Genomic DNA, 56,369 nt, shown 5'->3' on the forward strand with positions numbered 1-56,369 from the left:
ACGCCCAGCGCGCGCAGCAGTTTGAACACGGTATCCATGCGCGGTTTTGAACCGGGCGCGAGCGTCTTGTAGAGGCTTTCGCGCCCGAGCCCGGCGTCGGCAGCGATTCTGGTGATGCCACGAGCTTTGGCGACGTCTGCGATGGCGGCGATCAGAAGGTCGGGATCGCCATCCGTGAGCGCGGCGTTCAGATATTCAGCGACCATTTCGTCGCTGTCCAGGTAGTGCGATGCATCGAACGGTGCGGTTTTGATCTTGCTCATGCCCCTTCCTCTTTGATTGCTGCCCATAGGGTTCCGGCATGCCGGATATCCGCCTGCTGCGTGGACTTGTCGCCCCCGCAAAGCAGCAGATACATCATGCCGCCATTGCGCGCGTAGTAGACCCGGTAGCCCGGACCACAATCGATACGCATCTCGAACACACCGTTTTCCAGCAACTTCACGTCGCCGAAATGCCCCAGTTCCGCGCGCCGGATCCGCACGAGAATTTTTGCCTTCGCCCGTAAATCGGAGAGCCCGGCAAGCCAATCGTCGAACGCCTCGGTGCGATGGATCGTGTACACGGGCGGTGCGACGATCTGTTGTAAATCGTATCCGTCAGGATACTTTTTTGCAAGCTTCAAATTCATATCAATAAAGCGGCTTGCGCCGTTCCCCGTTGGATTGCATACCCGCCGCGAGCAAGCACCGCGCGGCTTCCATTGATCACGAGGTTAGCGACGCGCGCGCGTTCTGACGACTCGGCCAAATGGCCGAGTCAGTCACGCAACGTGGTTCCGGTTTGCTTACCTCCGACGTAATCGACGCCATGCACGCGAGCGGCCAATCTTCACTCCGAGCCCGCTGCATGCGACGCGTGCCGAGCGTAGTGCTCAGTGTTGCCAACCAAGGAGCTTGAAATGAATGCGCATACCGATCTGATCGACCGTTATTTCGACGCCTGGAACGAGACCGATGGCGCGCGCCGTCGCGAGCTGATCGCGACGATCTGGAGCGCGGATGCCGACTATCGCGATCCGTTGCTTGCCGGCAGCGGGCACGACGGCATCGACGCGATGATCCACGCGGTGCATCAGCGTTTTCCGCATCACACGTTTCGCCGCACGACCGACGTCGACGGCTTCGCCAATCGTGTGCGTTTTTCGTGGGCGCTGACGACGCCCGCGGGCGACGCGATCGTCAAGGGCTCGGACTTCGGCGTGGTGGATGCACACGGGCGCTTGCAGGCGGTCACGGGCTTTCTCGACGAGGCCGCCGGCGCTGCCTGACCACAGTCGCGTAACGATGTTTTTCACTGGAGACGATCATGTATGAGCCCGCTGCGTCCACGACCGTTGAGGCCGGCTTCGCACTGGCACGCGTGACGGCCGCCGCCGACACGATATCGAGCGCGATTGCCGGCTTCGCTCTGCTCGCCGGCGCGCGGGCGTTCATGTTCTTCGCGCTGCTCGGCTGGCGCGAGCCGGTGCTGGGCGGCGCGGGACTTTTGCTGCTGGCGTTGGTCGGCTGGTTGCGCTGGCAGTGCGGTAAGGAGAACCATCGGTCCGCCGCCGGCCTGTGCATCGCGCACAGTTGCACATGGCCCGGCCATTCGGCGACAGCAGCGCGCGCCGGTGCAGCGCATGAGAGCTGCACAGCCTCCTTTGCGTTGATAGTCGGCCCAGACAGGCGCGCAACGTTGCTTGCTACAATCGGTCGATCATCGCCATGCGGCGCGACGGCGCAGCATCATCGGCCGACGCACGACTCGATACGTTGTGCGCGCGTGAACTGCGCGCAGTCGGCTTTGCAGCGCGCGAGCCCGACCCGAACCACGCGCGATCGCTCATACCAACCGCACCATCAGGAGACACCGTGCTGAAGAATCTGGACCCGCTGCTGAACGCCGACATACTGCACGCGCTGCGCTCGATGGGCCACGGCGATGAGCTCGTTATCTGCGATGCGAATTTCCCGGCCGAATCGGTTGCGCGCGATACCGTGCTCGGCAAGCTGTTACGTGTCGATGGCGTCAGTTCGCCGCGTGCGGTTCGCGCGGTGCTGTCGGTGCTGCCGCTCGATACGTTCATCGACCATCCCGCGTCGCGCATGGAAGTGGTCGGCGAGCCGCATACGATCCCGGCGGTGCAGCGCGAAGCGCAAGCCGAGGTCAATGCGGCGGAAGGGCGTGAGGTGCCGTTCGTGTCGATCGAGCGTTTCGCGTTTTATGAGCGCGCGCGCAAGGCCTATTGCGTGATCGCGACCGGCGAAGAGCGCGGCTACGGTTGCTTCGTATTCACGAAGGGCGTGCTGCTCGCGCCCGACGCGCCGCGCGCATAAGCGCTTGCCGGTGCGCGACCTGGCGTCGCCTCGTGTTAAGGGTATTACTGGCGGCACCGAAACCTGGACCCAACCCATGAGCTTCCAGCTAGACAGTCTCGATCATCTCGTTCTGAACGTCGCGGACGTGGACGTCAGCGCCGCGTGGTATGCGCGCGTGCTCGGCATGCGGCGCACCGAATTCGCGTCGCGCAGCGGCATGCGCGTGGCGATGACCTACGGCAATCAGAAGATCAATCTGCGTCCCGCGACGGCCGATACGGTCGCATGGTTCACGTCGCGAGAGGCGGTGCCCGGCAGCGCGGATCTGTGCTTCGTCACCCGCGCGAATCCGGCGGACGTCAAGGCTCACTGGCTCGCCGAGGGCATCGCGATCGAGGCGGGGCCGGTCGAGCGCGACGGCGCGCGCGGCAAGATGACGTCCGTGTATTGCCGCGATCCCGACGGCAATCTGATCGAGGTCGCCACTTATCCGCAAGCTTGAGCGCCGCACGGGCGCCGCATAGCGCGGCGGTGCCACCGGCCGGGCTTGGAAAAGGCGGCCGTTGCACATATGCTCAGGGGCGAGGCGGGGAACTGCGGCTGCCCATCCGGGTCTGCTGCTTATTCAATACAGGAGCCCCTCATGTCGCGTCCCGTTGATTTCGGCATTATTTTCATCGCCCGTCTGGCCCTTTCGGTGCTGTTTCTGTGGAGCGGGGTGATGAAGCTGCTGGGCTATGCGGGTTTCGTCGGCTATCTGCATTCGAAGGGCGTGCCGTTCGTGCAGGTCGCCGCGCCGATCGCCACCGCCGTCGAAGTGCTCGGCGGGCTGTTGCTGGTGGTCGGTTTCAAGGTGCGTCCGCTGGCGCTTTTGATGGCCGTGTACACCGTGGCGACGGCGGTGCTGGGCCACGATTTCTGGAACATCACCGACCCCGCGTTGCAGCGCGACATGGTGATCCACTTCTGGAAAAACATCGGTATCGCGGGTGGTTTCCTGCTGCTGTTCGTGACCGGCGCGGGGCGCCTGAGCATCGATGGCGCACGCGCGCCACGCGGCGGCCTTGGCGGCCTCTGACGCGCTACCGGCAGCGCCGGCGCGGCATGCATTCCACTTCGCGGCAATCAAGGGAGCACATAATGATTGAGAATTTCGAGCAGATGATCGGTGGCAAGCCTATGCAATTGTGCGCAAGTCTCGGCGAAGGGCCGACGCCGCATCGCGTGATCATCAGCCTTGCCGAATCGGCGAAGACGCTGGTGATTCTGGACGCGTCCGGATTTATCGGTACGCTCAAGGCCGAGATCGAGGAGCCGGAGAAACTGATCGCCAATGCAATCGCCAAGGCTCGCGACGATGGCCTGATCGAACGCGCGGTCGATACCGGTGTGATTCAGGAGGCGTCGCTGTAGGCGATGCAGGGTGGGGAGGCGAGTCGCGGTGTCGCTCGCAGCGTCGCCAGGTTGGCATGTGAAAACCCTCGCGGTGCGTTGAGCATCGCGGGGGTTTGTTTTTTCAGCTTCTCTTGTACGTGTGAGCAGTTACTGCGGCGTGGCTGTCCGTCACCTTGCGGCGTCAGTCACTTGGCCGTCGCGCTCGGCCGACGCGCATGCGTTGATGCAGTCGCGTGCGGTTCCGGATGCACCAGACACGCGAGCACGCCGCCCAGTGCCAGCAGTGCCACGGAAATAGCGGTTGCCGTTTGCATCCCCGCGACGATTTGCGTCGCGGCCGCGCCGCTCGCGAGCGCGCCGAAGGCGGCCACACCCACCGCGCCACCCGCCTGCCGCGCGGTGTTCAACACCGCCGAGGCCGTCCCCGCGCGCTTCGCTTCGGTCGACGCGAGCACCGCGGTGGTCATCGCCGGCACCGCTAGACCCATGCCCGACGGAATCAGCAGGAACGGCAGCAGCAGGCCGATCAGCGGCGTCGCGGCATCGACCCGATGCAGCAGGCCATAGCCGAGGCAGGCGGTGATAGCACCGACGATCATCGGTACGCGCACGCCGAAACGGCCGATCACCCAGCCGCTCGCGACGTTCGAGATCAGGAAGCCGCCGGTCAACGGCAGGAACGCGAGTCCCGCCTGCAACGGCGTGTAGCCGCGCACGCGCTGCAGATAAAGACTCAGCACGAACACCATCCCGTAGTACGTCAGGTTCACGCAGATGCCGAACAGCACCGCCGCGCTGAACGTGCGTGTTCCGAACAGCGACAGCGGCACCATCGGGCTCGCGACGCGCGCTTCGACGAACAGGAACGCGCCCGCCGCCAGCAGCGCAATGACGAGCCCACCGGCCACGATCGGGTGCGCGAAGCCGAGCGGACGCCATTCGATTACCGCGGCGACGAAGGCGGTTAGCGCGACGATCGCGAGACACTGGCCGCCGAGGTCGATGCCGCGACGGGCTGTGGCCGCGCGTGTGCCCGTGCCTGTGTTGCCTGAGGATGCATCGCCCGCCGCACCGTCTTGCGCGCCCTGCGCACGCGGTATCCACAGCAGCGTTGCCAGCAGGCCGGCCGCGCAGATCGGCAGATTAACGAGGAAGATGCTGCGCCAGCCGAACGCGGCGATCAGCAGGCCGCCCGCCACCGGCCCCGCGGCGATCGAAATCGCGCCCGACGCAGTCCACAAACCGACCGCGCGAGCCCGCAACTTCGGATCGTGGCCGAACGACTGGTTCAGCAACGCGAGTGAATTCGGCAGCATCCCGGCCGCGCCGATGCCCTGCACCGCGCGCGCGGCGACCAGCATCGGCGCGTCGAACGCGAAACCGCAGGCGAGCGACGCGAGCGCGAACAGCACGATGCCGGCCGCGTACATGCGCCGCACGCCGAAGCGGTCGCCGAGCGCGCCGGCCGACAGCATCAGAACCGCGAACGCGAGCGTGTAGGCATCGACGACCCATTGCAGTCCGGCGACGTTCGCGTGCAGGTTCGAGCCGATGCCAGGCAACGCGATATTGACGATGGTCACGTCGAGTTGCGTGACGACGAAGCCGACGCTGACCGTCGCGAGAACACGGCCGAGCTTGGGCGAGAACGAGGAAGTAGATGAGTTCATGACTTCATCGTAAACGTGCTGCGGCGCGACATGTTTCGACGCGGGCTGAAGTGTGGATGTAACCACCGCCACCGACACAAAATCGGAATGCTCCGATGGGACAGCAAGAGGCCGCCTTCGAGAATGAATGACGTGTTCCTCTTCGAGATTCCTTTTATGCGTGTTGCTGTCCTTCAACGTGACCCAGCCATGCGCCAGTCGATCCAGCATGTGCTGATGAGCGCCGGCCATTTCTGCACCGCTTATGAAGACGGCCTCGAGATGTCGAGGGCGCTCGCTCATTCCACGATGGATCTGCTGGTGCTCGACTGGCAGAGCGCGCGGCTCGCCGGCGCGGAGTTGCTGGGGCTGGTGCGTCGGATTGCCGGCGAACGCCTGCCGATCATGTTCGTATCCAGCGATCGCTCGGAGGCAAGCATGGTGCGCGCACTCACCAACGGTGCCGACGATTACCTCGCGTTGCCGCTGGGTGCCGCCGAATTTCGCGCACGCGTCGCGGCGCTGCTGCGGCGCGCGTATCCGGAGCACTGTACGACCGCGAGTTTCGAAGTCGGCCCGTACCGCTTCGACCGGGTCCGCAGGGTGGCACTGCTGCGCGGCGAACCGGTATCGCTCACCCGCACACAGTACCGGCTCGCGATGCTGTTCTTTTCCAACATCGGCCGCGTGATGTCGCGCGATCACATTTATACGATGGTGTGGGGCCGCGAACTGATCGAATTCACGCGCACGATCGACACCCACGTGTCGCAACTGCGTGTGCTGCTCCGGATCGAACCGCGCAATGGCTTTCTGTTGCGGCCCATTTATAAGAGCGGGTATCGGCTGCTGCGCGTGCACGAAGACGCGGGGATTAGTTAGCAGGTGCAATGAGCCGGCGCAATGCGCGATACCGTCGCCGTGATGCGGGTAACGTCAACCTGTTCGGATGCCCCGCGGATTGATCGTAACGGCAACGCGTCGCGCAGCGAGCGGACGCAAGCTCTGCCGATCCGCGCGCGTTCCGAGTCTCATGCCGGTGAATACGCGCCTTATGCTGAAATCCGCGTGCGCCCGGTTGTGCTTTCCGTCCCACGCGTTCCCGCTGATGCAGGCGGATACTCACGGACAGGACTATGCGGAGAGTCGCTCCCGGGACAGCACGTTAGGCCGTCCTGCTCGCCCCGCGTGCCGCGCGCAGCACTTGCCTTGCTATGCCAATATCGTCACAATCCGCGCGCACGTGCACCAAGACCGACTGGCCCGCGGTTTCTACCATGAGCGTCATGAAAACCCTGAACATTATCGACTCGCACACCGGCGGTGAACCCACCCGCCTCGTGGTGTCGGGTGGCCCGGACCTGGGCGGCGGCACGCTCGCGCAACGGCTCGACGTTTTCCGCACGCGCTTCGACGACTGGCGCGCGGGCATCGTCACCGAGCCGCGCGGCTCGGACGTGGTGGTCGGCGCGCTGCTGTGCGAGCCCGACGATCCGGACTGCGCGGCCGGCGTGATCTTCTTCAACAACGTCGGCTATCTCGGTATGTGCGGACACGGCACGATCGGACTCGTCGTGTCGCTCGCGCACATGGGGCGGATCGGGCCGGGGCGTCATCGCATCGAGACACCGGTCGGGGTCGTCGAGGCGACGCTCAACGAAGACGGCAGCGTCGCGGTGCGCAACGTGCCGTCGTATCGCTATCGCACGGCGGTGCAGGTCGACGTGCCCGGCCACGGCGTGCTGACCGGCGATATCAGTTGGGGCGGCAACTGGTTTTTCCTTGTCGCCGATCATGGGCACGAGCTGGAAGCCGCGCGGATCGCGAGCCTTACCACATTCAGCTCGGCGATTCGCGACGCGCTGATCGCGCAGAACATCACCGGTGCGAACGGCGCGTTGATCGACCATATCGAACTGTTCGGGCCCGGCTCGCGTGACGGCCTCGACAGCCGCAGCTTCGTGCTGTGCCCCGGCAATGCGTACGACCGCTCGCCATGCGGTACCGGCACCAGCGCGAAAGTCGCGTGTCTGGCGGCCGACGGCAAACTCGCCGAGGGCGCGGTGTGGCGGCAGGAGAGCATCATCGGCAGCGTGTTCGAGGCTAGCTATCAGGCAGCGGGCGACGGCGTCAACGTGATCCCGACGATCACCGGTCACGCGCACATCATGGCCGAAGGGCGTCTCTGCTTCGACGAAAGCGATCCGTTCGCGTGGGGCATTCCCACCGCATGAGTCCGGACGCGCTGATCATCGGGGCGGGCATCGTCGGTGCCGCGTGCGCGGCGGAGTTGGCCGCGCTCGGCATGCGCGTCGACGTACTCGACGCGCAACGTATCGGCGGCGGCGCGACCGCAGCCGGTATGGGCCATATCGTCGTGATGAACGATTCGCCCGCCGAACTCGCGTTGAGCCTTTACTCGCGCGATCTGTGGCTGCAACTCGCGCCGCAACTGCGCGAGCGCGACGCGTTCGCGCGCTGCGGCACGCTGTGGATCGCCGCCGACGAAGAAGAATGGCAAGCCGCGCGCGCGATGCACGCGGGGTTCGCGGCGCACGGCGTGGCCGCGCAGTTGCTGGACGCGGCCGAGTTGCGCGCGTGCGAACCAGCGCTTACGGAGTCGATGGTTGGCGGCCTGAAGATCGAGCACGACAGCATCGTGTACGCGCCAACGGCGGCCGAATGGTTGCTCACGCAATCGCCGAATGCGGCGAATATTCGCGTGCGGCTCGGCGCGCAGGTTGCGTCGGTCGGCGCGGGCGGCGTCACGCTGGCCGACGGGGAGCGCATCAGCGCCGCGAACGTGGTGGTGGCCAACGGCCTCGGCGCGTTGCGACTGCTGCCGTCGCTGCCGTTGCAACCGAAGAAAGGCCATCTGCTGATCACCGATCGGTACCCAGGGCTAATTCACCATCAACTGCTCGAGCTGGGCTATATCAAGAGCGCGCATCACGCGACCGGCACGTCGGTCGCATTCAATGCGCAGCCGCGCCCGACCGGCCAGTTGTTGATCGGCTCGTCGCGCCAGTTCGATACCACCGATCCCGCCGTCGAGATGCCGGTGCTCGCGCAGATGCTGCAACGCGCCGCGCAATATCTGCCGGTACTGCCGACGCTTAGCGGCATCCGCGCATGGACCGGTTTTCGCGCGGCGTCGCCGGACGGTCTGCCGCTGGTCGGGCCGGCCGGCGATTTTGCATCCGGCCCGGCGGACGGCGTCTGGCTCGCGGTCGGTCACGAAGGACTCGGCGTGACGACGTCGCTTGCCAGCGCGAAGCTGCTTGCCGCGCAGATCGCGGGAAGCGCGGTGTCGATTCCTGTCGAACCTTATCTACCCGTGCGTTTTGCCGAGCAGGTGACCCATGACTGAGACACGGGCGGTTTCAGTCCGGCTGACGGTCGACGGCCGCGACATCGAAGTGGCGGGCGGCACGACCGTGGCCGGGGCACTCGCGATCGCGGGTGTCAGCACTTCGCGGCTGTCGGTCAAAGGCGAGCCGCGCGCGGCGTTGTGCGGCATGGGCGTGTGTCAGGAGTGCCGTGTGACGATCGACGGCCGCGCGCACATGCTTGCCTGCCAGACGCTGTGCCGCGACGGCCAGCGCGTGCAAACACCGAACGGGGCAGGACGCGCATGACGCAGCACCTCACGCAGTATTTCGATGTCGTCGTGATCGGCGGCGGCCCGGCTGGGCTCAATGCCGCGCGGGCGGCGGCACGCGCGGGCGCGATGGTTGTGCTCGTCGACGACAATCCGCGCGCGGGCGGCCAGATCTGGCGTCAAGGCCCCGCGCATCCTCCGCAGGCGCCGCTGCACGCGTTGCTCGCCGCATTGCAAACGGAACAGCGCTTTACCCACTGGCCGTCGACTCGCGTGATCGCGCCGCTCGGCACGCACGGCTTGCTGCTCGAATCCGCCGCGCACGGCGGCGTTGCCGTCAGCTACGGGCGTTTGATTCTCGCGACCGGCGCGCGTGAGCGGATGCTGCCGTTCCCCGGCTGGACCTTGCCCGGCGTGACCGGCGCGGGCGCGTTGCAGTCGCTGATCAAGGGCGGCACGCCGGTGCGCGACGATCGGATCGTGATTGCCGGCAGCGGGCCGCTGCTGATCGCCGCGCTCGCCACCGCGCGCGAGGCCGGCGCGCGCGTGATCGCGGTCGTCGAGCAGGCCTCGGCGGCTGACGTCGCGAGTTTCGGCATGTCGTTGCTGCGCGAGCCCGCGAAGCTGCGTCAGGCGATCACGCTGACGCGCGGTTTCGCCGGACTGCGCTACTGGACCGGCAGCATCGTGCGGGAAGCGCATGGGGAGGATCGTGTGCGACAGGTGACGATCCGGCGCGGCGAGCGTGACGTGACGCTCGATTGCGATCGCGTCGCGTGCGGTTACGGGCTTCTGCCGAACGTCACGCTCGCGCAGGCGCTCGGCTGCGCGATCAACGATGCGGGCGAGATCGTCGTCGACGATGAGCAGCGCACTTCGCTCGAGCATGTTTATGCGGCGGGCGAATGCACGGGCGTCGGCGGCGCGGAGCTGGCCTGCGTGGAAGGCGAGATCGCCGGCCTTTCTGCGAGCGGTGTCGTGACCACCCAACCCGCGGCGCTGCAGCCGCTCGTTGCGCAAAGAGCGCGCTGGCGGCGCTTCGGCGCGCGCGTCGCGACATCGTTCGCACTCGGGGAGGCCGCGCGCACCCCACCCGCGGATGCGACGCTGCTGTGCCGTTGCGAAGACGTGAGCGTCGGCGACGTGCGCCGCTGCGCCGACTGGCGGGACGCGAAGCTGCAAACCCGCTGCGGGATGGGCCCGTGCCAGGGAAGAATCTGCGGCGCCGCTGCCAACGTGTACTTCGGCTGGCCGTCCGCCGCGCCGCGTCCGCCGTTCAATCCCGCGCAAATCGGCACGCTGATCAGCGCGGCCGACACGCCTACTCCCACGCTCGCGCGCTAACCCCCTCACGGCCGACAGGTGGCGGCTATTGGCGGTTGCCGCGCCGCTCTATAATCGATCGCAATCGCCCGCACGGGCTGGCCGCTCCGCCAGATCTCGCGCGGCGATTCGCGCATGCATCCAGAAAGCACTCAACCTGGCACCGACCAACGGGACCCGCACAATGAACACGCTGGCTCATCCGCTTGAAACGGACGATACGACGCTGTCCGGCATGCTGTCGCACTTCAGATTGCTCGAGCCGGTATTCGACGCGATGCCGGACGTGGTGTTCTTCGTGAAGGACGCCGACGCGCGCTACGCGCTCGTCAACCGCACGCTCGCATCGCGCTGCGGCTTCAAGGAAAAGACCGCGCTGCTCGGCAAGACCGCCGAGGACGTGTTCCCGCGCCGCTTCGGGCGCATCTACACCGCGCAGGACAAGGCGATCATCGGCGTCGGCAACCAGATGCTCGATCAGCTCGAATTGCATCTGTATCCGGGCCGCCAACCGGGCTGGTGCCTGACCTGCAAGCAGCCGCTGCGCGACGCGAGCGGCAAGATCGTCGGCCTCGCCGGCATTTCCCGCGATCTGAAAGCCGACGAAAGCAGTCACCCGGCCTATAGCCGGCTGGCGGCGGTCGTGCAGTCGATCCAGGAAAACTACGTGCAGCCGCTGAATCTGAAACAACTGGCGGCAATGGCGGATATGTCGGTCGCCCAACTGGAGCGCTATTTCCACAAGGTGTTTCATCTGACGCCGCGTCAGGTGCTGCTGAAAACGCGGCTCGATGCGGCGACCGCGCTGCTGGTGTCGCACGACAAGGTCACCGACGTCGCCGCGCGCTGCGGCTACACCGACCACAGCGCATTCACGCGGCAATTCAAGGCGACCGTCGGCGTCACGCCGACCGAATACCGGATGCTGCTGCACGGCACACTGCGCAACTGAGCGTCGTTTTGCGTCATGGCCGGCCGCAGGCATCACTATTACGTGTACGTCGTCGCGCTCGACGACCGCGTATGGAACGAGGCGCGCTTTCGCCGCGCGAATCCCGATTACCGGTTCGACAAGCCCTGCGTTTACGTGGGCATGACGGGACTCGACCCGGACCTGCGGTTCGACCGGCACAAGGCCGGCATTCAGGCGAATCGCTATGTGCGCGACTACGGTCTTCGTCTGTTGCCCGAACTGTATGAGGTATTCAATCCGATGCCGTACCGTGGCGCGCAGGACATGGAAGTCGAACTGGCGATCGGCTTGCGCGAAGCGGGGTATGGGGTGTGGCAGGCCTGAGCGGCAAACGGGACAGGCTTGCTGTCGGCGGCGCGGGTAAATCGTCCGATGGGCAACGGATGGAAAGCCGCAATAAAGAAGGCCGCGTCAACGCAAAGCGTCGGGCGCGGCCTCGATGGTGTGGTATCGCGTGTGATCCGGTTACTTGATGCCGAGTCCTCGCAAGACCGCATTACCTTCCTGCGTCAGACGGATATGCGGCGTGCCGGCATCGCTCGAAACGGTCTCGACCAGACCGGCTTCGTAGAGCTGCGGAATTTCGGGTTTTGCGGAAGCGTCGATGGGTGCGTGCAGCAACAGCAGCAGCGTCGCCAGTTCGTGATGGCTCAGCAATCGACGCAGGATAGTAGGCCGCCTGGCCGGTGTTTCGTTGGTATTCGGTTCGGGTTGATTCATGGAAGCGCACCTCGTGCGGGGACATGTCCGGGGGATCATGAGGACGAAGTCTTAAACGATTCTTAAGACCCCATTGTCCTGTAACACCGTGACATGAACATTGCAAAAGGCTCAAATCGGACGGCAGGAACTTCGCTTTTTCGCGCCAAAAACCTTACGGGGCGCAGGTTTTCCCGGCCGATTCGATCCACAGATTGTTGACGTGCCGCTTGCCCGCATAGAAACGGTAAGTTGTCGCGCCGTTGTCGCTGCGAATCTTGACGATATTCGAGTCGCCGAAATCGAGCATCTGACCCTGTGGGATTGCCGTCGACTTGAAGGCGGCGTCGTGCTGGTTGGCCATCTGCGTCATGCATGCGATGACGTCGTTGACGGAGCGTTGCGTCGTGGTGTCGGCGACGGGCTGGCCGGCATCCGGATTTTTCTGGAAATAGGCGCAAGCGCTCAACAGCAGCGGAACGGACAGGACTACGGCGAACTTCTTCATATCTCTCCTGGCGTTGATTCGGCGATTCGGCTGATGGTCCGCCACTTCGCGCGGCGCGTGACGCGCAGGCGCGCGGCTGGACCGCGAAACAGGCGCCATTATATCGAGACAGCGAACCTGTCCCGGCTGGCGACGCAGGCGGCGTGCCCGGGCCTGGGGCCGCCCGGCGCATAAGCACAAGCACGAACCGCCAACGACACGCCCGCTTACTTCCGCCGCTGCGCCTGCGCCGCCAGCCGCACCGCCGCATTGGCCGCGCCGTAACCGTCATAGCCGCCGCGCCGCTCGACGATCTCCAGGAAGAAGCGCTGATCGAGCTGTTCCGTATAGGCGTGGAAGAATTCGCCGCCACGTTCGTCGCGGTCGTAAAGGATATTGTTCGCGCGCATCGCTTCGAGCAGCGCGTCGGACAGCGCGTAGCGGGCGGCCAGGTCATCGTAGTAATTGCGCGGAATGCGCAGCACCGGCACGCCGTCCGCGACGAACTCGGGGATCGCGCTGAAGATGTCGCCGGTGCTGAACGCGACGTGGTTCAGGCCGGAGCCGTGATACGTGTGCAGCGCTTCGGCCACCGCCGTATGGCGATCCACCGACGCATTGAGCGCGATCCGCACCGAGCCGTCCTGGCTGCGCAGCGCGCGGCTGCGCACGAGCCCGTACGGATCGGGCACGAGCACGCCCGGCTCGGCCTGGAAGCCGAACGCGGTGCGCAGAAACAGCACCCACGTATCGAGCGAATTCGCCGGCACCGACAGGCACACGTGGTCGATGCGCGCGAGCGGCCCGACCTCGGTCGGGCCGTTGATATCGGTCAGCACGAAGTCGGCTTCGAACAGCGTCGGCTGATCCGGGGTTTCGTCGACGAAATAATTGAGGCTGCTGTCGGGCGCCTGCACGGCCGGCAGCACACGCTCGTTCGGACCGATCTGGCCGGAGAACGGCGCGTAGCCGAAGCCGGCGGCGCGCTCGAACGCCTGGCTGGCGTCGTCGACGCGAAACGCCGACGCGCACAGCGACAAGCCATGCTGCTGGAAAAAAGCATTCGCGAACGAGTCGGGCTCGGCATTCAGCACGATCGATGCCGCGCCGTGCTGGTACAGCGTGACGTCTTTCGAACGATGCTGGCCGGCCTGGCGAAAGCGCAGCCGGCCGAGCCAGTCGGCGAGTTGCGCGCGCGTGGTGTGATCGACCGCGAATTCGAGGAACTGATAGCCGACGTGGGCCGGCGCGGCGGGCGAACGGTACAGATCGGCCGCCGTCTGCTTCGGCTGTTGCTGCGCTTCGAGCAGCGCGCGGGTTTGCTCTTCGAGAAACAGCAGCGAGCGATGGCCGTCGGCGGCAGTGATCGTCGTCGGCGCGGCGCGAAAGCCGTCGTTGAAAATTTCCAGCGACAGCGGGCCCTTATAGCCGGCTTTCACCACTTGCGCGGTGAAATTCGCGAGATCGAAGTCGCCCTGGCCCGGGAAGCAGCGGTAGTGGCGGCTCCATTCGAGCACGTCCATGGCCAGCTTCGGCGCGTCCGCGATCTGCACGAAGGCGATGCGCTCGCCCGGAATATCGGCGATCGCGTCGGGCGTGTCGTTCAGCGACAGCGTATGAAAACTGTCGAGCACGAGCCCGAGGCTCGGATGATTGACCGCGTCGACGAGCTTCCACGCGTGCCGATAGGTCTTCACATGCTTGCCCCACGCGAGCGCCTCGTAACCGGCGATCACACCGGCCGATTCGGCCGCGCGGGCCAGCGCGCCCAACTGGTCGATCATCAGCGCGTCGTCGCAGATCGTATCCGGCGACACGTTGCTGCAGACGAGGATGCGGTCGGTGCCGAGTTCATGCATCACGTCGAACTTGCGCTTCGCACGGTCGAGATTGCGTTCGAGCCGCTCCGGACTCACGCCGTCGAAGTCGCGAAACGGCTGGAACAGCATGATCTTCAGCCCGAGATCGTCGGCGATACGGCGCACGTCGGCGGGCGAGCCGTCGAAATACAGCAGGTCGTTCTCGAAGATCTCGACCCCCTCGAAGCCCGCCGCGCGGATCGCGCTCAGCTTCTCGACGAGGGTGCCGCTAATCGACACGGTGGCAATCGAACGTTGCATGAACGGCTCCTGCGAAAACAGTCGGACGACGGGGGAAAACGTGGGCGGCGAAGTGCTCCGAAGCACCCTTCGGCGCACGTGCTGCAACGCGAAAATTGGGCCACTTCGTTATGCGCTCGAGCAGGACGCAGGCCAGAATCTCCCACACTAACCGCTAGTTTCGACAGTCTATACAAACTAACTAGATGGTACAAATTCGTAGAAACCCCGAATGACGACGAGGGCGGATGCGCGCACACTTCGCTACGCGTCGAAAAACCGCCGCGGGTGCCGCGGTTTGCCGCACGTCTTATCCAGCAGGAGTCGTTGTCATGAGCTTTGCCTCCGTACTGGTCCTGAACGGACCGAACCTCAATCTGCTCGGCACGCGCGAGCCGGCCATCTACGGCGCGGAAACGCTCGACGATGTCGCAAAGCTGTGTTGCGACGCGGGAGAACGTCTCGGTCTCGCGGTCGACTTCTGCCAGTCGAACGCCGAGCATCAGCTGATCGACTGGTTGCACGCGGCGCGTACCAAGGTCGACGGTATCGTGATCAACCCGGCCGCGTACACGCATACGTCGGTGGCGATCGCCGACGCGCTGTCCGCGATCGAAAAGCCCGTTATCGAGGTGCATATCTCGAACGTGCATCGCCGCGAGGCATTCCGGCATCACTCGTACGTATCGGCGGTGGCGGACGCGATCATCGTCGGGTGCGGCACCCAGGGTTACGTGCTCGCGCTGGAACGGATGGCGACGATTCTTAAGAATAGGGCGGCGAAATGAACACTCAAGAAAACACCCGGACCGGCGCGCAGATCGCCGCGCTGGCCAATGCACAAGCGAATTCGCGGGCCACGCCGCGCTCGTATCTGGTCGGACTGATCGGCTCGGGTATCGGCGGCTCGCTGAGCCCCGCGATGCATGAGGAAGAAGGCTGCAAGCTCGGCTTGCACTACGTCTACCGGCGCATCGATCTCGAAGCGCTGCAACTGGACGTTGCCGCGCTGCCGGAGTTGCTGAGCGCGGCCGAACGGATGGGCTTCAATGGCCTGAACATCACCTATCCGTGCAAGCAGGCGGTCATTCCGCTGCTCGACGAACTGTCCGACGACGCCCGTGCGCTCGGCGCGGTCAATACGGTGCTGTTCAAGGACGGCAAGCGTATCGGCCACAACACCGACTGGTCCGGTTTCGCGCGCGCATTCCAGCGCGGCTTGCCGGACGTGTCGCTCGAACGCGTCGTGCAGCTCGGCGCGGGCGGCGCGGGCGCCGCGGTCGCGCATGCGGCGTTGAACATGGGCACGCAGGCGCTGACGCTGTTCGACGTCGATGCCGCGCGCGCACAGTCGCTTGCCGACGAATTGCAGAAGCGTTTCCCCGCGGCCAAAGTCAGCGCGGGCAGCTCGCTCGAACAGTCGCTGGCGGCCGCGCAAGGCTTGATCCACGCGACGCCGACCGGCATGGCGAAGCTGCCGGGCCTGCCGCTGCCGGTCGAATTGCTGCATCGCGATCTGTGGGTGGCCGACATCGTCTATTTTCCGATCCGTACCGCGCTGCTGCAGGCAGCCGAGGCGCTGGGCTGCCGCACGCTGAGCGGCGGCGGCATGGCCGTCTATCAGGCGGTCGACGCGATGCGCATCTTCACCGGGCTCGAGCCGGACGCCGAGCGCGTGTACACCCACTTTCAATCGCTGTTGCAACGCTAACCGGCCGCGTAAAGACCGGCACACAAGCCGACTGAGGAGACCCGCACGATATGTCCCAACCGATTCAATCCAGCTCCGCGGGCGCGCCCGCGCAAAACGGCAGCGCGGTGAGCGCCGCGCGCCGCTCGAACGCCCGTTACAAGATTCTCGCGCTGCTCGCGGTCGGCACGATGATCAACTATCTGGACCGCACGGTGCTCGGCATCGCCGCGCCGCAACTGACGAAAGAACTCGGCATCAACGCGGCGCTGATGGGCCTGCTGTTTTCCGTGTTTTCGTGGAGCTACGTGGCCGCGCAAATTCCGGGCGGTCTGTTTCTCGACCGCTTCGGCAGCAAGGTCACCTACTTTCTGTCGATGACGTTCTGGTCGCTGTGCACGCTTGCGCAAGGACTCGTGAGCGGCATCGGCGGGCTGTTCGCGTTCCGGCTTGGCCTCGGCGTATCGGAAGCGCCGTGCTTCCCGACCAATAGCCGCGTGGTCGCCACATGGTTCCCGCAAAGCGAGCGCGCGATGGCGACGGGCACGTATACCGTCGGCGAATACATCGGACTCGCGTTTTTCAGCCCGTTCCTGTTCATGCTGATGGGCGCGTTCGGCTGGCGCTCGCTGTTTCTCGTGGTCGGCGGCGTGGGTATCGTGTTCGGCGTGGTGTGGTGGCTGCTGTATCGCGAGCCGCGCGATCATCCGTCGGCGAATCAGGAAGAACTCGACTATATCGAGGCCGGCGGCGGTCTCACGCAGCGTAACAAGGATGCCGCGCGTGCCGATGCCGCAGCCGCGAAGAAGGGCGGCTTCGAATGGCGCACGATCGGCCAGCTGCTGAAGCATCGTCAACTGACCGGCATCTGTCTCGGCCAGTTCGCGGGCAATTCGACGCTGGTGTTCTTTCTGACGTGGTTCCCGACCTATCTCGCCACCGAGCGTCATATGGCATGGCTGAAGATCGGCTTCTTCGCGATCATGCCGTTCATTGCGGCGTCGATCGGCGTGATGTTCGGCGGCGTGTTTTCCGACTGGCTGCTGCGTCGCGGCAAGTCGCCGAACGTGGCGCGCAAGCTGCCGATCATCGCCGGTTTGCTGCTCGCGTCGACGATCATTCTCGCGAACTATGTCGACAGCAATGTGGTGGTGATCGCGATTCTGTCGGTGGCGTTCTTCGCGCAGGGCATGGCTGCGCTCGGCTGGACGCTCGTGTCGGATATCGCGCCGGAAGGGTTGCTCGGCGTGACCGGCGGGATCTTCAACTTTGCCGCGAATCTGGCGGGTATCGTGACGCCGCTCGTGGTCGGGCTGATCGTTGCGGCCACAGGTTCGTTCGTCGGCGCGCTCGTGTTTATCGGCGTGATCGCGTTGATCGGGGCGCTGTCGTATATCTTCGTGGTCGGCGATATCAAGCGGATCGAGTTGGCGCATTAACAGGCTTGCCGGGCCGTCGCATCGAGTTGATGGCCCGTTTCGTTTCTGGATCCCCGGTTGTTGCCGCGCGAGCGGTGGTAGCCGGGGATTTTGCGTTTGGAAGTTCGGGTAAATCTTGCCAGGACTAATGTTATAGGATGTCTTATAAGAAAACGACAATCCGTAAAGATTGCCGCTCCGTTCATCGAACTTACATTGCTCGGTGTGCCTGTTGATTTGACATTTTTGTCAAAATTGACTGAATTGACGAGATAAATCACGACATCCAGACAGGAAAATTATTACAACGTCAGGTAAGGGTAAACGATCTTGTATGACATCCCATCAATGAACAGAATGCCTACAACATAATTTTGAGACGGCAACTTCGAACCATAGGAGGGGATATGAAGACAGGATTGTTGGCGATTGCACTTGCATGTATGACGTTGGCCGGCTGTGGCGGAAGCGGATTGGGCGACGGCAATTCGGGCACCTCGGCGAATTCGGCGCCATCCACGCCGGACACGCCGGCGTCTTCGCCGAGCGTCAGCAAGACGTTCAATGTGGCCGACTTCGGCGCGAAGGGCGACGGCACGACGGACGACACCGCGGCGATTCAGAAAGCACTGAATGCGGCGAGCGCGGCGAAGGGCACGGTCACCTTTGCCCAGGGCACGTACATGACGGGCGCGCTATTCATCGGTTCGAACACGACCGTGCAGATCGACGAAGGCGTGACGCTGAAGGCCATCCAGGCGCAGACGTGGTGGAACATCGAAACGACCGTCGCGTCGGGCGCGACCAACGGCTTGTATCCCGATGGTCTCGCGCTCTATCCGCAGGTCCCGACCCGCGTGCAGGGCATCGAAATGAACTGGGCTTCGGCGATCATCAATGTTCGCGATGCCGATAACGTGACGATCACCGGCAAGGGCGTGATCGACGGCAACGGGCAATCGTGGTGGTCGCACTATTACGCCGACGGCACGTCGTTTCACTCGACGCTCGGCGTGACCTGGGCGCTGAACTGGGATGAGCAGCGCCCGCGCGGTATCGAAACGTATAAGTCGACCAACGTCACGATCAAGGACGTGACGGTGCAGAACTCACCGTTCTGGACCGTTCACCTGTGCTATTCGGATCAGGTGCATCTGGACGGCGTGAAGGTCTACAACTTTCCGAATGCGACCACTGGCATCATGCCGAGCACCGACGGTATCGATATGGATTCGTCGACGAATGTGCTGGTGGAGAACGCGGACATCGTCGCCAACGACGACGGCTTCGTGATCAAGTCGGGGCGTGATGGAGACGGATTGCGCGTGAACAAGCCGACGGCGAATGTGGTGATCCGCAATTCGGTGGTGCGGGCCGGCGCGACCGCGTTTACGATCGGCAGCGAAACCTCCGGCGGTGCGAACAATATCGAAGTATCGAACATCCAGGTCACGCCGCTGACCGGGCAGATCAACAGCAATGTCGGCTACAAGGCGGGCGGTCCGGCCGTCTATAGCGTGTTCGTATTCAAGTCCGCGCCGACGCGCGGCGGCACGATGGAAAACGTCTATATCCACGACATCAACGTCGACGACGCGTACTACTTCATGCAGGGTAACGAGAACTGGCCGGCTGGCGGCACGGTTCCGGCCACATTCGGTTCGACGTACCTGGAGCCGGGCTACTGGCCGGCGATTCTGGCGATGCCCGCGAACCCGTCGGACGGCTATCCGATTTTCCGCAACTTCAAGTTCGAGAACATCAACATGAAGCACGTCGAGAGCGCGGTGTTCGGCGTAGCGGGCTACACGATTGCGGGCGAAGCGGAAAAAGGCCGGTTCACGAACTTCACGTTCAACAACGTGAACATCACGGCGGTGAAATCGTCGGGCACGTCGGTGGGCGCGGGTACGATCGCCAATGCTGGAGACTGGACGTTCACCAACAGCACGATCAAGGATGCCGGCGGCGCGAATCTCGTGCCAAAGCTGGCGGCCACCGCGACCAACGTCACCGGCTTACCGGGCCAGTAAGCGGGGCAATAAGCGAGGCGGTGAGAAGGGCGGTCGCGGTTGCTCGAAATGCAAGCCGCGATCGCCTAGATACTGAACGCGTAGTTAAACGCAATCACGACGAACGCTCCGAGAACGATCGCCGTCAGCCGGACGAGCATCATGATTCTCGCGTCACCGAAGTAGAGGCCTTGCCATGTGCCTTCGACGGGACGCGTCTTCGAGAAGTACAGCGCCGACGGCCCGTGTCCGCCGTTCGCGACGACAAGATAGGGTGACGAACAGATCTTCAGAACCTGTACAGGCCAGAGCAGCGTCGTTTTGAAAAGATGCCAGCCGGTCTTCACGAAGAACTTCATACGGCTATTGCCGTAGTTGTGCAGGATGATCCACGGATGCCGGTAATTGAACTGCGCCTGCCTCAACAGTACCCGCAGAAAGACAAAAGCAAGCAGCGAGTAAAAAATCAGCAGATCTTTGCCCCACGGCGGCAATCGATAAGGCAGCCAGAAAAGCAGAACGTCGACGCAGGTATGAAAGACGACCTGATAGGTCTTCAGTATGTTCGCCAGCAGCGCGCTCAGCGGCAGCCGGCGCAGATCCACGATCAGACGGACGACGGACAGGATCGACATCACGAGCGTGATCTTGGCCGTCGTGCCTTTGACGGAAAACTCGTACGACTTGCGGAGATCGTTCGAATTCATTGTCGAGTTGGTTGCGCAGAAAAAAACGGGACATGGTTTTCACCACATCCCGTTTCGATTTCAGGCTTACGTACCTTCAATTTTCCTTTTTCACGAATCGCAGGATCGCATCGACGATCATCGCCCGATGCCGTGCCCGCAAACGCGGATGCGACGGATCACGGCCGAATGCGGTACCGAACGTATGCCGGTTGCCGACGCGGTGAAAGCACAATGAACTGATCATCAGATGCAGATCGATCGGATCGATATCGTCGCGGAACTGGCCGGACGCGATGCCGCGCGCGAGCAGATCTTCGATCGTATGAATGACGGTGACGTTACGGCCTTTGAACGTCTTGACCTGCTCGACGTATTTCGCGCCGTGAATATTTTCGATCGTCACGAGGCGCACGAAATCGCGCTGGCGGTCGTGGTAGTCGAACGTGAATTCGACCAGTGCTCGCATGCCTTCGAGCGGATCGAGTTCGCTGATATGCAGGTCCTGTTCGAGCGCGCGGATGTCTCCATACACCTTTTCCAACACCGCCTGGTACAACCCCTCCTTGCTGCCGAAGTAGTAGTACAGCATGCGCTTGGTGGTGTTCGTGCGTTCCGCGATCGCGTCGACGCGCGCGCCCGTCAGTCCCATCGCGGAGAACTCCTGGGTCGCGACGTCGAGGATGTTGCGCTTCGTCTGTTCGGGATCGTACTTGCGTCGGGCGTCGGGGCGCCGGGCGTTGGCACGAGGGGTATCGGCGCGCCTCGCGTCTGCGCCCGGCGTAGCGGACGCGATGCCGGTGGTATCAGGCTCGGCGGCCTTGCTTCCCTTTTTCATTGTGGATTCGAGCGGCGGTGACCGCGCATTCTAGCATGGCGAAATCGGCCTCTGGCGCGGGTCTCGGGCATCGGCGGCGGGTATCTCGATGAGGTCTTGGGCGGCCCTTCAGTCAACTTTCAGACAGCCGGTCGCGTGGGCCGGCGGCGCGCGGCGAAGGCGTCGCGTGTCTGCATTGCCGTGTAGGTGAGCTGCGCTGCGGCGAGCCCAAGTGCGCCGTACGCGCGCGTCAGACCGAACTTCGCGAATGCGTCGGGCACCGGACGTTCGCCGGCAATCGCCGCGGCCAGCAGTTCGCCGGATACCGTGGTCGGCGCCATCCCATGCCCGCCGAAGGCGACCGCGTACCAGACGCCGTCCGCGCTGCGGCCGATCTGCGGCATCTTGTGCCGCGCATAGCTCATCAGGCCGCCCCACGCATGCTCGATGCGCACGTCGTGCAACTGCGGATAGACCTTTAGCAGATCCTGCCGCAGCAGCCGGGCAATCGCGTCGGGCTCGCGGTCGCGCACCGAGATGCGGCCGCCCCACAGGATGCGCGTGTCGGGCAGCGGCCGGTAGTAGTCGAATGCGAAGCGCGTGTCGTAGATCGCCGCGCGCGTGCCGATCGCTTCTTGCAGACGCGCGCCGAGCGGTTCGGTCGCCATCACGTAGGTGGCGATCGGCAAGACCGCGCGCTCGACGCGCGCATAGACGTTGCGTGCGTAGCCGCCACCCGCCATCACGACGTGGCGCGCGTCGAGCGCGCCCTGCGGCGTTTGCACGACGAAGCCTGCGCCGTCGCGCTGCAAGCTCACGACCGGCGAGCGTTCGTGAATAGTCACACCCGCGTGCGCTGCTGCCGCGGCGACGCCGAGCACGTATTTGAGCGGATGAAAGTGGAACGCATTGCGCTCGAACAGGCCGCCGTGATAGCGGTCGGTTTTCAGTTGCGACGCGAGTTCGCTGGCGGAAATCGGCTCCCATTCGACGCCGAACGAATCGTGCATCAGGCGACGCTGGGTTTCGAGCCGCGCGGGTTCGTCGAACCAGTTCGCGAGAATCACACCGGCGTCGGTCGCATCGCAATCGATCCGGTAGCGCGCGATGCGCTTGCGCATCAGATCGACCGCGTCGGTGGTCAGCGCATACAGTTCGCGCGCGCGGACCGGGCCAAGCGTTTTCAGCAGATCCGCGCAATCGAGGCTGTAGCCGCCGAACACGAATCCGCCGTTGCGCCCCGACGCGCCGAAACCGACCTGCTGCGCTTCGAGCACGACGACGTCTTCGACGCCACGCTCGGCGAGTCCCAACGCGGTGGAAAGTCCCGCGAGTCCGCCGCCGATGATGCAGACATGGGCGGAGCGCCGGCCATTGAGCGGCGCATAGTCGTGGGAGCGGGTAACAGTGGCTTCGTAGAAACTTTGCATGAGGGCTAGGTTAGCGGCAATCGCGTGCCGCCGTCCAGCGCCGCGCGGACCGCACCCGCGCGGCGCGGTCCGCATGCATCTACATCACGATGCGCGTCAGTGACCCCAGCGCAGCACCAGCGGATCGAGCCGCCGCGCGATTTTCAGCAGCCCTTCGCGCGTCGCCGGATGCATTGGCGGCAGCGGGTGACGTACCGCATCCGAGCGGATCACGCCGCCTTCCTTCATCAGCGCCTTGCACGACGCGAGTCCGCCCTGGCGGTTTTCGTAGTTGATCAGCGGCAGCCAGCGCTGATAATGCGCGGCGGCCGCTTCGGTATCGCCGGCCGCGTACGCGTCGATGATCAGCCGGATACCGTCCGCATAGCCACCGCCGGTCATCGAACCGGTTGCACCCGCATCGAGATCGGCCATCAGCGTGATCGCTTCTTCGCCGTCCCACGGTCCCACCACCGCGTCGCCGCCGAGTTCGATCAGCTCGCGCAGCTTGTTGGCGGCCTGCGGCGTTTCGATCTTGAAGTACGACACGTTTTCGATTTCGCGCGCCATGCGGGCGAGAAACGGCGCGGACAACGCGGTGCCGCTGACCGGCGCATCCTGGATCATGATCGGAATCCGGATCGCGTCGGACACCGTGCGATAGAACTCGTCGATGCCGCGCTCGCCGATGCGGATCGTCGCGCCGTGATACGGCGGCATCACCATCACCATCGCGGCGCCCGCGTCCTGCGCGGCGCGGCTGCGCTCGGCGCACTGGTACGAGCTGAAATGCGTGGTCGTGACGATCACCGGCACGCGTCCCGCGACGTGTTCGAGCGCGAGATGCATCACCGTGTTGCGCTCGTCGTCGGACAGCGCGAACTGCTCGGAGAAATTGGCGAGAATGCACAGCCCGTTCGAGCCGGCGTCGATCATGAAATCGATGCAGCGCTTCTGGCCTTCGGGGTCGAGCCGGCCGGTGTCATCGAAGATCGTCGGCACGACGGGGAAGACGCCGCGCAGGGCGGCTTGTGCTGCGGAGTGGGTCGGCTGGCTCATGGCGTTGTCGGAGTCCGTGCTGGGGTTCGAGATCGGTGCGCGCCCGCAACGGGCAGCGCAATCGCGGGTCTGTGCCGCTGACTATACGGCGCCGCGCGTCGCAGGTATATTGAATTGTTTCCATAAGGTGATCGCTTTTGCGACTCACCTGCTAACTCGCCTATCTCACGCTCACGCCCGATGAAAGATACGCTCAACGTGCTGCTGTCGAAGTTGCGGATGAAACAACTGCATCTGCTGATCGCGCTCGACGATCATAAGTCCTTGCACAAAGCCGCCGGCGTGATGTCGATGACGCAATCGGCGGCGAGCAAGGCATTGCAGGAACTCGAATCGATGTTCGACGCGCCGCTTTTCGAGCGCTCGAAAAGCGGCATGATCCCGAATCAACTGGGCCACTGCGTGATCCGCTACGCGCGTGTCGTGGCGAGCGACCTTACCGCGCTGTGCCAGGACGTCGCCGAAATACGCTCGGGGCGCGGCGGCCGGCTCGCGGTCGGCGCGATCATGGGCGCGATTCCCGACTGCGTGGTGCCCGCGCTGAACGCGTTGCATGCTGCGCAGCCGGATCTGTCGATCGAAGTGATGGAAGACACCAGCGCGCGGATGCTCGCGCAGCTCGACGATGGCCGGCTCGATCTCGTTGTGGGTCGCGCGGCCGTTGCCGCCGATCCGTCGAAGTACCAGTATCGGCCACTCGGTGACGAGCCGTTATCGGTGGTGGTCGGCTATCACCACGCGCCGCTGCCGCGCAGGAACATGACGTTGCGCGATCTCGCCGGGCATCGCTGGGTGATGTATCCGTCTCATATGCCGTTGCATGCGCTGCTCGAACGGGAGATGGATCTTGCCGGCCTCGATATGCCCGACAATCCGATTTCGACCGCTTCCACGTTCGTGACGGTTGCGCTGCTGCAAAGCAGCGCCGAGCTGGTGTCGCTATTGCCGAGCGCGATTGCCGGACCATTCGTGCGGCACAAGATGCTGCGCATCGTGCCGGTCACTCTGAAATCGCCGTCGCAGACTTTCGGCATCGTCACGCGCAAGGGCGGTGTGCTGTCGCCGCCGGCCGAACGCTTCATCGCGCTGTTGCGTGCGCAAACACAGGCGAAGGTGCGCGTCGGCGTGAAGCCTCAAGCGAAGGAACAAACTAAGGACCAAGCAAAGCCGCGGCAACGAGCGGTGCATCCAGGCAAAGCATCCGTAAAGTCGCTGTAAGACCTGCAAAAACAGCGTAGACGCTAGCCTGAAAACAGAAAAACCGCCCGAAGGGCGGTTTTTTTATGGCACGAAAGACGTTCAATATCTCACGCCGCTTCGCGTTTTGTCATCTGCCGCCGGCGGGTGTTGTAGCCGCGACACTGTCGGGTAAACACGAGCCGATGGCGGTTTCTCGTTCCGCGCTACACTGCTCCGAATGATGTGAGCCGGGCCCCGCCGCCTGGCGATCGCTCGGGGAGAGCAGCCATGAATCGGCCACCGCTTCGGTTTCCGCTTCGCGCGACCGGCACAGTGCCGGTGCGGAATTGGCGTTGGCTCAAATGGGGGCTCGCGGCGGCCTTCCTCGTTGCGATAGTACTGATTGCGCGCGTCGCGCAGACCGAAATCGAAACCTCGCGGCTACAAGCGCATTACCTTTCCGAACTGACCCGCGACATCGCTTTTTCCGTCGATGAAGGTCCCAGCCATTCGATCCGTTTCCCGCAAACCGACAAAGGTCCGTACGACACGCGCCTCGGTTACGCATTGCTACCGCAGATCCAGCAGCGCCTGTTGCAACGTGGCTTCGAAATCAGCTCGCAGGCGCGCGATTCCGAGCGGATGTTGTCGCTCGCCGACGAGGGTCTTTTCCTGCCCTACGAAGAGAAAGACACCGCCGGTCTGCAACTGTTCGACGGCACCGGCGCACCGCTTTTCAGCGCGCAGTTTCCGGGGCGCGTCTATGAAAACTTCGACGCGATTCCACCGCTCGTCGTGAATTCGCTGCTGTTTATCGAAGACCGCTATCTGCTCGACCCGAATCAGCCGAACCGTAATCCGGCGATCGACTGGGGGCGCTTCAGCCGCGCGCTGGTCGATCAGGGCGCGCGTCTCGTCAACCATCATCAGCAAACGCCGGGCGGCAGCACGCTCGCAACGCAGATCGAAAAGTTTCGTCATTCGGCTGGCGGTCGCACGGCGACGCCGCCGGAAAAGCTGCGGCAAATCGCGTCCGCTTCGGTGAGGGCCTATCTGAACGGCCCGCAGACGATGCCCGCGCGGCAGCAGATCGTCGTTCATTACCTGAACTCGGTGCCGCTTGCCGCGCAGCCAGGTATTGGCGAAATCAACGGTATCGGTGACGGCCTCGCCGCCTGGTATGGGCGCGATTTCCGCGAAACCAACCGCCTGTTGAAAGCGCCGTCCACCGACGCGAATCTGCCGGGGCGAGGGCTCGCGTTTCGCGAAGTGCTATCGCTGATGATCGCGCAGCGCGCGCCGTCGTTTTTCCTGCAGCGCGGCTATCCCGAACTCGAACGGCTGACCGACAGCTATCTGCGGCTGCTCGCGAGCGGCGGCGTGATCTCGGCGCCGTTACGCGATGCGGCGCTGGCCGCGCACGTCGAACTGCATCGCACGTCGGCGCATGTACCCGATACCAGTTCGTTCGTGTCGCGCAAGGCGGTGACGTCGATGCGTTCGCACCTGCTCGCGGCGCTCGGCCTGCGCAGCTTCTACGAACTCGATCGGCTCGACGCACAGGCGCAAGGTACGCTGAACAATGACGTGCAGCAGGCGGTCGCCGAACGGCTCGCTGCCGCCGCGACGCGTGATGGCGCGAAGGCCGCGGGCCTCGTCGGTTTCGAAATGCTGCGCGCGTCCGATGACCCGTCGCATATCGCGTACAGCTTTACGCTGTTCGAGCGGCACGGCGATGCGAATCTCGTTCGCGTGCAAACCGATAGCGTGAATCAGCCGTTCGATATCAATTCCGGCGCGCGCCTGAACCTCGGCTCGACCGCAAAACTGCGTACGGTGGTCACCTATTTGCAGATCGTCACCGATCTGCATGCGCGCTATGGCTCGCTAAGCGATGCCGAGCTGAAGGCGGTCAACCCCGATCCGAACGATCGGCTCACGCGTTGGGCCATCGACTATCTGCTGCACACGCGTGACCATTCATTGCAGCCGATGCTCGACGCGGCCGTCGAACGCAAATACTCGGCTAGCCCCGGCGAAACCTTCTATACCGGCGGCGGCGCGCAAACCTTCACGAACTTCGAGTCCGACGACAACAGCCGCATCCTGACCGTGCATCGCGCGTTCCAGCATTCGGTGAACCTGGTATTCGTGCGACTGATGCGCGACATCGTCCACTATGAGATGGTGCAAACCACGGGACCGTCGTCGCAATGGCTCGGCGATCCGGCGGTCCGCAAGATGTACCTGACGCGTTTCGCCGATCAGGAAAGCCGCGTGTATATGAAACGCTTCTACACGAAGTATCACGGCAAGACGCCCGACCAGGCGCTCACGCTGTTGCTGCTCGGCGTGCGCAAATCGCCGCCGAAAGTGGCGACCGTATTGCGCAGCGTCGCGCCCGACGAATCGGACGCATGGTTCAACCAGATGATGCGCGCGGCGTTGAAGAACACGCCGGCCGCTTCGATGCTCGATGACGAAGATCTCGCGAATCTGTACACGAAGTACGGTATCGACCGTTTCAATCTGAACGACCGCGGCTATATTTCGAGCGTGCATCCGCTCGAACTGTGGACGCTCAACTATCTGCGCGCGCATCCGGACGCGACGCTTGCGCAGATCGAAAGCGCGAGCCAGGACGTGCGTCTGTCGACCTACTCGTGGCTATTCAAGACGCGCTACCACGCGACTCAAGATCGCCGCATCAAGCGCATGGTCGAACTGCGCGCGTACGACGCGATCGGCAAATCGTGGCAGGCGCTCGGCTATCCGTTTGCGAACCTCACGCCATCGTATGCGGCGGCGATTGGCGCATCGGGCGACCGGCCCGCGGCGCTCGCGCAACTGATCGGCGTGATCGCGAACGACGGCAAGAAAGTGCCGACCGAAACGTTGACGCAAATCGATTTCGCGAAAGACACGCCTTACGAAACGCATTTCCGGCGCGTGTCGGTTGCGCCGCAGCAGCAGGTGTCGCCGGAGATCGCCAGCGAAGTCCGGATGCTGTTGCGCGACGTCGTGACGGGCGGCACCGCGCGGCGTCTCGCGCAAGGCATGACGTTCCCCGACGGCAAGACGCTCGACGTGTACGGCAAGACCGGCACCGGCGACCAGCGCCTGAACGTGTATGCGAAGGGCGCGCGGCTGATCGAGTCGCGCAAGGTGAATCGCAGCGCGACTTTCGTGTTTGCGCTCGGCGATCGTTTCTACGGCACGCTGACCGCGTGGGTCCACGAACCGTATGCAGCACGTTATGACTTTACGAGTGCGCTGGCCGTGCAGTTGCTGAAGTCGATGGCGCCGGCGTTGCAGCCGTTGCTCGATGTTCCTGCTAATAAAGCTGCCCCGGTGCGGGCTGAAGCGAAGCCGGCCGACACGAAAGTCGTCGGGAAGTGAACGGTGTTGTTATCGAGTCTTGCAAGAGAAAAAGAAGGGGAGCGCGGGAACGTTAGAACCTGAGAGACGCGCGGTGATTGACGCGTGACACAAAAAAACGCTCGCGCTTACCCCTCGTCATTACCCCTCCTCATAACTCGCATCCGACGCCGCCGGCTTCAGAAACAGCTCATGCACCGGCGCGAAATGCGCATAGAGCGGCAGAATCGCACCGCCCATCGCACGCGCATCGGCGCCGATCGCGCCTTCGAGCAGTTGCGGCCGCACCATTCCCTCCCATTCGAAGCGATCGAGCACGCGCTCGGTGCGGCGAATGATTTCGCGCAGCAGTTGCCGGTCGAGTTCGCCGTCGACTACGACGGCTTCGAGATCGAGCAACGCCGCTGCATTGGTCAGCGCGTTCGCGATCGCGGGACAGGCGCTATCGAGCCACTGCTCGGTATATCGCCACAATTCGGGCGACAGCGCGCGATGATCGTGCGCGGCGGCGGCCGGTGCGCCGGCGTCGCTAAACAGCTTTTCGAGCACGAAGCCGGAGGCCGCATGCAGCAATTGCCGCGCGGGCTTGCGCGCGCTGCCTTCGCGCAGCGGAATCGAACCGACCGCGCCGGCGTTGTCGTGCGGGCCGCCATGCAGGTGCCCGTCGATCACCAGACCGCCGCCGATAAACGTGCCGACGAACAAATACAGAAAGTTGTGAATGCCACGACCCTGGCCCATCACGAGTTCGGCGGCGCAGGCTGCCGTGGTGTCTTTCGCGAATTCAACGGGCAGCCCCGTCATCGTCGCGATGCGCGCGCGCAGATCGATGTCGTGCCATGCGTCGAGTGCATCGGGCGGCGCGCCGAGAAAATCGCGCCAGCCGCCGAGCCAGAGCGGCGCCGCGACGCCGACGCCGACCACCTTGCCGGCTTTCGCACCGAGCGTCTGATGGACGCGCGCGAGTTTGCTTTCGAGCGCGGGAAACAGCGCGCGCGGATCGGGGTACGCATACTCGAACACGTCGCGGCTCACGACATGGCCGGCAAAATCCATCGCCAGCACATCGAGGCTGCGGCGTCCGACCTTGATACCGATCGTGTATGCGCCGTCCGCGCGCAACGCGATCGGCACCGACGGCTGACCGATCCGGCCACGCACACGCGCCTGCTTTTCCAGCAGACCGTCGTCGATCAAACGGTCGACGATCATCGACACCGTCTGCATCGAAAGACGCGTGAGACGGCCCACGTCGGCTTTCGGCAGCGGTCCATGCAGGCGGATCGTTTGCAGCACGATGCGCTCGTTGAACTGCCGCATGCCGACCTGATTCGAGCCGACCGTGCGTTTGGCGGGCGAACGGGCTTTGCTACCGGTGTTGGCGCTGGTGGTATCCATCGTCGTATGGGCCTGGGCTTAGCTGTGCGTCACGCGATTGCCTTGACGTCGGCTTCCTTCGCGCCGGTCATGATCGCGACCGCCTCCGACATATGCACGTCCTTCGTATTGACCAGCGCCGCGCGCCGGCCAAGCCGCTGGATATGGATGCGGTCCGCGACTTCGAACACATGCGGCATGTTGTGGCTGATTAGAATAACCGGCAGGCCGCGCTCACGCACGCGCCGGATCAACTCCAGCACCATGTTGCCTTCCTTCACACCGAGCGCGGCGGTCGGTTCGTCGAGAATCACGACGTGCCGTGCAAACGCCGCGCTGCGTGCTACCGCGACACCCTGGCGCTGGCCGCCAGATAACGTTTCGACCGCCTGACGCATCGAGCGGATGCCGATCTGCAGGTCCTTCATATGCGCGGTCGCTTCTTCGAGCATGCGGCGCTTGTCGATCATTTTGAACAGCGAGCCGCGCCAGCCCGGCTTGACCAGTTCGCGCGCGAGGAACAGGTTTTCGGCGATGCTCATCGCGGGCGCGACCGCGAGTTCCTGATACACGGTTTCGATGCCTTGCGCGCGCGCATCGAGCGGACTGCGGAATTTGACCGGCTTGCCGTCGAGCAGAATCTCGCCTTCGTCGGGCACCGTCGCGCCGGACAATGCCTTGATCAGCGATGATTTGCCCGCGCCGTTGTCGCCGATCACCGCGAGAATTTCACCGGGCAGCACTTCGAAATCGCAACCGTCGAGCGCGGTCACGTTGCCATAACGTTTGACGAGTCCGCGCGCCTGCAGAACCGGCATCGCGGCAGCGGCGGGAGTGGAGAGAGACGTCGACATGACAGGGCTCCTATGCGTGCTCAACGGCCGCGGTGCGAGAGTTTATCGGCGGCGACCGCGAGAATCACCAGCATGCCGGTGATCAGTACCTGGTACACCGACGACACGCCGATCAACGTCAGGCCATTGCGAAACACGCCGACGATCAGCGCGCCAAGCAGCGTACCGACGATCGAACCTCGCCCGCCGAACAGACTCGTGCCGCCGAGCACGACCGCGGTGATGCTGTCGAGGTTTTCGGTTTGCCCCGCTTGCGGATCGCCGACGCCGGTACGCGATACCGACAGCAACGCGGCAATCCCGTAGATCGCGCCGGCGAGCGTGTACACGGTCAGCAGGATTCGTTGCGACGACAGGCCCATCAGCCGCGCAGCTTCCGCGTTATTGCCGAGCGCATACAGATGCCGGCCCGGCACCGTGTCGCGCAGCACGAACCATGTGGCCAGATACATCAGCAGCGTGAGCACGGTGCCGTACGTAACTTCGGCCGCTCCGAGCCTGAACGTGTTGCCGAAGAACATGATCGCGTCGGGCAGGTTCGACACGCTTTCCGCGTTCGAATAGATCTGCGTGAGCGCGAATGCAATGTTCAACGTACCCAGCGTGACGATGAACGCGGGCAGCTTGATGCGCGTGATCAACAGGCCGTTCAACAGGCCGAACAGCATGCTTGCGCCGATGCCGCACAGAATCGCGAGAATCGGCGGTACGCCGAGCACCACCGCGAACTTGGTCATGATGATCGAGCCGAATGCCATCACCATGCCGCACGAAAGATCGATGCCGCCTGTCAGCACGATCAGCGTCTGGCCGATCGCGATGACCGCGACGACCATCGTCTGTTGCAGGATCAACGACAGGTTCTGGAACGATAGAAAACGATTGCTCTGCGAGATGAAAAACGCGCAGGCCAGTACCAGTGCAATCAGCGGTCCGGCTTCGGACAGCGAAGGCAGGTGTTCGGTGAAAGACGGGCGCCGGCGGCCGGCGGGCGCGGAAGGGGTCGACATGATGGCAGTCCTCGATACATGAGCGTGACCGGGAGGGCGGTGTAGCACTCAAATGAAGCTCAGATGAAGTGCACACCGGGGTCACGCGGCAAATCCAGTGGCGGCCCGGTATGACGGGCCGCGTTTCCCATACCCGTTACTTGTTGCCCCAGCAATTGTCGAGGCCGAACGTCGTGTCCTTGCTGTCGATGCCGGACATCGGCTTGTCGGTAATCAGCGTGACGCCGGTGTCCTTGTAGCCGGACACCTTCTTGCCGGTCTTCGCATAGTCGACGCCCGCGCTTACACCGAGCGCGGCCATCTTCAGCGGATACTGCTGCGAGGTCGCGGCGATCGCGCCGGCTTTCACGTTGCGCACGCCTTCGCAACCACCGTCGATCGATACGATCATCACGCTCTTGTCCTTGCCCGCCGCTTTCAGTGCACGATAGGCACCCGCCGCGGCCGGTTCGTTGATCGTGTACACGACGTTGATGTCCGGTGCTTTCTGCAGGCAGTTTTCCATCGCCGTCTGGCCCTTCGCCTGATCGCCGCGCGTGTCCTGACTGCAGACGATCGACGGATCGCCTTCCTTCACGCCGAAGCCCTGCAGGAAGCCGTTATGACGCAGCACGCCGACCGATACGCCGGGCGCGAGATCGAGCGTCGCGATCTTCGCGGGCTTGCCGTTTAGCGCGGCCTTTGCGTATTCGCCGATCAGCACGCCGGCCTTGAAATTGTCGGTCGCGAACAGCGCGTCGGTGGCGTCCTGCGGCTGGGTCGGCGTATCGAGCGCGACGACCATCACGCCGGCCGCGCGCGCTTTCTTGATGCTCGGCACGATCGCCTTGGTATCGCTCGGCGTGATCAGAATCGCTTTTGCGCCGGCCGTCATCATGTTTTCGATTGCGGTGACCTGGCTCGCGTTGTCGCCATCGAACTTGCCGGCTGCGCTCATCAGTTTCGCGCCGTCTTTCGACGCCTCGGCTTCGGCGCCCTGGCGCATCTTCACGAAGAACGGATTTGTGTCCGTCTTCGTGATCAGGCCGATGACCGGTTGATCGGCCGCCTGAGTCGCGCTCGCGCACCACACCGTGGATGCCGCGACGCACAGTGACACGAGTTTCCTGGCCACAGGATGCCTGCGGGAATTCAGCTTCATGGGACGCTCCTCCGAGAATGGGCAACGACGTGACGAACTGCATGGGGTGATCGCATGTGCGGACAGGTCTTTGATGACCTGGCGCGATACGGCGACTGGAGCCGCCTAAATCACTTTGGTTGATTTAGTACAGCAGGCGCATCGGCGATCGTCAAGCAGACGTGATGTGCGGGAATTTGCCGTGTGGGAATTCGCGCCGGAACGGTCAGACATGCTGAGCAAGGATCACACGCTTTGATGCGGCGCAAGGTGACAGAGCCGGACTTCGGGAAAGTCCTGGCTCGATTGAAATTAGTTTGAAAGACTAACGATGCGTTATCGGGGCTATCGGCGTGAACGTGGCGGCGCGGTCGAAGCCCGCACGATCAGTTTGGGCTCCGACGAAATCCGCATCGGCACGTTTTGCGCGCCACGTCCCGCCTGCCCATACGACGACTCGATCAACTCGCGCAGCAACGTCACCGCGAGTCCTGCGACTTCGACGGTCGGTACGGCCACCGTGGTCAGCGCGGGACGCGATTCGCGCGCGAGCTGGATATCGGTGATGCCGATCACGGACAGATCGTCCGGTACGCGCAGGCCGAGATCCGCTGCCGCTTGCATCGCGCCGAGCGCGGGCAGGTCGTTGGTCGCGAAGATCGCGGTGATCTGCGGATCGGCTTCGAGCAGCGCGCGCGCTGCCAGGTAGCCGCCGTGAATCGTATCGACCGCATGCCGCACGCGGTTTTTCCTGACCCCGGCCGCGCGCAGCGCATCGACGAAACCCTCGTAGCGCGCCGCGTGAATGCCCGACGCCTTGCTGCCGACAATCGCACCGATGCGCTCATGCCCCAGTTCGAGCAGATGCTTGCCGGCTAACTCGCCAGCCAGACGGAAATCGACCGCGACGCATGGCAGGCCCGGTGGCTCGTTGGGCCGTTCCCACATGCATAGCACGACGGGCGTGCCACGCTTTTCGGTCGCATGCAGATCGACGAAATCGAGGTTCGCGTTCGTCACCAGCACGCCCTCCGACAGCGTGCCGGCGATCTGGTCGAGATACGCGCGGCCGGTCAGCGGCTCCTCGTTGGTATTGCAGATGATCACGAAATGGCCGCTCGTGCGCGCCGCGCGTTCGACCGCGAGCGCGAACTCCGGATAGAACGGATTGGCGATGCTCGACACCATCAGCGCGAGTGTCGGCGCGCGGCCCTCGGCGAGTGCGCGTGCGGCCAGATGCGGACGATAGCCGAGCGCTTCGACCGCATCGAGTACGCGCTGCCGCGTGATCTCGCCGACCCGGCCGCGATTGCGCAACACGTTCGATACCGTGGCCGGTGTGACGCCGGCATGCTGCGCGACTTCGCTGAGTGTGGTCATGATGGATTCATTATTTGGGATGACTGCCCGGCATTTGCTTCGCGACGCAAGGCGCGGCAACATCTGTCGACGAACAGCCGTACAAAACGATATCGGAGACAGCCCAACGATCGCATGCGATCGATTTTTTCGGGCCTGCTGATTAAGCGCTTAATCTCCGACTTCGGGCCGATTAAATCACGGAGTCGATTCAATGGCGAGCATTTCGTTACGAGGTGTGCAGAAAGCGTACGGCGACGGTGCGCCGGTGATTCGCAACGTCGATCTGGATATCGGCGAAAACGAGTTCTGCGTGTTCCTGGGGCCGTCCGGTTGCGGCAAGTCCACGCTGCTGCGCATGATCGCGGGCCTCGAAGACGTGACGGACGGCGACCTGTCGATCGACGGGCGCATCGTCAACGACGTGCCCGCCGCGCAGCGCGGTGTCGCGATGGTGTTCCAGAGCTACGCGCTGTTTCCGCACATGACCGTGTTCGAGAACATGGCATTCGGCCTGAAGCTCGCCAAAACCCCGAAGGACGAAATCGACCGCAAGGTGCGTGAAGCCGCGCGCATTCTGCAGCTCGAAGCGCTGCTCGACCGGCGGCCGAAGGCATTGTCGGGCGGACAGCGGCAGCGCGTCGCAATCGGTCGCGCCATCGTGCGCGAGCCCGGCGTGTTTCTGTTCGACGAACCGCTGTCCAATCTCGATGCAACCTTGCGCGGACAGACGCGCGTCGAAATCGCGCGTCTGCATAAGCAGTTCGCGAAAGCGAGCGTGGTCTACGTGACGCACGATCAGATCGAAGCGATGACGCTTGCCGACAAGATCGTATTGCTGCATTCGGGCAAGGACACCGAGCGCTACGGCAGCATCGCGCAGATCGGTGCGCCGCTCGAGTTGTATCACCGGCCGAAGAGTCGCTTCGTGGCCGGCTTCATCGGCTCGCCGCGAATGAATTTTCTGCCGGGCAAGGTGGCGTCGGTCGATGCGCAAGGTGTCGTCGTGACGCTCGATCACACCGGCGAAAACCTGCACGTGCCGGTGAGCGGAGAAGGGTTGCAAATCGCGCAGTCCGTCGCGCTCGGCATACGTCCCGAGCATCTGGAATTCATCGATGCAACCGCGCCGGCATCCGCGACGACCGCGGCCGATGGCGTGCTCACGCGCGGCGTATCGCTCGTCGAACAGCTCGGCGAACACAGCTACGTTCACCTCGATCAACCCGGCGGCGCGGTGCTGATTGCCAAGGCACCGGGCGCGACGCGTCTCGCGCCTGGCGAGAGCGCGAGTCTGCGCGTGCCTCGCGCCGCTTGTCATCTGTTTACCGAAGACGGCTTCGCGGCCACGCCGCTCGAAACCGTCGAACACTACGCTTGAAGAACATTGGGGACATGGGATGCGTCTAGGAGTCTGTTATTACCCGGAGCACTGGCCGGAGTCGATGTGGGAAGACGACGCGCGGCGAATGAAGGCACTCGGTATCGAGCAGGTGCGGATCGCCGAATTCGCGTGGAGCCGTATGGAACCGACGCCCGGCGAATACGACTGGGGCTGGCTCGACCGCGCGATCGATGTGCTCGGCGCGGCCGGCTTGCAAGTCGTCATGTGCACGCCGACCGCGACGCCGCCGAAGTGGCTGATCGATCGTCATCCTGACATCCTGCCGGTCGGTGCCGATGGCCGGGCGCGCGCATTTGGCTCCAGACGTCATTACGATTTTTCGTCGCCGTCATACTTCGAGGCCTCGCGCCGGATCTGCACCGCAGTGGCCGAGCGTTACGGCACGCATCCGGCGGTCGCGTACTGGCAGACCGATAACGAATTCGGTTGTCATCACACGGTAGTCAGCTATTCGCCGGCCGCGGTCACGCGCTTTCGCGAGTGGCTGAAGGCACGTTATCGCACGATCGATGCGCTAAACGATGCGTGGGGTACGGTGTTCTGGAGCATGGAGTACCGCAGCTTCGACGAAATCGACGCACCTGTCGCGACCGTGACCGAAGCCCATCCATCGCATCGGCTCGACTATCGCCGCTTTGCATCCGATGAAGTCGCGCGCTACAACCGCATGCAGGTCGAGATCATTCGCGCGCATTCGCCGGGCAGGCCGGTCGCGCACAACTTCATGCAGCTTTTCACCGAGTTCGATCACTACAAGGTCGCGGCCGATCTCGACATTGCGACATGGGACAGCTATCCGCTCGGCGCGCTCGAGGAACAATGGTTCGCGCCGGACGTGAAGGCACGCTGGCTGCGCAGCGGTCATCCGGATTTCGCATCGTTCAATCACGATGTTTATCGCGGCATGTCGAAGCTGCCGTTCTGGGTGATGGAGCAGCAGCCAGGGCCGGTGAACTGGGCGCAATGGAATCCCGCGCCGTTGCCGGGCATGGTGCGGCTATGGAGCTGGGAGGCGTTCGCGCATGGCGCGGGCTGCGTGTCGTATTTCCGCTGGCGGCAGGCGCCGTTTGCGCAGGAACAGATGCATGCGGGTCTGAATACGCCCGATAACCGGCTCGATGTCGGCGGTAGCGAAGCGTCGCAGGTGGCCGCCGATATCCGCACGGTGCTGGCCGCCAATGCCGATGCAAATGCAACGGTCCGCTCGAAAGTCGCGCTCGTCTACGACTACGAGGCGAAGTGGCTGTTCGAGATTCATCCGCAGGGCGCGGACTTTCACTATCCGCGCTTCGCGTTCGAGTACTACTCGGCGTTGCGCGCGCTCGGGCTCGATGTCGATATCGTGCCGGTCGATGCACAGCTCGACGGCTATGGTCTGATCGTCGTGCCGCCGCTGCCGATCGTTCCCGATGATCTCGGCGAACGTCTCGCGCGCTCGGGCGCGCAGCTGGTGCTCGGACCGCGCACCGGCTCGAAGACGCGCGACCTGCGCATTCCGGCCAATCTGCCGCCGGGTGCATTGACGTCCGTGCTGCCGCTGCGCGTGTGGCGGGTCGAATCGATGCGGCCGAACGTAACGGAAGAAGTGCGTCTCGAAGAAAAGGATGCGGCGGATGGCATCGCGCGTCACTGGCGCGATTTCATCGACGAGGATGCGTCGTCTTCGGTGGACGTGCGCGCGCGTTTTGCCGACGGTCATCCCGCTTATGTACGAAGCGGCGCATTCCACTATTTCGCGAGTCTGTTCGACGATGCATTGACCGTGCGTCTGTTCGCGCGAATCGCGGAAGAGGCCGGTATCGCAACCGAGCAACTCGGCGATAGCGTGCGTATCAGCCGGCGTGGGGCGCTTACCTATGTGTTCAACTATGGCGCTGAAGCTCACCAGCTCGATCACGCTTCCGACGACGCATTCGTGATCGGCTCACGCACGGTTGCGCCGCAGGGCGTGGCGATCTATCGGTCGCGATAGCAGAGGTCTGGCCACGGCAATTCCATGTAGTACGCCACTTAGAAGCGACAACGACGTAAAACCATCGAATAAAGGAGACAGTCGGAATGAAACTGAAACCACGCAAGATTCTGCTGGCGCTCGCACTGGCTGCGTTTGCTGCGGGAACGTCCTTCGTCAGCACCGCGCAGGCGGGTACGCTCGCGCTCAACATCGCGTACAAGGGGGCGAGCCAGCGCGCGGTCTGGCAGCAGGTGGTCGACGAATTCAAGAAAGCGCATCCCGGCATCGACGTGAAGGTGTCGTTCATCGACGAGGAAGCCTACAAGGTTCAATTGCCGGGCTGGCTGTCGACGGTCGCGCCCGATGTCGTCAACTGGCACGACGGCGAGCGCATGGCCTATTACGCGCAGCGTGGTCTGTTCGAGGATCTGAGCGGCGACTGGCAGAAGAACGGTTGGAACGACATGTATGCGTCGACGAAAGAGGCGTCGTCGTATAAGGGCAAACAGTACGCGGCACCGACCGTGTATTACTCGTGGGGAATGTTCTATCGCAAGGATCTGTTCGAGAAAGCCGGTATCAAGGGCGAGCCGAAAACATGGGATGAATTTCTCGATGCAGCGAAGAAGCTGAAAGCCGCCGGCATCACGCCGATTGCGGTGGCGGGCCGCGATGCATGGACGCTCGCTGGCTGGTTCGACTATCTCGATCTGCGTCTGAACGGCAATGCGTTCCATCAGAAGCTGATGGCCGGCGAGATTCCGTACACCGATCCGCGCGTGAAGAAGGTGTATACGACGTGGAAGCAGTTGATCGACGACGGCTATTTCATCAACAACTCGCTGTCCTACGATCTCGACGCGGTGCAGCCGTTCCTGTTCCAGGGCAAGGCCGGCATGATGCTGATGGGCACGTTCATCGCCGCAGGCTTTCCGGACAACGTGAAGTCGCAAATGGGCTACTTCCAGTTCCCGATCATCGACTCGAAGGTGCCGACCGCCGAGGATGGGCCGGTCGAATCGCTGCATATTCCGTCGAAGGCGAAGAACAAGGCCGATGCGCACACGTTCCTCGCTTTCGTCGAAACGCCGGAGATCGGCGCGCAACTGGCGAAGGGGCTCGGTTCGTTGTCGGCGAACAGCAAATCGCCGGAACCTGAAGATCCGATTTCGAAGATCGGTTTCCAGATCCTGTCGAATACCAAGGGCGGTATCGCGCAGTTCTACGATCGCGATATGACCAAGGAGATGGCCGACGAAGGGATGAAGGGGATGCAGCAGTTCGTGTCCGATCCTTCGAAGCTGGATGACATCCTCGCGCAGCTCGAGCAGACGCGTCAGCGCATCTACAAGAAGTAAACGGCGGCGGCCGCTGGAGCCAGGCCGCCACTCGTTGCTGTTCCTTGCCACGGATTGGATCGGGAGATTGATCGTGTCGCATTCCGTCAGCCGCCATAGTGTCGGCGGTCCTGTTGAGCCTGGCGGGCCGGGCGTGCCCGCGCCCGGCGGCGCGCTGCGTTCGCCCGCCGCATCGCGCCGGCGCGGTCCCACGCCGACCGCGCGGCGGCAGCGTCGCGCCGCGTTCCTGTTTCTGGCGCCCGCTTGCATCATGGTGGCGGTGTACGTGGTGTGGCCGATCCTCTCGACGATCCGTCTGAGCTTTTTCAACTGGGACGGCATGACCGAGCCGACGTTTATCGGTCTCGCAAATTACATCGAGCTATTTCATACGCCGACGTTCTACACGGCGTTGAAGAACAACCTGATCTGGCTCGTGCTGTTCCTGCTCGCTCCGCCGATGGGCCTTGCCGTCGCGCTCTATCTGAATCAGGCGGTGGCGGGCATTCGCATCGTCAAATCGCTGTTCTTCGCGCCGTTCGTGTTGTCGGGCGTCGTGGTTGGCCTGATCTTCTCGTGGTTCTACGATCCGACTTTCGGTCTGCTCGCGATGATGCTCGGCCACGGCGTGCCGGTACTCGGCGATCCGCGTTACGCGACGCTCGGCATCGTATTCGCGGCGTTGTGGCCGCAAACCGCGTATTGCATGATTCTTTATCTGACCGGCCTGACTACGTTGAACGCCGAGCAGATCGAGGCCGCGCGCATGGAAGGCGCGCACGGCTGGTCGATGCTATGGCATGTGATCTTGCCGCAACTGCGGCCCACCACGTTCATGGCGATCGTCGTCACGATCATCGGCGCGTTACGCAGCTTCGATCTGATCTCGGTGATGACGGGCGGTGGTCCGTTCGAAAGCTCGACCGTACTCGCGTATTTCATGTACGACCAGGCGATCAAGTACTACCGCATCGGCTATTCGGCGGCGATTGCGGTGGTGCTGTTCGGCATCATGCTCGTGTATATCGTCTATCACTTGCGGCGGATGCTGCGTACTGAGCAATAAGGAGCCACTGATGTTTCCGATTCAAATCGACAAGTGGAAGCCCGTTAGCCGCCGCGCGTACAAACTGACGTTGCCGGTTGCACTCGTGATCTGGTTGCTGCCGATGATCGCGGTGCTCGTTACATCGGTGCGCTCGACCGAAGAATTGAGCGAGGGCAACTATTGGGGCTGGCCGAAACACTTCGCGATGTTCGACAACTATCGCGAGGCGCTGACCACGTCGCCGATGCTGCATTACTTCTGGAATAGCGTGCTGATCACGGTGCCTTCGGTGGTGGGCTCGATCGCACTCGCCGCAATGGCTGGATTCGCGCTAGCAATCTATCGTTTTCGCGGTAATTCGACGTTGTTCGCTACCTTCGTCGCGGGCAATTTCGTGCCGATTCAGGTACTGATGATTCCGGTGCGCGATCTGTCGTTGCAGCTTGGTCTGTTCAATACGGTCGGCGCGCTGATTCTGTTTCATGTGTCGTTTCAGACCGGCTTTTGCGCGCTGTTTCTGCGCAACTTTATCAAGCAGTTGCCGTTCGAACTGGTCGAGGCGGCACGCATTGAGGGAGCGAACGAGTGGACCGTGTTTTTCAAAATCGTGCTGCCGCTGATTCGTCCCGCGCTCGCCGCATTGGCGATTCTGGTGTTTACCTTTGTGTGGAACGACTATTTCTGGGCACTGTGTCTGACACAAGGCGATGATGCCGCGCCGATTACCGTCGGGGTTGCCGCGCTGAAAGGGCAATGGACGACCGCGTGGAATCTCGTTTCGGCGGGTTCGATTCTGGCTGCGCTGCCGTCGGTGATGATGTTCTTTGCGATGCAGAAGCATTTCGTCGCGGGTCTGACATTCGGGGCGACGAAAGGGTGAGTGTGTTTGTCTTTACGCGTTGCGATGCGTGGAGAAGGGTTGCCCGCGAAAGCGGGCTTTTTTTTGGCCTGGTTTTTGTGGGGGGAAGTGTATCTGTGATGATTGCGGTACGTGTCGATAATGGAGTTCTTATTATCGATTGATCGATCAGCGAGGAAGCCATGAAGCGCCGCTATGTTACCGCCGATGTATTCACGGACACGAAGTTCAACGGCAATCCTGTTGCCATCGTGCTCGATGCACAAGGTCTGTCGGCGCGTCAGATGCAGGCTATCGCAAGCGAATTCGTATACAGCGAAACGACGTTCGTATTACCGCCGAGCGACGCTGACCATACGGCTCGCGTGAGAATTTTTACCCCAACTCGCGAGATTCCGTTCGCGGGACATCCGAATATCGGTACCGCATTTGTACTCGCCGCGAAGGCTGCTGCGTGCGGCGAACCGTTGCCCGATCTGCTCGTATTCGAGGAACTGGCGGGACTCGTGCCGGTGAGTCAATTGAAGGAAAAAGGCGTCGTGGTAGGCGCAGAACTCGTTGCGCCGGAATCGTTGACGCGGCGCTCACAAGTTTCGGCCGAGCGGGTTGCGGCCTGTCTATCGCTCACTGCGGATGATGTCCGTGTCGATGCGCATGCGCCTCAGGTAGTGTCCGTCGGTCTCCCGTTTCTGGTCGTCGAACTTGCTTCACGCGATGCATTGCGGCGCTGCGTACCGAATCTTGTGGCGTTCCGCGAAACACTGCCGCTCGACGGTGCCGTGTCGATTTATGCCTATACGCGGGACGTCGATCATCGGAAAACCGGAGTGCAGTGCGATATCGATGCGCGCATGTTTACGCCACGCATGACGGAAGATCCTGCCACCGGCAGCGCGACCGGAGCCGCCGTCGCACTGATTGCAGAGATTCGCGGTCAATCGGAGCTTTCGCTGCGGGTCGCTCAGGGTGTAGATATGGGGCGTCCGAGCGTGCTGCTAGCGAGTGTCGGTGCGCGTGATGGTGTCGCGCAGGTCCGCGTGGGCGGACACTGCGTCAGTGTGATGGACGGTACGTTCGAGCTTGAGGGCGAAGAGCATTGATAACTGATCGCGCAGTTGCACGCGCAATCAGTCCTCGCCGGTTGCTGCCTCGCCAGCACGCCGCATTGCCACCCGCAACGCCGCACGCGCGCTATCGAGCGGCCGCTTGCCGTGGCCCGCTTCATCGCTGACGAGACCCGCGGCAGGCGCCATCCACGGATGCGCAAATGCGACGACGGTCGCACCGGCCGCGTAGGCATCCTGTGCCGCCGATGCAATAGCGGCAAGGCACGCATTCATGTCGCCGCTTTTGAACAGCGTCCAGACCTGCGGAACATGAATGACGTCCACCGATGCGCCGCTATCGCTCGCGTACTGCGTAAAGAGTTTCCGATTCGCTTCGATCGCGACTTCCGCGGCACACAGTACGGCGATCTTTTCACCGGCCTGCGCCGATTCCGCGGCCCAGGCGGCCAATGCGACATCGGCTCTGACGACAGGCGCGGGCCCGTTACCAATCTCCGCGACTACGGGTCCCAGCGTCGCACAAGTGACGATAACCGCATCGGCCTCGTCCGCGAGTTCGACGAGCATCTCGCGCGTTTGCGCCTTGATATCGGCGGGGACCACCCCCGCGCGTTCGACGGCCTCGCGCAGGTCCGCTCGTACGACATGCCGAAGATCCTCGGGACGCAGACCCATTTCGGCCGCTGCGTGTTCGAATACCTGCCTGTTGCCGTCGATCGTGTGCAAAAGCGAAATGCGCATGGCTTCCTGCTCCAGTGAAGTGGCCTGGCTCGGATGTGTTGTCAGGCTTGCGGTGTCGATGCTGCATTGTTCCGACGCCGCGCCTTCTTAACAAGGCAACTTCCGCTACTGGTATGACGGCTACCCGTCATCGACCCGCAAATGAAAACCGGTCTCCCCACGAACGGGAAGACCGGTGCATTGCCACTCGCCGTTGTCAGGCCGGGTCAGCGTACTTCAGCGTCCACGTCAGCGTACGATTCGCGCTGCCCGTCAACGCGAACGGCTGCGTCGTACACGCGAATCTGGAGTGCAACTGTCCGATTGGTGTGGTCGACAATGGGTTCGTCGCGCCGCTCACCGTGTCGAATTGCGACAGCGCGCAGCTATCGAAGCCCGTGGTCGCGTAGTTCGTCGTCGGGCTGTTCGTATAGTTGACCGAGAAACCATCGCTATTCGCCGTCGTGTTCTGCAAGTCCGCGAACGACGTGTAGTCGGTTTCGACCGCGAGGTTGCCGGTCAGCGTGCCCGAACTCAGCGTATCGGTACGCGTCATCGTGCCGTGGCTGAATGTCATTACCGTATGCACCTGCAGATCAAGATCCGTCGTGTACGCGGCGTTCTTCGTGGCTTGCCTGAACTTCGTCGTGTCGAAGGTGACGACGACCTGACCATTGTTCTCTGTCACGTTCAGATTCTTGTAGTAGGTGACGGGAATATAAGTCTTGCCGTTATACGCGACTTGCGGGATCAGCAGTGCGTACGCGAGGTCGGTCGTGCCGTACACCAGATTGTCCGAGGACGGCGTCGGATAGTACGGCGTGAACGAGTTGTAGTCCGGTGCCTGACTCAGGTTCAGATTGATCACGCGCTTGCCGTCGCGCACCGTGACGAGCGCAGCGCTATACGGATGCGCGGTATCGGACGGCTGGTTGTACCAGGTCAGCGTGTAATGCGGCTTCGTATCGAGGTAAGCCTGCATGTCGGCATCGGACAATGGTGCCTTGCCGTTGAAACCAAGCTTGTCCCACCACGCGTTGACGTACATGTACTGGTGCAGCAGGCTGAAGTTTTCGCCCATCACGCGCGGCTTGCCGCGATAGGTGTCGGTACCGCGGCCCTTGACCCACATGTTCACGGACGGCGTCGGCAGCGTCGGGTCGTACCAGAAGTTGCTAAAGCGCAGCGCCGACTTGTAGATGTACGTATAGGCGACCTTCATTTCCTGATCGGTCAACACGCCCGCGTTCGCTGCCGCGGTCAGTACTTCCATGAAGGCCGAGTCGCCATACGGGCCGATCGAGCGGCCATAGTTGAAGCCCTCGCCATCGGTATTGAGCTGCGGAAGAATCAGGTTGACCGAGTTGCGCAGATACGATTTCAGTTCCGGCGTCAGGTTCGCCTGATTGCCCATCTCCAGCGTGCGCTCGGTGACTTCGCCGATCAGCAGCGTGCTGTAACGGTCGTAGCGCGCCTGGTCGTAATAGGTCGTGTGGGTGTTCGATGCTTCGTCGGAGAAGCCGCCCGAGGAATCGTTGCGAATGTGCTTGGTCAGCGTGTACAGCAGCGCGTCGCGCGCATTCATCGTGGCAACGTTTGCGTCCGTGGTCGACGAAAACGTCGGGTTGCTCCAGCCGAGCTTCTGCCGCAGCCCCGCAATGCCGTACGACACCGCGTAGTAGTTCTGCGCGGTATTGAGCGACGCGACGTCGATCGGCGTACCGGCCGCCGGGCAGGTGTCGGTCTTGCCGCTCGCGTCGGCGCCGAACATGTCGCAGAAGGTCAGACGCGCCTTCAGCGTATTCAGCATTGCATCGCTGAACACTTCGTTCAGCATGCCGTGCGCCTGGAAGTTGTTGAGCGCGACCAGATAGTAGTACTCGCCCCAGGACGTATTCGCATACGTGTAGCTGGTGCCGTTCATCTGCGTCATCATCGCGGTCGTGATTTTCTGATATGTCGCCAGGTAGTCCGCGTAGGCGGGGTCACCTTTCGTTTTCATATCGATCAGGATCCACGACAGGCCGAGCGCGAGTTTGCCGGGCAGAAATTTGTCGCCGGTGTTCGTATCGAGCACATGGACAGGGCTGCCGTCGCCGAGATCCATCACGACCTGGGTGAAGTCGGGCGATTTCCTGATCAGATCGAACAGCGCGCGCATTTGCCCCATCATCGTGATCGGAATGCCGGCTTCGGGTGGCACGCTGGTGTCGGCCGCGCCGTACACGACCCCGTGCAGTGAAATGGCGCCGTTTTTCGACGGATCGGGCGTGGAAGGCGAAGTCGTGGGCGGGGCGGACGGCGACGACGACGGGGAATTGTCGTTTCCGCCGCCGCAGGCGCTGAACAGAAGAGCCGTGGCGGCGCTCAGGGCGAACGCAAGTGTTGTTTTCTTCGGTGAAAGCATCTCGTCTCCAGATTCTGATTTATTGACTGCGGGATTATGCTTTTTGAGATCAGTGATTTATCGGTTTATCTCCTTTGGATTAATTGAAACGAGTGAGGCTTTAAGCTCATTTAGTTCTTTGGATTTTCACGTAAACATCAGTCGTCTGATGACATAAAACAAACTAAGCGCGCCGATGCTTGCCCTCGCTGCCGTGGACGTGGTCGTTCTTGCTGAGCGCATATCCAATACTGGAAAGCTTTACCTGGCTAGATGCTCATTGCAATGCAACATCGAGATTACGTTAGCCCATGATTGTCGTTACAGAATTATTGCGATAAGTCATAGGAGATCATATCTCATTGGGGATTGCAAGAGCTTCAAAATATGGAAGTTGGCGCGGTGCAAGCAATGAGTCCAGTTACTCCCCATTCTCAATATTCTTTTTGATCGCGATTTTTGGTGCGTCCTCGGCGATGATTATCTCGAGCGATTTTCACCAGAGAATTGTTTAGCCCGACGAACCGTTGTCGTCGTCCTGGCTGTTGACGCACCCTTTCGTCAACACATCGATCAGCTTCGAAAACGATTACACGTACCGCATTTTCTCTCGTCGGGGGAGGGTTTAAGTTAAACGTTTTCCTTGCGCTAATCGACCACAACGAAGCCAAAAAATTTGCCGAGGATTCCCTGGCATCTGCGGCCTGCGAAGCATTGTCCCGGGCGTCGATTCGCGAGGGTTCGACCCATCGGATAAGATACGGCCCGCCATGCATTTTTTAGAACGGAAGGAGTGGTTTCGATGATCCAAACGAGCAACGTTTTCAAGGAAAATCTCGCCCAGATGCCTGCGATCGACGGCATCGCGCGCATCGATCTGGTCGACGGCAAGGGTGCCGTCGTCGCCAGCATCGAGAACAAACCGGGCAAGCAGGGTTCACTGGCGGTGTACAACTATCTGCGCGGGATCTTCGGCACACTGGACGCGAAGGCGGCGGAACACGGCCTCGCGGTGTTCGCCGAACATACGGCCGACGCGCGTAACCGCCCGGGCGCGCATCCGAACGTCGACCATCTGCTCGCGATCGCGGCGGGCGGCGACGCGCTGCACATCGAGGTCGTGCCGGCCTAAGCAGCTTTCAAGGCGCCGCAGGTTATCGTTTTCCTGCGGTGCAACAGGATTCTTGATACCTGCCGAACGGCCTCATCGCCCAGAAAGGCGTTTTTCTCGGTAGAAACCCTTGATTTTTCGAAAATGCGGATTGGCTTCCCAATCGGCTTCTATTCGATGAATTGAAAAGCAGGTGGTCGGCGCACACTGACTTCGTGCCAATCGTGCTCGTTGCGCCAGGAGCCTCAGATGTCTTCCCGCCACCCCAAGACCCGCCGGTTCGACGCCTGTCAGCCGGAAATTTCCGCCCCGGAATGGAACGGCCTGTCACTCGATGCCGACGCCGCTGCCATGCGCGAACTGCGGCATGCGTCCGAGGCCGTGTTGCATCTCGCGACCCAGGCCCACGCGGCAGTCGCCTGCAGCGACGTGGTCAGCGCGGAAGCCGCGCGCAAATCGCTCGAGAAGCAGTTGACGCTGGCCAGAGGGCTGATCGACGAATTGCTGTTCGGCGCGCCTGGCGAGTCCGTGTTGCATTGACGGCCGGCGCGGCGCCGACCCTGTATTAACCCGCAGTCCCGACGTTCCGGAAGTTGAAATGAGTACTTTGACGATAGTTCTTTGCATCTGGGCAATGCTCGCGTTGTGCGCGGTCCTCTTTATCCGCGGTGCGAGCCCGCGCGTCGAGCGTGCGGAGAAGCAAACGCGCAATCGCACGTCGCACTATTCGGTCGCGGAGTAACGGCGACAGACCAACGGGGTAACATGAGGTGCATCGGCGCTGACGCCGGATTGCGCTGCCGATGTTTCCACCGGAGGTTCTCGCATGGACACTCATTCGATTCTCGGCATGATGCATGCCGAAGAGGCCTTGCTCGTTTCCATCGTGCGATCGTTGCCCGAGGACATCAAGCGCAAGATCGCCAATGACTTTCACGAGCAGGCGCAACTCGCCGAAACGTCGCATCTGAATCCGACGTCGAATCGCGAAGCAAGCGATGCGTTCAAGGCGCACGTCCGACGCCTGTCGAACATGCTCGCGTCACTCTCCTGACTGAACAACGTATTGCGCCGAACGGGGTGCAACGCTGTATTTCGCCGCTCGCCGCGATGAGCCGGCAGCCGGTGCGATTCCGGTAAGGCCGCGACAACGCAGTTGTTCGCGCGCCGTTTTGCACTTTCGTCTATTGGGGGCAGCTTAAGGCTGGCTTAAGAAAGCGCCCATAGGCTGGCCCATCAATCTTCTGCGGCGTCTCATGCAGTGCCTGGAGACGCCGATTCAACGAACCCACCTGAACGTGCTCGCCTGTCGCGCACGCGACGGTCGACCGCTTGTCATGAGTCAATGCCTCTATCCGTAGCCCGCATTCTTCCCGGGCGTGCCAGAAAAATCATTGTTGTGTGTGCAATGAGCTCGGTGTGCGCGGCGTATCTGATGACCGCTCACCGCGCGATGCACGACGATGACCCGGACGTGTCGCTAGTGAGCAAGGATTCCACGAAAGCCGCCAGCAATCCGCCACCAGCCACGCCAACCAATCCAGCCGCACCGGCTGTACCAGTTCCTCAGCCTCCCGTATTCACCGTTAAAACAGCGTCGATCGATCACAGTTTCGCCGCCGCTGCGAAAAGCATCGGCGTCGATGCGCGTACCACCGCGACTCTGGTGCGCGCGTTCCGCAACGAACTCGATCTCACGCGCGATCTACGTGCCGGCGATCATGTGAGCGCGGTGTTCGACGATACCGTCGGTAGCGAAAGCAAGCCCACCGATAACAGTAGCGCCGCGGGCAAACCGGTCGCGGTTCGCATCGTCCGCGGAACGACCACGCACGATGTGTTTCTCTATCACGATCTTCGCGGTCAACCGTTCTACTACTCGAAAGACGGCATCAACACGAAGCCGGCCTTCGAGCGCTATCCATTGACGTTCACGCGCGTATCGTCGGGCTTTTCGCTGAACCGTTTCGATCCTGTGCTGCATCGCTGGCAAAGTCATGATGGCGTCGATCTCGCTGCGCCCGCCGGCACGCCGGTCCATGCGACCGCGCGAGGCGTGGTGCGTTTTATCGGCCGTCAGACAGGCTACGGAAAGGTGGTCGTCATTCAGAACCCCGCACCCTATTCAACGACGTTCGCGCATCTATCGCGTTTCGCGAAGGGACTGCGTCGCGGCAGTCATGTGACGCGCGATCAGGTGATCGGTTATGTCGGCGAGACCGGTTGGGCGACCGGGCCGCATCTGCATTACGAGGTTCATGTGAATAGCGTGCCGCGCGATCCACTGACCGTCGAGCTGCCGCGGAAAAAGCGTCTGCGCGCGGATGAATTGCAGCACTTCAAGGCACGTGTCGCGCAATTGACGGCATTGCTATAAAGCGAGCCGCCTGCATCGGCGTCTCAGCTTTGCAACAACACGGTCCGCGTGCGGTAAGCGCTACTTCTGTTGATAGCGCACCGGCAATCATGACCGGTGCGTGCGTCGAAGCTTTGCCTGTCAATCTTCATACGGGTTTTCCCGTTCGCGTCGAACGCTGCTTGCGGAGCGGCGCGCAAGCATCGCCGCGCGACCGCGATGTCTCAATTCCGATGCATTGCGTGCAATCCGGCGCGTTCGACGCGGCCCGCGCAAGCGCGCGGCATTGTCTGGCAAGGCTTTGACGCCTGATGGCATAGCCGTTGCATTAACAGGTTCACAAGAACTACACATTGCAGCCGGAATTCAGGCATCCATGTCGTGAATAAAAGCCGACGGCGGCAAATGTCTTCGCGATTCGCGTTCGGGGAGGTTGACGCGTTTCGCGAGGTGCGGCGGGGCCAACTCGAAACGGACGTCGACAAACAACGACGACGCGAGTGGCGATGCGCAAGCATCGGCCACTCGCGATCGTGACGGCGTGAAGCGATGACCTCGCCACTTTTTCCGCTCCGGCAGATGGGCCAGCGCTCGCCATGATGGCGCACGCGGTCTGTCGGTTCAAAGCGGGGATCAAATCAGATTAAAAGCAGGGCCGCCGCGAGATCAAGGCGCGCTTGCGCGCCGCTCGGCGGGCTGCGAAGATCACACTAACGCTGCTGGAGTCTCGAGCGCACCATGCGCATGCGCAAGCGCACGCACGGCAGCGGCCAACGCACAGTCGAATCCTCTACGCCGGGGAAGCCATGTTCGCGTCAAGCCCGTTTCCTGAACTGCTGCACCACGCGAGGCTGTGGTTGCAAGCCTACGCACTGGTGCTGCTGCTGATGGGAGTCGGCGCGTTGCTGGAGCGTCGCTGGCCGGCCACGTTGCTGCAATCGCGCGCGGGGCAGCGTTTGAACATGGCCTATGCAGGCGTGTATCTGTTGCTCACGGAGGCCGTGAAGCCGCTCACCGCGGCAGCGAGCGTCGCGATCGTGAACGCATTCGGCGGCGGCATGGTGGTACTCGTGTCGCGAGGGTGGGGCGCGCTTGCGTCGTTCGTCATCGTGCTGGTGACGATCGATCTGCTCGAATACGCGTTTCATCGCTTGCAGCACACATGGCCCGTGCTGTGGAAACTCCATTCGCTGCACCATAGCGCGGTGGATTTCAACGTAACGATTACGTTGCGACATCACTGGCTCGAAGTGCTGATCAAAGGGTGCCTGCTTTATCCGATCGTCGGCGTGCTGTTCAAAGTCGAGCCGTGGATCGTCGGTGCGACGTCGATCGTTTTCATGATCGGCAATTACATCGCGCATCTGAATCTGCGCGTGGACTTCGGCCGCTACGTGACCTGGGTGATCAACCCGCAATATCACCGGCTGCATCATTCGATCCGCGCCGAGCATCTGAATCACAACTTCGCGCAGTTGCTGCCGATGTGGGATCACGTGTTCGGCACGCGCTGGATACCCGCGAAACACGAATGGCCGGCTACCGGTCTCGACGACGGCACGCAGCCGCACTCAGTGCTCGGCGCATTCAGCTGGCCGCTGGGGCAACACGCGGGGCGCGATGCGATGCCGGTTCGCAAGCCGGTTGCGGTGCTGAGCAAGCAAGCGAAATTGGCTCACCACGCCGCGAGCCTTGGCGAATCGAATCGAACCGTACGCATCGAGTCCGACAGCGATCACGCGAGCCGCGCATTGCGTACCGCCTTGCCACCCAGCAGCGACACGATCAACGTGGCCATTACGAGTACGCACAACGCGCTGCGCAAGCCCAGCAGCCCCGCTCCGAAGCCGATCAGCGGCGGCCCCACGAGAAAGCCCGCATAGCCGGCGGTGGCCGCCATCGAAACGCCGATCGCGGGTGTCGCTGTCGAACGGCCGGCCGCGCTGAAAATTACCGGAACGATATTCGCGAGACCGACGCCGACCATCGCGAAGCCGACGCATGCGGTCCATACCGTCGGCCGGCTCAGCACGAGTGCGAGGCCGGCCAGCGCGATCAGACCGCCGAGCGCGACGACCCTGCTCGAACCGAAGCGGCGCACCGACGCATCGCCGGCAATGCGGCACGCCGCCATCGAAAACGCGAACGCGGAATAGCCGATCGCGGCAACGCTCGCTTCCTGATTCAGCGTCGAGCGCAAATAGACGGCGCTCCAGTCGGCAATCGCGCCTTCCACCAGCATGCACAGAAACGCGAGCATTGCCAGCTTCATCACGCTGCTGTCAGGCCACGTGAATCCGCTCGACGCGGCCGCGCGCGGGCCGATATCGCGCAACGCCAGCGTTGCGGCGACAACAATCAGTAGCGCGATCAACAGGTCGGGTACGAGCAGTCCGCCGATCACGCCGACGCCGCCTTTTTGCAGCATCGCGCCGGTTGCGGCGCCGAGCAGCCCGCCCGCGCTCCAAGCCGCATGAAACGACGACATGATCGGCGCGTGCCAGCGGGTTTCGATCGCGCTTGCGTGGCCGTTCATCGATACATCGAGCGCGCCGTTCGACGCACCGAGCGCGAACAGCACGATGCACAGCGTGAGCATGCCGGGCGCGAGCGCCGGCAACGGCAATGCGATCGCGAAGGCCACACCGAGCAGCGCGGTCGCGCGGCCGCTGCCGACGCGCGGCGCGAGTTGTCCCGCGAGCGGCATCGCGACGATCGCACCGAGCGCGAAGCAGAACAGCGCCATGCCAAGCGATGCATCGCCGAGCGACAGGCTCTCCTTGATACGCGGCACCTCGACTGCCCATGCGCCGATGCCGAAACCGTTGGCGAGAAAAACGCCGATCGTCGCGATGCGTTCGTTGACCAGCGTCGGCTGCTGCGTGCGAGCGGTGGCACTCATCGGCGTACCACCATTACGTTGTCGCAGGCGCTCTTCAGACTGGCGAGCCGCTTGGCGGGTACGTCCGCTTCGACGAACAGATAGTCGACCGCCGATGCGGGCGCCACCGCGAATGGCGCAGCCGTCATCAGCTTCTCCGACGTCAACGCGATCGCGATCTGGCCGCTTGCCTTGACCATCGCGCGCTTGAGTTCGGCATCTTCCGCGTCGAACGCGGCCACGCCTTCTTGCGGATCGAGCGCGCACGCGCCGAGAAAACAGAGATCGGCACGGATCTGCTGGATTTGCAGCAACGCGGTCGCGCCGAGCGAGCCCGCCGCGCCTTGCGCGATGCGGCCGCCGACGAGCATCACGTCGAAGCCGGGCCGGTTCAGCAGCCGCACGCAGGCCTCCGGCGAATTCGTGACGACGGTCAGCTCCGCGTTGTCGGGCAGCGCCGCCGCGATCGCGACGTTCGTCGAGCCGGCATCGAGCAGCACGATCTGCTTCGGCCGAACGATCGATACGGCTGCCGCGGCAAGCCGCGCTTTACGATCGACGGCTTCGTGCATGCGGACCGCCGCGGGCTTATCCGCCGGCGACATCAGCAGTGCGCCGCCGTACACGCGCTTGCAGTGACCCTGATCGGCAAGCTCGCGCAGATGACGGCGCACCGTGTGCTCCGAGGTCTGCAATTCGGCGGCGAGCTCGGCCGCCAGCACGCGGCCATGCGTGTGCAGCCGCTCCAGAATCAGCGCCTCACGCTGTTCAGGCAGCAGCCCATCGATCGCTTCCTGTCGCGTTCGTTGCATCGCCGTTCCTCGCTTGCCGATCTAAAACGATCATAAACGAGCAAAATGTATCGTAAACGATCAAGCGCTGCAAGCGGCGCGGACAGGCGCTAAACGGCGCGCTTCAGACCTCGCGCGGCGCGGCCGAAGATCAGCCAGTCGAGCAACGCGACCGCGACGAGCGTCGCGCCCATCAGCGGAAAGATGATGCCGAGCAGAACGAGGCCCGCTTTCCAGCCGAGCATCGGCGGCGCCGCGCGTTCGCGTGACGGCGCGCCGAGCGAGCGCTGCGGGCGCCGTTTCCACCACATCACGCAACCGGTCACCGCGAGCGTGGCAAGGCCGAGCGAAATGACCGTGCACAGGATCTGATTCGCGACACCGAAGTAGCGGCCCATATGCAATGACGTGCCGTACGACACGGCCTTGGCGATCGGGCCGTAGTCGCGGTAGCGAATGTCTTTCAATATCGCGCCACTGTATTGATCGACATACAACGTGCGTTCGTCGCGTGGATTCGACGGGAAATACGACACGGTATAGACGCCGCTTGCCGACGCCGGCAGCACGATGTTGTAGTCGTCCGTGATGCCGAGCGAAGCCGCGAGCGCGACGATATGGCCGAGCGATAACGGCCGCGCGGTGCCGGATGTCGTGGAAGCGGGCACATGTGTGTTGCCGGCGGCCCATGGCGCGAGCGGCAACGGCAGGTCGTCCATCACCATGCCGGGCATCGAGTCCATGTCGGCGTTGCTGGCGTGATGGTCATGCGTCGTGTCCGGGGCGTGCGCATCTGCGGTGGCGGCGTGCTCCGCGTGTGCGCCAGGCAACGTGGAGTGCAACGCGAGCCCGCCCCACGCGCCGCGCGGCGCGCCGAGATGCGTCGCGGTGGCGAATGCCTTGAACTGCTTGCCCCACGAGCCCGTCCACGGCAGGCCGGTCAGCACGAATGCGAGCGCGCCGAGCGCGAGCCAGATACCGAGCGCCGCGTGGATGCTTTTCCACAGCGGGCGGCCTCGCAACGCAAAGCGCGGCAGCAGCACGGCGCGTGTGCCGCCCGTTGCGCGAGGCCACCACAGTGCGAGGCCGGTGCCGATCATCACGAGCGTCCAGCATGCGACCAGTTCCATCAGCAATTCGCCGGGCTTGCCGAGCAGCAGCTTGCGATGAATCATGCGATCGACCTGCATCAAGCGATCGTCGACGCTGAGCGTGCCCAATAGCTCGCCGTTGTACGGATTCAGATAGACGCTCTGTTGCGTGCCGTCCGCGACACGAAACACAAATTCGGCGCTGCGTTGCGGATCTCGTGTGATGACCGCGGTCAACGCAGCGGAGCCCGCCGGCATCGCCGCGCGGGCTTTGGCCAGCAGCGCGTTGTCGGGCAACCGCGGGATTGCCTGCGGTTCGACGATCAGGCGATGCGGATACAGCAGCGGCTCGATTTGCGGCTGGAAACAGTACAGCGTGCCGGTAATCGCAAGGACGAGCAGAAAGGGCATCACGAAGAGCCCTGCGTAAAAGTGCCAGCGCCACAGCGTTCTGTAGCCGGGGTGCGCGGTGCCGGTGTTCGAGCGAGTGCTTGAACCGGTGCCGGCCTTCACGTCGGCAGTCGGATTGCCTTCCGTGCGAATGCGTTCTTCAGCGTGAGTCGTGGACATGAAATCCTCGTCGGGCAAGATTGATCGATGGCTTTGAAGCGGGAAGCGGTGCGTATGACGCAGCATGTGTCGCTCAAATGCGCAGCTTCGCTTCCACATAAAACGTGCGGCCGGGATACGGGTGATAGACGAAGTAGCGCGCATCGAACAGGTTGTCGATGCCCACGCCGATTTCGCTGAGCTTCGTCGGCTTGAACGTGAATTTCGCGTCGGCCACCGTATAGGTACTGGTGCCGCCGAATACGTTCGGATTGGTGTCGGTATTGGTCAGCGTGTTGTACTGGCGACCCGAGTAGCGCGCGGCGAGTGTCAATGCCGCGCGTGCGTCGAAGTGATAAGTCGCGGCAAGATCCGCGCGCCACAGTGGAATACGGTAAAAGTACTTGCCGACGGTGGCCGGGTTCTGTGCGTTCTCGATGATCTTCGATTGCGTATAAGCGACGCTCGCGAGCAGATCGAGGCCACGTATCAGCACATCCTCGCCGGAATAACTCGTTTCGACGCCACGCGAGCGGACCTTGCCGATGTTCTGGAAGTTCGTCACGTTTGGAATCACGGTCGTGTCGGTCTGACTGAAGATCGTGTTCTTCACGTCGTCCTGAAACAGCGAGAAGCGGAACACACCATTCCAGTGCGCCCATTCGGCACTGAGTTCTTTTGAAAGATCGTCTTCGGGTTGCAGATTCGGATTGTTGTTGACCAGCGCGGAGCCGTTGATTTGCCCCTGGAACAATTCGCTGACCGTCGGAAAGCGGTACGCGCGGCCAATCGACGCACGCAAGGTCAGATCATCGCTGACGTCGAACGACAGCGACGCCTTCGGCGAGAAATGGCGCTGACTGACATCGCTATACGGAACGGTTGTGCCGGGCAGCGACTGCGCGCCATCGTACGCTTGCCAGTCTTCATAACGCACGCCGTAGACGAACTTCCAGCGCGGCAAAAAGCGCCACGCGTCCTGCGCATAGAGTGCCTGCGTCTGTGTCTTGCCGGTAAATGCATTGGCAAACGATGTCGCGTCGCCGTCGCGCCAGTTCAATGTGTTGTAGCTCTGGTTGTCGAGAAAGTAGTTGTCGTAGTGATAGCCGAAACTCAGCGCGTGATTGCCGAGCCCCGCCTGATTGGTGAAGGGTGTGTACGTGCCGCGCAGATCGAGCGTTTTCCAGCCTGTGCCGTCGCCGAACAGTACGGTGCCGGGGCCGTTGCCGGGCCCTCCGGCATTCGCGGTACGCGCGACGCTGTTGCCGATGTCGTAATACGACGCGATGGCTTCGCCATTCCAGCCGTTCGCGTTGCGTGTTTTCAGCGAGACTCCATAGAGCCAGTTTTCGCTGTGACCGAGGCTCGGCGCCAGCGCGGCCGCTGGAATCGCGTAGTGGTAGCCGTTGATCGAAACATTGCCGCTATACACCGGGTTGCCATTGGCGTCGCGCAGAAACGTCGACGCCTGGCTGTCGTAGGTTTGATGCCAGTAGCCGAGCGTGAAGCCGGCTTGCAAGGTCGGCGTGAAGTCGTACTGCATCTTCAGCTTGAACTGGTCCTGCACCGTGTGCTCGATGCCTTCGCCGTTCACGCCGAGCACGACCGTCGGCGCATTGGTCTGGTTATTGTAAAAGTACGCGCCGTTGACCGGCGTGTCGCCGGGTTTCGCGGGTGTGCCCGACTGCGCGAGCGTCGCGAATTGCAATGGCTGACTGGTGTTCTCCAGGTGATTGACACCGAGCAGATACGAGAACTTGCCAATCCGATCGCCAATCGACGCGCTTGCCTCGCTGCCATTGAAATTCTGGTTCACGCCGAACAGGCTGAAGTGCTGCGTGAATGCCTTTACATCGGCATTGACCTCGAACTGTTTCGGCATGCGCGTGCTGATGAGTACTGTCGCGCCCAGCGAATTGCCCGGATAAAGCGCGGAAAACGGCCCGTAGATCACATCGACCTGCTGGATCTCGTCGGGAAATACCATCGACCAGCGCGGCGGAAACGAATAGCTATTGCCGAGCAGGTTGCTCAACAGCAAGCCGTCCGCATAGACGAGGCCGCGCGCGCTTTGCGTGTTGCTGGTGCCGCGCACCGCGATGATCGAATTCAGATCGCCGATAAAGCGCTTGCGTACCGCGAGATTCGGCATGTACTTCAGCACGTCTTCGGTATTTACGACATTCCAGTTCGCAAACTGTTCGCGTGTGACCGTTTCGACCGAGGCGGGCAGGTTCGGATCGAGCGCGCGCGGCGCGGAGTTCGTGCCTGTGTTTGCAATGACGCTGACAGTCGGCAGTGTGGCGTCGGTGTTGGTGGCATCCGCGTGCGCGGGCGTGGCGATAAAGGCCGGCACGAGTGCGGGAACGAGTGTTGGCACCAGCGCGGGCCAACGGACTGCACGATCGATGATGCGGCGACGCGGAAAGACTGCGCCACGGCGGGCGCGAAAGGGCAAGCTTCGCAACGCGAAGTTGAACATGAACGTTTCCTCGATGCATTGAACAGGCGATCGCAGACCTCGTCGGCATAAGCGACGAACGCGCGATCAGGACTGACAGCGATCAGGAAACGAGTGGCGGGGCTCGTGGACGTCCCGACGGGAACGCGCCAAGCGGTGTGAAGCGGGTGGACAGCGTGGGCGGCGTGGTACCGGTCAGCAGCAACGCGGCCGGTGGCTCAACTGCGGCGAGCGTCGGCATTGCGACGTGATGTTCGAGCAGATGACAGTAGCCGCACGCACCGAATGCATCGGCGTGGCTCAGATGCACGGGCGCGGTGCCGGTCTGGGCGGCGAAGCTCGCATCGCCGGTGCTGCCCGTATCGTTGGTACCCGAAGGGTGAAGCGCGGAACACAGCGCGGCGAAAGGCTCGTTCGCCTGGTTCGACACGAGCAACTGACTCACGAGCGGCGCGA

The 56,369-nt window shown here is 62.8% G+C and carries 52 protein-coding genes and 1 pseudogene (2 of these 53 only partly in view); 31 read left to right on the forward strand and 22 right to left on the reverse strand.

Annotated features, from left to right (window positions below):
• Positions 1-263 carry the 5' portion of an addiction module antidote protein gene (locus L0U82_RS22175; protein ID WP_233834503.1) on the reverse strand. 40 nt of this gene lie to the left of the window's left edge, so 263 of the gene's 303 nt are visible here — the first part of the coding sequence; its start codon is at positions 261-263; its stop codon lies off the left edge, out of view.
• Positions 260-631 carry a type II toxin-antitoxin system RelE/ParE family toxin gene (locus tag L0U82_RS22180; protein ID WP_233834505.1) on the reverse strand — a complete coding sequence of 124 codons (372 nt, stop codon included), beginning with the start codon at positions 629-631 and terminating at the stop codon, positions 260-262. The genes L0U82_RS22175 and L0U82_RS22180 overlap by 4 nt, the downstream gene beginning before the upstream one ends.
• Positions 632-901: 270 nt before the next feature.
• Between L0U82_RS22180 and L0U82_RS22185 the strand changes: the two genes are divergently transcribed.
• The 6 genes from L0U82_RS22185 to L0U82_RS22210 all read left to right on the forward strand — a co-directional run bounded on the left by L0U82_RS22185 (position 902) and on the right by L0U82_RS22210 (position 3,716).
• A complete protein-coding gene (locus tag L0U82_RS22185; protein ID WP_233834507.1) occupies positions 902-1,270 on the forward strand; it encodes a nuclear transport factor 2 family protein in 369 nt (122 codons plus the stop codon).
• Positions 1,271-1,308: 38 nt separating this feature from the next.
• Positions 1,309-1,863, forward strand: coding sequence for a hypothetical protein (locus tag L0U82_RS39985; protein WP_233834508.1), 555 nt, complete (start codon positions 1,309-1,311; stop codon positions 1,861-1,863).
• On the forward strand, positions 1,857-2,321 hold the full coding sequence (locus tag L0U82_RS22195; RefSeq protein ID WP_233834510.1) for an RbsD/FucU family protein: 465 nt from the start codon (positions 1,857-1,859) through the stop codon (positions 2,319-2,321). The genes L0U82_RS39985 and L0U82_RS22195 overlap by 7 nt, the downstream gene beginning before the upstream one ends.
• A 76-nt stretch (positions 2,322-2,397) precedes the next feature.
• Positions 2,398-2,805, forward strand: coding sequence for a VOC family protein (locus tag L0U82_RS22200; protein WP_233834512.1), 408 nt, complete (start codon positions 2,398-2,400; stop codon positions 2,803-2,805).
• Positions 2,806-2,946: 141 nt separating this feature from the next.
• A complete protein-coding gene (locus L0U82_RS22205; protein ID WP_233834514.1) occupies positions 2,947-3,381 on the forward strand; it encodes a DoxX family protein in 435 nt (144 codons plus the stop codon).
• Between the two features lie 62 nt (positions 3,382-3,443).
• Complete coding sequence (locus tag L0U82_RS22210; RefSeq protein ID WP_233834517.1) at positions 3,444-3,716, forward strand: hypothetical protein; 273 nt, start codon at positions 3,444-3,446, stop codon at positions 3,714-3,716.
• 167 nt (positions 3,717-3,883) lie between these two features.
• Here L0U82_RS22210 and L0U82_RS22215 read toward each other — a convergent pair whose 3' ends face one another.
• Complete coding sequence (locus tag L0U82_RS22215) at positions 3,884-5,368, reverse strand: MFS transporter (RefSeq protein ID WP_233834519.1); 1,485 nt, start codon at positions 5,366-5,368, stop codon at positions 3,884-3,886.
• Positions 5,369-5,524: 156 nt separating this feature from the next.
• Here L0U82_RS22215 and L0U82_RS22220 point away from each other — a divergent pair, with 156 nt between their 5' ends.
• From L0U82_RS22220 to L0U82_RS22250, 7 genes are all read left to right on the forward strand, one after another.
• Positions 5,525-6,229: a response regulator transcription factor gene (locus tag L0U82_RS22220; protein WP_233834521.1), complete on the forward strand. Its 705-nt coding sequence runs from the start codon at positions 5,525-5,527 to the stop codon at positions 6,227-6,229.
• A gap of 395 nt (positions 6,230-6,624) precedes the next feature.
• A complete protein-coding gene (locus L0U82_RS22225) occupies positions 6,625-7,581 on the forward strand; it encodes a 4-hydroxyproline epimerase (RefSeq protein ID WP_233834523.1) in 957 nt (318 codons plus the stop codon).
• On the forward strand, positions 7,578-8,717 hold the full coding sequence (locus tag L0U82_RS22230; protein ID WP_233834524.1) for an NAD(P)/FAD-dependent oxidoreductase: 1,140 nt from the start codon (positions 7,578-7,580) through the stop codon (positions 8,715-8,717). The genes L0U82_RS22225 and L0U82_RS22230 overlap by 4 nt, the downstream gene beginning before the upstream one ends.
• Positions 8,710-8,985, forward strand: coding sequence for a (2Fe-2S)-binding protein (locus tag L0U82_RS22235; protein WP_233834526.1), 276 nt, complete (start codon positions 8,710-8,712; stop codon positions 8,983-8,985). Before L0U82_RS22230 ends, L0U82_RS22235 begins: the two co-directional genes overlap by 8 nt.
• On the forward strand, positions 8,982-10,292 hold the full coding sequence (locus tag L0U82_RS22240; protein WP_233834528.1) for an FAD-dependent oxidoreductase: 1,311 nt from the start codon (positions 8,982-8,984) through the stop codon (positions 10,290-10,292). Before L0U82_RS22235 ends, L0U82_RS22240 begins: the two co-directional genes overlap by 4 nt.
• A gap of 163 nt (positions 10,293-10,455) precedes the next feature.
• Positions 10,456-11,223: an AraC family transcriptional regulator gene (locus L0U82_RS22245; RefSeq protein WP_233834530.1), complete on the forward strand. Its 768-nt coding sequence runs from the start codon at positions 10,456-10,458 to the stop codon at positions 11,221-11,223.
• 15 nt (positions 11,224-11,238) lie between these two features.
• Positions 11,239-11,568: a hypothetical protein gene (locus L0U82_RS22250; RefSeq protein WP_233834532.1), complete on the forward strand. Its 330-nt coding sequence runs from the start codon at positions 11,239-11,241 to the stop codon at positions 11,566-11,568.
• A gap of 141 nt (positions 11,569-11,709) precedes the next feature.
• Here L0U82_RS22250 and L0U82_RS22255 read toward each other — a convergent pair whose 3' ends face one another.
• From L0U82_RS22255 to L0U82_RS22265, 3 genes are all read right to left on the reverse strand, one after another.
• Complete coding sequence (locus L0U82_RS22255) at positions 11,710-11,964, reverse strand: hypothetical protein (RefSeq protein ID WP_233834534.1); 255 nt, start codon at positions 11,962-11,964, stop codon at positions 11,710-11,712.
• 154 nt (positions 11,965-12,118) lie between these two features.
• Positions 12,119-12,451: a hypothetical protein gene (locus L0U82_RS22260; RefSeq protein WP_233837448.1), complete on the reverse strand. Its 333-nt coding sequence runs from the start codon at positions 12,449-12,451 to the stop codon at positions 12,119-12,121.
• A 206-nt stretch (positions 12,452-12,657) separates the two neighbouring features.
• Entirely contained in the window at positions 12,658-14,550 is a 1,893-nt protein-coding gene (locus tag L0U82_RS22265) for a bifunctional sugar phosphate isomerase/epimerase/4-hydroxyphenylpyruvate dioxygenase family protein (protein WP_233834536.1), read from the reverse strand.
• 311 nt (positions 14,551-14,861) lie between these two features.
• Here L0U82_RS22265 and aroQ point away from each other — a divergent pair, with 311 nt between their 5' ends.
• The 4 genes from aroQ to L0U82_RS22285 all read left to right on the forward strand — a co-directional run bounded on the left by aroQ (position 14,862) and on the right by L0U82_RS22285 (position 19,670).
• Positions 14,862-15,317 (forward strand): type II 3-dehydroquinate dehydratase, encoded by a 456-nt coding sequence (gene aroQ / locus L0U82_RS22270; protein WP_233834538.1) that lies wholly within the window; start codon positions 14,862-14,864, stop codon positions 15,315-15,317.
• Complete coding sequence (locus L0U82_RS22275; protein WP_233834540.1) at positions 15,314-16,240, forward strand: shikimate dehydrogenase; 927 nt, start codon at positions 15,314-15,316, stop codon at positions 16,238-16,240. Before aroQ ends, L0U82_RS22275 begins: the two co-directional genes overlap by 4 nt.
• Positions 16,241-16,290: 50 nt before the next feature.
• Positions 16,291-17,658: an MFS transporter gene (locus tag L0U82_RS22280; RefSeq protein WP_233834542.1), complete on the forward strand. Its 1,368-nt coding sequence runs from the start codon at positions 16,291-16,293 to the stop codon at positions 17,656-17,658.
• Positions 17,659-18,044: 386 nt separating this feature from the next.
• Complete coding sequence (locus L0U82_RS22285) at positions 18,045-19,670, forward strand: glycoside hydrolase family 28 protein (RefSeq protein ID WP_233834544.1); 1,626 nt, start codon at positions 18,045-18,047, stop codon at positions 19,668-19,670.
• Between the two features lie 65 nt (positions 19,671-19,735).
• On the opposite strand, the gene L0U82_RS22290 is transcribed toward L0U82_RS22285, so the two are convergent.
• The 4 genes from L0U82_RS22290 to L0U82_RS22305 all read right to left on the reverse strand — a co-directional run bounded on the left by L0U82_RS22290 (position 19,736) and on the right by L0U82_RS22305 (position 23,620).
• Complete coding sequence (locus L0U82_RS22290; protein WP_233834546.1) at positions 19,736-20,356, reverse strand: hypothetical protein; 621 nt, start codon at positions 20,354-20,356, stop codon at positions 19,736-19,738.
• A gap of 76 nt (positions 20,357-20,432) precedes the next feature.
• On the reverse strand, positions 20,433-21,173 hold the full coding sequence (locus tag L0U82_RS22295) for a TetR/AcrR family transcriptional regulator (protein ID WP_233834548.1): 741 nt from the start codon (positions 21,171-21,173) through the stop codon (positions 20,433-20,435).
• 119 nt (positions 21,174-21,292) lie between these two features.
• Positions 21,293-22,582, reverse strand: a complete 1,290-nt coding sequence (locus L0U82_RS22300) for an NAD(P)/FAD-dependent oxidoreductase (RefSeq protein ID WP_233834550.1) — start codon at positions 22,580-22,582, stop codon at positions 21,293-21,295.
• 96 nt (positions 22,583-22,678) lie between these two features.
• The gene (locus L0U82_RS22305) at positions 22,679-23,620 is read right to left on the reverse strand and encodes a dihydrodipicolinate synthase family protein (protein WP_233834552.1); all 942 of its coding nucleotides are present in this window, start codon (positions 23,618-23,620) and stop codon (positions 22,679-22,681) included.
• Between the two features lie 180 nt (positions 23,621-23,800).
• Between L0U82_RS22305 and L0U82_RS22310 the strand changes: the two genes are divergently transcribed.
• Positions 23,801-24,838, forward strand: coding sequence for a LysR family transcriptional regulator (locus tag L0U82_RS22310; protein WP_233834554.1), 1,038 nt, complete (start codon positions 23,801-23,803; stop codon positions 24,836-24,838).
• Positions 24,839-25,087: 249 nt separating this feature from the next.
• The gene (locus L0U82_RS22315) at positions 25,088-28,198 is read left to right on the forward strand and encodes a transglycosylase domain-containing protein (RefSeq protein WP_233834556.1); all 3,111 of its coding nucleotides are present in this window, start codon (positions 25,088-25,090) and stop codon (positions 28,196-28,198) included.
• Positions 28,199-28,318: 120 nt separating this feature from the next.
• Here the strand turns inward: L0U82_RS22315 and L0U82_RS22320 are convergent, their stop codons facing one another.
• The 5 genes from L0U82_RS22320 to L0U82_RS22340 form a co-directional block, all read right to left on the reverse strand.
• The gene (locus L0U82_RS22320) at positions 28,319-29,575 is read right to left on the reverse strand and encodes an ROK family transcriptional regulator (protein ID WP_233834558.1); all 1,257 of its coding nucleotides are present in this window, start codon (positions 29,573-29,575) and stop codon (positions 28,319-28,321) included.
• Between the two features lie 29 nt (positions 29,576-29,604).
• Positions 29,605-30,408 carry an ATP-binding cassette domain-containing protein gene (locus L0U82_RS22325; protein WP_233834560.1) on the reverse strand — a complete coding sequence of 268 codons (804 nt, stop codon included), beginning with the start codon at positions 30,406-30,408 and terminating at the stop codon, positions 29,605-29,607.
• A gap of 20 nt (positions 30,409-30,428) precedes the next feature.
• The gene (locus L0U82_RS22330) at positions 30,429-31,418 is read right to left on the reverse strand and encodes an ABC transporter permease (RefSeq protein ID WP_233834562.1); all 990 of its coding nucleotides are present in this window, start codon (positions 31,416-31,418) and stop codon (positions 30,429-30,431) included.
• Between the two features lie 136 nt (positions 31,419-31,554).
• On the reverse strand, positions 31,555-32,559 hold the full coding sequence (locus tag L0U82_RS22335) for a sugar ABC transporter substrate-binding protein (RefSeq protein ID WP_233834564.1): 1,005 nt from the start codon (positions 32,557-32,559) through the stop codon (positions 31,555-31,557).
• Between the two features lie 324 nt (positions 32,560-32,883).
• The gene (locus tag L0U82_RS22340; protein WP_233834565.1) at positions 32,884-33,918 is read right to left on the reverse strand and encodes a LacI family DNA-binding transcriptional regulator; all 1,035 of its coding nucleotides are present in this window, start codon (positions 33,916-33,918) and stop codon (positions 32,884-32,886) included.
• A gap of 193 nt (positions 33,919-34,111) precedes the next feature.
• On the opposite strand from L0U82_RS22340, the gene L0U82_RS22345 reads away from it, so the two are divergent.
• The 6 genes from L0U82_RS22345 (at position 34,112) to L0U82_RS22370 (ending at position 41,600) form a co-directional block, all read left to right on the forward strand.
• Entirely contained in the window at positions 34,112-35,278 is a 1,167-nt protein-coding gene (locus L0U82_RS22345; RefSeq protein WP_233834567.1) for an ABC transporter ATP-binding protein, read from the forward strand.
• A gap of 19 nt (positions 35,279-35,297) precedes the next feature.
• Positions 35,298-37,274 (forward strand): beta-galactosidase, encoded by a 1,977-nt coding sequence (locus L0U82_RS22350; protein ID WP_233834569.1) that lies wholly within the window; start codon positions 35,298-35,300, stop codon positions 37,272-37,274.
• A gap of 86 nt (positions 37,275-37,360) precedes the next feature.
• Positions 37,361-38,614 (forward strand): ABC transporter substrate-binding protein, encoded by a 1,254-nt coding sequence (locus L0U82_RS22355; RefSeq protein WP_233834571.1) that lies wholly within the window; start codon positions 37,361-37,363, stop codon positions 38,612-38,614.
• A gap of 73 nt (positions 38,615-38,687) precedes the next feature.
• The gene (locus L0U82_RS22360; protein ID WP_233834573.1) at positions 38,688-39,659 is read left to right on the forward strand and encodes a carbohydrate ABC transporter permease; all 972 of its coding nucleotides are present in this window, start codon (positions 38,688-38,690) and stop codon (positions 39,657-39,659) included.
• A 10-nt stretch (positions 39,660-39,669) separates the two neighbouring features.
• The gene (locus L0U82_RS22365) at positions 39,670-40,521 is read left to right on the forward strand and encodes a carbohydrate ABC transporter permease (protein ID WP_233834575.1); all 852 of its coding nucleotides are present in this window, start codon (positions 39,670-39,672) and stop codon (positions 40,519-40,521) included.
• 161 nt (positions 40,522-40,682) lie between these two features.
• Positions 40,683-41,600 carry a PhzF family phenazine biosynthesis protein gene (locus tag L0U82_RS22370; protein WP_233834577.1) on the forward strand — a complete coding sequence of 306 codons (918 nt, stop codon included), beginning with the start codon at positions 40,683-40,685 and terminating at the stop codon, positions 41,598-41,600.
• Positions 41,601-41,627: 27 nt separating this feature from the next.
• On the opposite strand, the gene L0U82_RS22375 is transcribed toward L0U82_RS22370, so the two are convergent.
• Positions 41,628-42,308 carry an arylsulfatase gene (locus L0U82_RS22375; protein ID WP_233834578.1) on the reverse strand — a complete coding sequence of 227 codons (681 nt, stop codon included), beginning with the start codon at positions 42,306-42,308 and terminating at the stop codon, positions 41,628-41,630.
• A gap of 196 nt (positions 42,309-42,504) precedes the next feature.
• Positions 42,505-44,694, reverse strand: coding sequence for a hypothetical protein (locus tag L0U82_RS22380; RefSeq protein ID WP_267929668.1), 2,190 nt, complete (start codon positions 44,692-44,694; stop codon positions 42,505-42,507).
• 781 nt (positions 44,695-45,475) lie between these two features.
• On the opposite strand from L0U82_RS22380, the gene L0U82_RS22390 reads away from it, so the two are divergent.
• The 6 genes and pseudogenes from L0U82_RS22390 to L0U82_RS22415 all read left to right on the forward strand — a co-directional run.
• Entirely contained in the window at positions 45,476-45,805 is a 330-nt protein-coding gene (locus tag L0U82_RS22390) for a DUF2322 family protein (RefSeq protein ID WP_233834584.1), read from the forward strand.
• Between the two features lie 228 nt (positions 45,806-46,033).
• Positions 46,034-46,324, forward strand: a complete 291-nt coding sequence (locus L0U82_RS22395; protein ID WP_233834586.1) for a hypothetical protein — start codon at positions 46,034-46,036, stop codon at positions 46,322-46,324.
• A 58-nt stretch (positions 46,325-46,382) separates the two neighbouring features.
• Positions 46,383-46,526, forward strand: coding sequence for a hypothetical protein (locus tag L0U82_RS22400; protein WP_233834588.1), 144 nt, complete (start codon positions 46,383-46,385; stop codon positions 46,524-46,526).
• Positions 46,527-46,610: 84 nt separating this feature from the next.
• Entirely contained in the window at positions 46,611-46,838 is a 228-nt protein-coding gene (locus L0U82_RS22405) for a hypothetical protein (RefSeq protein ID WP_233834590.1), read from the forward strand.
• Positions 46,839-47,219: 381 nt separating this feature from the next.
• Complete coding sequence (locus tag L0U82_RS22410; RefSeq protein WP_233834592.1) at positions 47,220-48,161, forward strand: M23 family metallopeptidase; 942 nt, start codon at positions 47,220-47,222, stop codon at positions 48,159-48,161.
• Positions 48,162-49,198: 1,037 nt separating this feature from the next.
• Positions 49,199-49,636, forward strand: a pseudogene (locus L0U82_RS22415) (sterol desaturase family protein); the annotation flags it as partial.
• A 239-nt stretch (positions 49,637-49,875) separates the two neighbouring features.
• Here L0U82_RS22415 and L0U82_RS22420 read toward each other — a convergent pair.
• The 5 genes from L0U82_RS22420 to L0U82_RS22440 form a co-directional block, all read right to left on the reverse strand.
• Positions 49,876-51,042 (reverse strand): MFS transporter, encoded by a 1,167-nt coding sequence (locus tag L0U82_RS22420; protein WP_233834594.1) that lies wholly within the window; start codon positions 51,040-51,042, stop codon positions 49,876-49,878.
• A complete protein-coding gene (locus L0U82_RS22425) occupies positions 51,039-51,833 on the reverse strand; it encodes a DeoR/GlpR family DNA-binding transcription regulator (protein WP_233834596.1) in 795 nt (264 codons plus the stop codon). The genes L0U82_RS22420 and L0U82_RS22425 overlap by 4 nt, the downstream gene beginning before the upstream one ends.
• 89 nt (positions 51,834-51,922) lie before the next feature.
• Positions 51,923-53,473, reverse strand: a complete 1,551-nt coding sequence (locus tag L0U82_RS22430) for a PepSY-associated TM helix domain-containing protein (RefSeq protein ID WP_233834598.1) — start codon at positions 53,471-53,473, stop codon at positions 51,923-51,925.
• 73 nt (positions 53,474-53,546) lie between these two features.
• Positions 53,547-55,934 carry a TonB-dependent receptor gene (locus tag L0U82_RS22435; protein ID WP_233834600.1) on the reverse strand — a complete coding sequence of 796 codons (2,388 nt, stop codon included), beginning with the start codon at positions 55,932-55,934 and terminating at the stop codon, positions 53,547-53,549.
• A gap of 82 nt (positions 55,935-56,016) precedes the next feature.
• Positions 56,017-56,369: the 3' portion of a DUF2946 domain-containing protein gene (locus L0U82_RS22440; RefSeq protein ID WP_233834601.1), read on the reverse strand. Its footprint extends 67 nt past the window's final position; only the last 353 of its 420 coding nucleotides appear in the window; the start codon falls outside the window, past its right edge; it ends in the stop codon at positions 56,017-56,019.

This window comes from Paraburkholderia sp. ZP32-5 (assembly GCF_021390495.1).
Taxonomy (GTDB): Bacteria; Pseudomonadota; Gammaproteobacteria; order Burkholderiales; family Burkholderiaceae; genus Paraburkholderia.

What these genes read in the sequence shown, in the direction of transcription:
- L0U82_RS22355 (WP_233834571.1), top strand. Translation starts at nt 37,361, where the DNA reads ATGAAACTGAAACCACGCAAGATTCTGCTGGCGCTCGCACTGGCTGCG.
- L0U82_RS22350 (WP_233834569.1), top strand. Translation starts at nt 35,298, where the DNA reads ATGCGTCTAGGAGTCTGTTATTACCCGGAGCACTGGCCGGAGTCGATG.
- L0U82_RS22420 (WP_233834594.1), bottom strand. Translation starts at nt 51,042, where the DNA reads ATGAGTGCCACCGCTCGCACGCAGCAGCCGACGCTGGTCAACGAACGC.
- L0U82_RS22225 (WP_233834523.1), top strand. Translation starts at nt 6,625, where the DNA reads ATGAGCGTCATGAAAACCCTGAACATTATCGACTCGCACACCGGCGGT.
- L0U82_RS22215 (WP_233834519.1), bottom strand. Translation starts at nt 5,368, where the DNA reads ATGAACTCATCTACTTCCTCGTTCTCGCCCAAGCTCGGCCGTGTTCTC.
- L0U82_RS22410 (WP_233834592.1), top strand. Translation starts at nt 47,220, where the DNA reads ATGACCGCTCACCGCGCGATGCACGACGATGACCCGGACGTGTCGCTA.
- L0U82_RS22235 (WP_233834526.1), top strand. Translation starts at nt 8,710, where the DNA reads ATGACTGAGACACGGGCGGTTTCAGTCCGGCTGACGGTCGACGGCCGC.
- L0U82_RS22425 (WP_233834596.1), bottom strand. Translation starts at nt 51,833, where the DNA reads ATGCAACGAACGCGACAGGAAGCGATCGATGGGCTGCTGCCTGAACAG.
- L0U82_RS22320 (WP_233834558.1), bottom strand. Translation starts at nt 29,575, where the DNA reads ATGGATACCACCAGCGCCAACACCGGTAGCAAAGCCCGTTCGCCCGCC.
- L0U82_RS22390 (WP_233834584.1), top strand. Translation starts at nt 45,476, where the DNA reads ATGATCCAAACGAGCAACGTTTTCAAGGAAAATCTCGCCCAGATGCCT.
- L0U82_RS22245 (WP_233834530.1), top strand. Translation starts at nt 10,456, where the DNA reads ATGAACACGCTGGCTCATCCGCTTGAAACGGACGATACGACGCTGTCC.
- L0U82_RS22295 (WP_233834548.1), bottom strand. Translation starts at nt 21,173, where the DNA reads ATGAAAAAGGGAAGCAAGGCCGCCGAGCCTGATACCACCGGCATCGCG.
- L0U82_RS22285 (WP_233834544.1), top strand. Translation starts at nt 18,045, where the DNA reads ATGAAGACAGGATTGTTGGCGATTGCACTTGCATGTATGACGTTGGCC.
- L0U82_RS22300 (WP_233834550.1), bottom strand. Translation starts at nt 22,582, where the DNA reads ATGCAAAGTTTCTACGAAGCCACTGTTACCCGCTCCCACGACTATGCG.
- L0U82_RS22400 (WP_233834588.1), top strand. Translation starts at nt 46,383, where the DNA reads ATGAGTACTTTGACGATAGTTCTTTGCATCTGGGCAATGCTCGCGTTG.
- L0U82_RS22330 (WP_233834562.1), bottom strand. Translation starts at nt 31,418, where the DNA reads ATGTCGACCCCTTCCGCGCCCGCCGGCCGCCGGCGCCCGTCTTTCACC.
- L0U82_RS22380 (WP_267929668.1), bottom strand. Translation starts at nt 44,694, where the DNA reads ATGCTTTCACCGAAGAAAACAACACTTGCGTTCGCCCTGAGCGCCGCC.
- aroQ (WP_233834538.1), top strand. Translation starts at nt 14,862, where the DNA reads ATGAGCTTTGCCTCCGTACTGGTCCTGAACGGACCGAACCTCAATCTG.
- L0U82_RS22370 (WP_233834577.1), top strand. Translation starts at nt 40,683, where the DNA reads ATGAAGCGCCGCTATGTTACCGCCGATGTATTCACGGACACGAAGTTC.
- L0U82_RS22305 (WP_233834552.1), bottom strand. Translation starts at nt 23,620, where the DNA reads ATGAGCCAGCCGACCCACTCCGCAGCACAAGCCGCCCTGCGCGGCGTC.
- L0U82_RS22395 (WP_233834586.1), top strand. Translation starts at nt 46,034, where the DNA reads ATGTCTTCCCGCCACCCCAAGACCCGCCGGTTCGACGCCTGTCAGCCG.
- L0U82_RS22435 (WP_233834600.1), bottom strand. Translation starts at nt 55,934, where the DNA reads ATGTTCAACTTCGCGTTGCGAAGCTTGCCCTTTCGCGCCCGCCGTGGC.
- L0U82_RS22240 (WP_233834528.1), top strand. Translation starts at nt 8,982, where the DNA reads ATGACGCAGCACCTCACGCAGTATTTCGATGTCGTCGTGATCGGCGGC.
- L0U82_RS22220 (WP_233834521.1), top strand. Translation starts at nt 5,525, where the DNA reads ATGCGTGTTGCTGTCCTTCAACGTGACCCAGCCATGCGCCAGTCGATC.
- L0U82_RS22345 (WP_233834567.1), top strand. Translation starts at nt 34,112, where the DNA reads ATGGCGAGCATTTCGTTACGAGGTGTGCAGAAAGCGTACGGCGACGGT.
- L0U82_RS39985 (WP_233834508.1), top strand. Translation starts at nt 1,309, where the DNA reads ATGTATGAGCCCGCTGCGTCCACGACCGTTGAGGCCGGCTTCGCACTG.
- L0U82_RS22180 (WP_233834505.1), bottom strand. Translation starts at nt 631, where the DNA reads ATGAATTTGAAGCTTGCAAAAAAGTATCCTGACGGATACGATTTACAA.
- L0U82_RS22340 (WP_233834565.1), bottom strand. Translation starts at nt 33,918, where the DNA reads ATGACCACACTCAGCGAAGTCGCGCAGCATGCCGGCGTCACACCGGCC.
- L0U82_RS22205 (WP_233834514.1), top strand. Translation starts at nt 2,947, where the DNA reads ATGTCGCGTCCCGTTGATTTCGGCATTATTTTCATCGCCCGTCTGGCC.
- L0U82_RS22365 (WP_233834575.1), top strand. Translation starts at nt 39,670, where the DNA reads ATGTTTCCGATTCAAATCGACAAGTGGAAGCCCGTTAGCCGCCGCGCG.
- L0U82_RS22375 (WP_233834578.1), bottom strand. Translation starts at nt 42,308, where the DNA reads ATGCGCATTTCGCTTTTGCACACGATCGACGGCAACAGGCAGGTATTC.
- L0U82_RS22200 (WP_233834512.1), top strand. Translation starts at nt 2,398, where the DNA reads ATGAGCTTCCAGCTAGACAGTCTCGATCATCTCGTTCTGAACGTCGCG.
- L0U82_RS22290 (WP_233834546.1), bottom strand. Translation starts at nt 20,356, where the DNA reads ATGAATTCGAACGATCTCCGCAAGTCGTACGAGTTTTCCGTCAAAGGC.
- L0U82_RS22430 (WP_233834598.1), bottom strand. Translation starts at nt 53,473, where the DNA reads ATGTCCACGACTCACGCTGAAGAACGCATTCGCACGGAAGGCAATCCG.
- L0U82_RS22310 (WP_233834554.1), top strand. Translation starts at nt 23,801, where the DNA reads ATGAAAGATACGCTCAACGTGCTGCTGTCGAAGTTGCGGATGAAACAA.
- L0U82_RS22250 (WP_233834532.1), top strand. Translation starts at nt 11,239, where the DNA reads ATGGCCGGCCGCAGGCATCACTATTACGTGTACGTCGTCGCGCTCGAC.
- L0U82_RS22210 (WP_233834517.1), top strand. Translation starts at nt 3,444, where the DNA reads ATGATTGAGAATTTCGAGCAGATGATCGGTGGCAAGCCTATGCAATTG.
- L0U82_RS22230 (WP_233834524.1), top strand. Translation starts at nt 7,578, where the DNA reads ATGAGTCCGGACGCGCTGATCATCGGGGCGGGCATCGTCGGTGCCGCG.
- L0U82_RS22335 (WP_233834564.1), bottom strand. Translation starts at nt 32,559, where the DNA reads ATGAAGCTGAATTCCCGCAGGCATCCTGTGGCCAGGAAACTCGTGTCA.
- L0U82_RS22325 (WP_233834560.1), bottom strand. Translation starts at nt 30,408, where the DNA reads ATGTCGACGTCTCTCTCCACTCCCGCCGCTGCCGCGATGCCGGTTCTG.
- L0U82_RS22405 (WP_233834590.1), top strand. Translation starts at nt 46,611, where the DNA reads ATGGACACTCATTCGATTCTCGGCATGATGCATGCCGAAGAGGCCTTG.
- L0U82_RS22260 (WP_233837448.1), bottom strand. Translation starts at nt 12,451, where the DNA reads ATGAAGAAGTTCGCCGTAGTCCTGTCCGTTCCGCTGCTGTTGAGCGCT.
- L0U82_RS22315 (WP_233834556.1), top strand. Translation starts at nt 25,088, where the DNA reads ATGAATCGGCCACCGCTTCGGTTTCCGCTTCGCGCGACCGGCACAGTG.
- L0U82_RS22275 (WP_233834540.1), top strand. Translation starts at nt 15,314, where the DNA reads ATGAACACTCAAGAAAACACCCGGACCGGCGCGCAGATCGCCGCGCTG.
- L0U82_RS22265 (WP_233834536.1), bottom strand. Translation starts at nt 14,550, where the DNA reads ATGCAACGTTCGATTGCCACCGTGTCGATTAGCGGCACCCTCGTCGAG.
- L0U82_RS22255 (WP_233834534.1), bottom strand. Translation starts at nt 11,964, where the DNA reads ATGAATCAACCCGAACCGAATACCAACGAAACACCGGCCAGGCGGCCT.
- L0U82_RS22280 (WP_233834542.1), top strand. Translation starts at nt 16,291, where the DNA reads ATGTCCCAACCGATTCAATCCAGCTCCGCGGGCGCGCCCGCGCAAAAC.
- L0U82_RS22185 (WP_233834507.1), top strand. Translation starts at nt 902, where the DNA reads ATGAATGCGCATACCGATCTGATCGACCGTTATTTCGACGCCTGGAAC.